Consider the following 54217-nt stretch of genomic DNA (forward strand, 5'->3'; position numbering starts at 1 on the left):
GCGAAGTTGGAGGCTACGCAGTCGACGAAGGCATCGCCGCTCTGGCCGTTACAGCGGGTGATTTCCTCCGGCACGCTGACGCCGTAGAGCAATGGGATCGCGGCCTGGCCGAGGGGCGAGGCGGCCAGCTCGGTGACCTGCTGGTTGGCCGCGACGAACTGCCCGGCTAACTGGCGGGACGCGCCCTTCACATCCGCCGCCCCACGCTGGACCGACTTGATGTACTGGGCCGAGACGCCGAAGCCGATGCTGTGATGCTCGTTGAAGCGGTAGGCGATGCTGGGGTTGAAGTTGACCGTCTCCAGGCTGGCCGACTGGATGCCGTAGCGGCCGCTCCAGTCCTCCTCGTAGTCGAGCTTGGCGCCGTAGGGCACGAAGATGCCGAGGCCGACGGTGACCTGGTCGTTGATCTGCCGGGAGAAGTAGAAATTCGGCGCCGCAGCGGCATCCGGCAGGTAGGAGCCGGCATCACCGTCACCGCTGCCGGTGGGGTTGCCGAAAACGTCGGTGCTGCCCTTGTCCTCGTATTCGCCACGGGGGATGAGGATGCTCATGCCGGTGGTCATCTGGGTACCCTTCAGACGCGCCAGGCCGGCGGGGTTGTAGAAGATCACCGAGGGGTCGGCTGCCTCGGCTCCATTGGCGTGTGCGGTGCCCTGGGCGGACACCGACTGGGATCCGAAGTGGTAGCCCGAGGCCAACGCCGGGACGTGGAAGGCAAGCACGAGGCTGCCGCCGCAGAATGCGGTCAGCCAGCCGGCAGGACGAGTTGTTGTCATTGTTCTCGACTCCGAACTGTAGCGGCGGGGAACATGGCCCCGCCCTTTGTTTTCAATGACCCGCACGCAAGGCCTGGGGTGGCCGGGTCATTCCTCACTGGACACCGGAAGGCATCACGGGTTTTGGGACAGTTCGTGTTTTGCCGTCGATCCCCATCCTTAAGTCGAGGTGGGCCCTGCCTCGTGGTCATCTGCCGGTAACAGAACGCAGCCGCGACGCAGGGGCCAAGCGAAGCGGCAACCGGGCCCGCGCCCCTTGTGACGGGGTTCGTTCAGGTAGGGCGGGTTGTTACGCATGACCACAGGCTGGCAGGCCGCCAGCACCGGGGGACCGCTCGTCGGCACGGTCCTGCGCTGGGAACGCCGACGGACCTTGATCTGCGGGCGGCGCTTGTTCAGGATGCGCGCACCAGGCTCCCGGGCCATGAACACTCGGCCGCAGCCAGAGTCAAAGGCTGCCCCACCCTCGGAGATTCGTATGCAACGCCTAACCCTCGCCGCCCTCGTCCTTCTCGCGCCCATCGCCGTGCAGGCGGCCTCGCTCAAGGATTTCGAGCTGACCAAGATGCTGGAGAAAGTGGCTGAGGAGAGCAGCGTCGGCACGCCCCGCGCCATCAACGAGGACATCCTTGACCAGGGCTACACGGTGGAAGGTACGGAGCTGATCAACCACCTCAGCGTCCGCCCCGCCCACGCGGCCCAGATGCGTGCCAACCCCGACTCGGTGCGCGCCCAGCTGGCCAACAGCGTGTGCCGCAACAATGGCTACCGCCAGTTGCTGGCCCGTGGCGCGGCGCTGCGCTATGCCTTCACCGAGTACAAGAGCAATCGCCCGGTCACCAACGAACGCTTCATTGCCAGCGACTGCGGCCTGAAGGCCTCCACGGCCAAGTAACACCGCCTTCCCCTCCTGCCTGCGGCTGCTGGCCCCCGTGTCCTACAGGGGGCTGGGGTCGAGGCTGCGTCTTGCGGCTGGAAAAGCCCGAGGCACTCGCGCAAGCTGTCCCAGCGTCCTGCATCCGGGTCGATTGCCCCGTTGGCAGGGCTCTGGCGCGCCCACCCCGGGCGTGCCGTGCAGTTGCTGAGCAAGGAGAACGCTATGCCTTTCGAACCGGATGACTACCTCTCCCGGCACTTCCAGACCAGCGGGATCGACCTGGCGCAAAAGGTCGACGAACTGGTCGGGCTGGTGGTTCCGCACGAAAGCCCCAACCTGTCCCTCTACCGCGAGATGGTGACCACCGTGGTGCGCATGGCCCAGGCGGATCGCAACCGCTGGGACGCCAAGATCATGCTGCAGACCCTGCGCGAGATGGAGCACGCCTTCAGCGTCCTCGAGCAGTTCAAGCGCCGTCGCAAGGTCACCGTGTTCGGTTCCGCACGCACGCCCGTGGAGCACCCGCTGTACGACCTGGCCCGCCAGTTGGGCGAGGCCATCTCCCGGCTCGACATGATGGTCATTACCGGTGCCGGGGGCGGCATCATGGCCGCCGCCCACGAAGGCGCCGGGCAGGAGAACAGCCTGGGCCTGAACATCACCCTGCCCTTCGAGCAACGCGCGAACGCCACGGTGGCGGGCACCGACCACCTGCTGTCGTTCCACTTCTTCTTCATCCGCAAGCTGTTCTTCGTCAAGGAAGCCGATGCCCTGGTGCTGTGCCCGGGGGGCTTCGGCACGCTGGACGAGGCCCTCGAAGTGCTCACCCTGATCCAGACCGGCAAGAGCCCGCTGGTGCCGGTGGTACTGCTGGACGAGCCCGGCGGCAGCTACTGGAAGGATGCGCTGGACTTCCTGCACCGCCATCTGGAACTGAACCGCTACATCCTGCCCAGCGACCTGCGCCTGGTTCGGCTGGTGCACAGCGCGGAAGACGCGGCCATGGAGATCGCCCGCTTCTACGGCAACTTCCACTCCAGCCGCTGGCTGAAGAGCGACTTCGTCATTCGCATGAACCACCCGCTGACGGAATCGGCCCTTCACACCCTGCACGAAGAATTCAAAGGCCTGTGCCTGCAGGGCGGCTTCGAACAGCGTCCCTACTGCGAGCCTGAGCGGGACGAGCCGGAGTTCTGCCACCTCATCCGCCTGGCGTTCCGCTTCAACGGCCGCGACCACGGGCGTCTGCGGGAGCTGGTGGATTTCATCAACCTGCCGGAACACTGGGTGCGCTGACGCCCAATGAAAAAGCCCTGCCAGGTACGCCTGGCAGGGCTTTTCAGTACGAACAACACCTCAATCGTCCAGCGACGAGCCTCTCAGCAAGCGGCTGATCATCTCCATCGAATACCCCCGGTAGGCCAGGTAGCGCCCTTGCTTGGCGCGCTCCTTGGCGTCGAGGGGCAATCGCGCAAACTTGCGCGTCCAGGTTTCACGCAGGTGCGCGCCCCAATCGATATCGGCTTCACGCAAAGCCGCCTCGATGGCCGGACGGGGCAAGCCACGCTGGGCCAGGTCTTCACGGATACGGGCAGGCCCGTGACCGGAGCGTGCACGGCTGGCAATGAAGCTTTCGAGGTAACGGGATTCATCGAGAAGGCCCTCGTCGGCAAGCCGGTCGAGGGCACTTTCGATCAGTTCAGGCGGGGCGCCGCGCTGACGCAGCTTGCGCGTCAGTTCGACGCGACCGTGCTCGCGCATCGCCAGCAGGTCCATCGCGGCCCGCCGCACGGCGGCGGGGCTGTCGAGCACGACGGGCACGGGATCAGGCGTCAGCGTCGGCTTCAGCGGCTTCTTCGGCGGTGGGGACGAAGTCCTGCTTGCCGTTGTTGCGGTTCAGCAATTGCTCGCGGATCAGCTTCTCGATGGCCTTGCCGGTTTCCGGGTTGTCCTCGAGGTACTTGGCGGCATTGGCCTTGCCCTGGCCGATCTTGTTGCCCTGGTAGCTGTACCAGGCGCCGGACTTCTCGAGGATGCCTTGCTGCACGCCGAGGTCGATGACTTCGCCGCTGCGGTAGATGCCCTTGCCGTAGAGGATCTGGAACTCGGCCTGGCGGAACGGCGGAGAAACCTTGTTCTTGACGACCTTGACGCGGGTCTCGCTGCCCACCACTTCCTCGCCTTCCTTCACCGCGCCGATACGGCGGATGTCCAGGCGTACGGAGGCGTAGAACTTGAGCGCGTTACCACCGGTGGTGGTTTCCGGGCTGCCGAACATGACGCCGATCTTCATGCGGATCTGGTTGATGAAGATGACCAGGCAGTTGGCGTTCTTGATGTTGCCGGTGATCTTGCGCAGGGCCTGGGACATCAGGCGGGCCTGCAGGCCGACGTGGGAGTCGCCCATCTCGCCTTCGATCTCGGCCTTGGGCACCAGGGCGGCAACGGAGTCGACGATGATCACGTCGACCGCGTTGGAACGCACCAGCATGTCGGTGATTTCCAGGGCCTGCTCGCCGGTGTCGGGCTGGGAAACCAGCAGGTCGTCGACGTTGACGCCCAGCTTGCCGGCGTAGTCCGGGTCCAGCGCGTGCTCGGCGTCGACGAAGGCGCAGGTGGCCCCCATGCGCTGGGCTTCGGCGATCACGGACAGGGTCAGGGTGGTCTTGCCCGAGGATTCCGGGCCGTAGATCTCGACGATACGTCCCTTGGGCAGGCCGCCGATGCCGAGGGCGATGTCCAGCCCCAGGGAGCCGGTGGAAATGGCCGGAATGGCCTGGCGCTCATGGTCGCCCATGCGCATGACCGCGCCTTTGCCGAACTGCTTCTCGATCTGGCCCAGGGCAGCCGCCAAAGCACGCTTCTTGTTCTCGTCCATTGAAGTCCTCGCTCATCAAGAGGGCCTGACGGCCACCAACAACTGTATAAGTAGACAGTATTATTTCACAGGAAACTTTCGCTCGCCTACCCCTCGAACGGTTTTTCTCCTGCAGCTAGTCGGATGACACCGTGGAGGGCCGTTTCCACCGTTTGCCGACGCACCTGCTGGCGGTCGCCCACGAACTGGTAGCGACGACTGTGGCGCGCGTCTCGATCGGCCCAGGCGATCCAGACGGTACCGACCGGCTTCTCGGGCGAGCCCCCATCAGGCCCCGCAACGCCGCTGACTGCGACGGCGAATCGCGCACCACTGCGGGCCTGTGCGCCTTCGACCATGGCCAGGACCACCTCGCGGCTGACCGCACCGACCTGGCTGAACAGGGCTTCCGGCACACCCAGTTGCGCCGTCTTCTGGGCATTTGAATAGGTGACATAGCCGGCTTCGAACCAGGCGGAGCTGCCCGGGATACGGGTGATCGCTTCGGCGATGCCACCTCCGGTGCAGGACTCCGCCGTGGTGACCTGCGCTTTTATGGCCGCCAGGGCCTTGCCAAGGCGGGCGGCAAGTTCGGTCAGGGAGAGATCGGTGTCGGGCATGTGCAACTCCGGGGTTAAAGCAGGCAAGCCGGATACCGTACACTAGCGCCCTTCCCATGCAAGACCGGGCATCGGTTCATGGCAATCGGAATGCCCGGCCCCACCTTCAGAATCGCGAAGCACCGATGGCCAAAGATACCCAGGACCTTTCCGAACACACGCCCATGATGCAGCAGTACTGGAAGCTGAAGAATCAGCATCCGGACCAGCTGATGTTCTACCGCATGGGCGACTTCTACGAGATTTTCTACGAAGACGCGAAGAAGGCGGCCAAGCTGCTGGACATCACCCTGACCGCGCGCGGGCAGTCGGCCGGCAAGGCGATTCCCATGGCAGGCATCCCCTTTCACTCGGTGGAGGGTTACCTGGCCAAGCTGGTCAAGCTCGGTGAGTCGGTGGTCATCTGTGAACAGATCGGCGACCCGGCCACCAGCAAGGGCCCGGTCGAACGCCAGGTCGTTCGGATCATCACCCCGGGTACCGTCAGCGATGAGGCCCTGCTGGACGAGCGTCGCGACAACCTGCTCGGCGCCGTGCTGGGTGACGAGCGCCTGTTCGGCCTGGCCGTGCTGGACATCACCAGTGGCCGCTTCGCCGTGCAGGAAATCAAGGGCTGGGAAAACCTCCTGGCCGAGCTCGAGCGCCTCAACCCGGCCGAACTGCTCATCCCCGACGACTGGCCGCAGGGGCTGCCGGCGGAGAAGCGCCGGGGCGTGCGCCGCCGTGCGCCCTGGGACTTCGACCGGGATTCGGCGAAGAAGAGCCTGTGCCAGCAGTTCGGCGTACAGGACCTCAAGGGCTTCGGTTGCGAGAACCTGACCTTGGCGATCGGCGCGGCAGGCTGCCTACTGGCGTACGCCAAGGAGACCCAGCGTACCGCCCTGCCCCACCTGCGCAGCCTGCGCCATGACCGCCTCGACGACACGGTGATCCTCGATGGCGCGAGCCGTCGCAACCTGGAACTGGACGTCAACCTTTCGGGCGGGCGGGACAACACCCTGCAATCCGTCGTCGACCGCTGCCAGACCGCCATGGGCAGCCGGCTGCTTGGGCGCTGGCTGAACCGTCCGTTGAGTGACCGGGCCGTGCTGGTAGCACGCCAGGACTCCATCACCGCGCTGCTGGACGGCTACCGCTATGAAGGGCTGCAACCGCAGCTGAAGGAGATCGGCGACGTCGAACGGATCCTCGCCCGTATCGGCCTGCGCAACGCCCGCCCCCGAGACCTCGCTCGCCTGCGCGATGCCCTGACTGCGCTACCGGCCCTGCAGGACGCCATGAGCGGTCTGGATATCCCTCACCTCCAGACCCTGGCCGGCAGCATCCGCACCTATCCGGAGCTGGCTGACCTGCTCACGCGCGCCATCATCGACAACCCGCCGGCGGTGATCCGCGATGGCGGCGTGATCAAGACCGGATACGACGCGGAACTGGACGAGCTTCAGGCGCTCAGCGAGAACGCCGGCCAGTACCTGATGGATCTGGAAGCCCGGGAGAAGGCCCGAACCGGGCTGCCGAACCTCAAGGTCGGCTACAACCGCATCCACGGCTACTACATCGAACTGCCACGGGTGCAGGCCGAGCAGGCACCTGCCGACTACATCCGGAGGCAGACGCTGAAGGGTGCCGAGCGCTTCATCACCCCGGAACTCAAGGCCTTCGAGGATAAGGCGCTGTCGGCCAAGAGTCGCGCCCTCGCCCGCGAGAAGATGCTCTACGAAGCCCTGCTGGAACTGCTGATCGAGCAGCTCGCGCCTCTGCAGGACACCGCAGCCGCGCTGGCCGAACTGGACGTGCTGAGCAACCTGGCCGAGCGTGCACTCAACCTCGACCTGAACCGCCCCCGCTTCGTCGACGAGCCCTGCCTGCGCATCACCCAGGGCCGCCACCCTGTGGTGGAGCAGGTGCTGGAGACCCCCTTTGTCGCGAACGACCTGACCCTGGATGACAGCACGCGGATGCTGATCATCACCGGACCGAACATGGGTGGTAAGTCGACCTACATGCGCCAGACGGCCCTGATCGTGCTGCTGGCCCATATCGGCAGCTTCGTGCCGGCAGCACGGTGCGAGCTTTCCATGGTGGATCGCATCTTCACCCGCATCGGCTCCAGCGACGACCTGGCGGGCGGGCGCTCGACCTTCATGGTGGAAATGAGCGAAACCGCGAACATCCTCCACAACGCTACGGACCGCAGCCTGGTGCTGATGGACGAAGTAGGCCGCGGGACCAGCACCTTCGACGGCCTCTCACTGGCCTGGGCGGCTGCCGAGCACTTGGCCAAGCTGCGTGCCTACACCCTGTTCGCCACCCACTATTTCGAACTCACGGTGCTGCCGGAAAGCGAGCCGGTGGTGGCTAACGTGCACCTGAACGCCACCGAGCACAATGAGCGGATCGTCTTCCTGCACCATGTTCTGCCAGGCCCTGCCAGTCAGAGCTATGGGTTGGCGGTGGCGCAACTGGCGGGCGTCCCGGGTGGCGTGATCCAGCGCGCTCGCGAGCACCTGGCACGGCTGGAAACCACCAGCCTGCCCCACGAATTGCCCCAGGCAGCGCCAGGGAAACCCGTGCCGCCGATGCAGAGCGACCTGTTCGCCAGCCTGCCCCACCCCGTGCTGGAGGACCTGGCCAAGGCCGATCCGGACAACCTCACACCTCGGCAGGCACTTGATCTGCTTTATGCACTGAAATCACGAATCTAACGCCGAGGCAAACAAGCTGTTAGAATCCCGCGCGCTCTGGACGAGCTTCGGTCGCCAGCCTGAGCCGGGATAGCCGATCCAGAGCAGGAAGCCCATGAAGTCGGGCTTCCATGCCGCCGCTTGAGGAGAGAATCAGAATGACCTTCGTCGTCACCGACAACTGCATCAAATGCAAATACACCGACTGCGTGGAAGTCTGTCCGGTAGACTGCTTCTACGAAGGCCCGAACTTCCTGGTGATCCACCCGGACGAGTGCATCGACTGCGCGCTGTGCGAACCCGAGTGCCCCGCACAAGCCATCTTCTCCGAGGATGAAGTACCGGAGGACATGCAGGAGTTCATCGAACTGAACCGCGACCTGGCGGAAGTCTGGCCGAACATCACCGAGAAGAAAGAAGCCCTCTCTGATGCCGAAGAGTGGGACGGTGTGAAAGGCAAGCTCCAGCATCTGGAACGCTGAAAAGCACCAAAAGAAAAGGCCCGCCAAAGCGGGCCTTTTTCATTTCTTACGGGCAAAAAAAGGGGCGGTTGCCCGCCCACTCTTTTGTCCCTATCCCTTTGTTTCCCAATCATCATCCTGATGAACCGCATCCTGCGGCGTTCCTGGCAGAAATCCGTCTCTGCCTGCAACCATTCCGTGTCGCGTGGAAATGATATTAACGGCTTCCCTGAACGGGACAAGCTCACCCCATGGCGCTGAAGAACAGTGCTCTCGCTTTTTATCTCAAAAAAATATTCTTTAATTTCAATTAGATAGAAAAAAGAGAAACCTAAAACCCCCGTTCACGTCGCGCTCTCTACACACTTCACTTACGCCACATGTAAGCGATAGCTTACAAAATCTCTATCACTTCGGCCGGACACTTGCTGAGACCCCTCAATAAAAAACCCGGCCGAAGCCGGGTTCTCAAGGGCAGCTCGCCTTATTGGAAAAGTGCGTCGCTGGAAAGCCCATTCTTTTCAAGGATTTCACGCAGGCGCTTCAGGGCCTCAACCTGAATCTGGCGCACGCGCTCTCGGGTAAGGCCAATCTCCTGGCCTACCTCTTCCAAGGTGCAACTCTCATGACCACGCAGACCGAACCTGCGCACCACTACCTCCCGCTGCTTGTCCGTCAGGTCGGAGAGCCACTGGTCGATGCTCTGGGACAGATCATCGTCCTGCAGAAGCTCGCAGGGGTCGGTGGGGCGGTCGTCGGTCAGTGTATCCAGGAGGGTCTTATCGGAGTCTGGACCAAGGGAAACGTCAACCGAAGTCACCCGCTCGTTCAGGCCGAGCATGCGCTTGACCTCTTCGACAGGCTTCTCCAGCAGGTTGGCGATCTCTTCGGCCGATGGTTCGTGGTCGAGTTTCTGGGTCAGCTCACGAGCCGCACGCAAATAGACGTTCAGTTCCTTGACCACGTGGATCGGCAGCCGGATGGTCCGGGTCTGGTTCATGATCGCGCGTTCAATGGTCTGACGTATCCACCAGGTGGCATAGGTGGAAAAACGGAAGCCACGCTCGGGATCGAACTTCTCAACCGCCCTGATCAAGCCGAGGTTGCCCTCTTCGATCAGATCCAGCAGTGAGAGACCGCGATTGACATAGCGTCGGGCGATCTTGACCACCAGCCGGAGGTTGCTCTCGATCATGCGCTTGCGTCCGGCGGGGTCGCCCCGCTGGGCCAGTCGCGCAAAGTGGACTTCTTCTTCTGGAGTAAGGAGAGGGGAAAAGCCGATTTCGTTGAGATAAAGCTGGGTCGCGTCCAATGCGCGGGTGTAGTCGATGTACTTGTGTTGCTTGGGTGAGTTCGACTGCCTCGAACGCGTGCCAGACGAAGTTGCCTCGGGCTCCTCGGTCAGCACGTCATCCACGATGCCCGGCTCAAGAATGAGCAGGTCGTCATCGACATCAAACTCCGGCGCTTCTTTGTTGAGTGCCATTGTTGTTGTCCCTTGCTGAGTTCGACAACAAGCCCTGGCGATACCATTTCCCTGGCTGCGCCTGAGCCCGTCCAACCTACGAGGACGACGGGCTGAACAACGATCAGCGAGGCGGCAGATATTGCAGCGGATCTACAGGCTTGCCCTGGCGGCGAATCTCAAAGTGCAGCTTCACCCGGTCGGTACCTGTGGAGCCCATTTCTGCAATGGTCTGGCCAACCTTGACCTGCTGTCCCTCCCGAACCAGCAACCTGCGGTTGTGACCATAGGCGCTCACGTAGGTATCGCTGTGCTTGATGATCACCAGTTCACCGTAGCCCCGTAATCCACTTCCGGCATACACAACGGAACCATCAGACGCAGCTAAGACAGGCTGGCCTAATTCCCCGCCTATATCAATGCCTTTATTCAAACTTCCGTTTGAGGAGAATCGGGCAATCAACGGACCGCCCGCCGGCCAGGCCCAACCTGCCGCAGGGCGCCCGGCTGGCAGGGCTGGAGGGGGCTGGGAGACACCCGGAGCAGGCTGCGGCCTGGAAGTGGCCGGCGGCGTCTTGGTAGTCGAAGACGGCGGAACCGGTCGGGTCGACGGCGACGTCGTAGGAGCCGTTGCCACAGTACGAGTGGGAGTTGAGCCGGTCTGGCCGTCGAAACGGATGACCTGGCCCGGGCGGATTACGTAGGGAGCCGGAATGCTGTTGCGTGCCGCAAGGGCCTTCCAGTCCCAGCCGAAACGGAACGCAATGGAATAGAGGGTATCGCCCCGCTGGACACGGTACTGCCCGGAGGTGGTCGGCTGTCGCTGCGTGCCGGAGGCCGACGGGTTGTTCCGGTCCACGACCTGGACACCACCCTTGGGCGAGCTGGCGCACCCCGCCACCAACCAGACGATGACGACCATCGCTGCCAGTGCGCGCATGCTTCCAGTGCTAATCCCCTGCCGAATGGCCAGGCTCATTCCCGTCCCCTTTCCCTACGTCCCAAGGTCATGCTTATTGTTGCCGATTATATCTGAGGGGCACGTTATCCACTGCGCACCGCGGCGCAAGACTACGCCCGGCTAACAGCCAATCAGAGAGCCGACTGGCCTTGCAGGTTCCCTGCTGGCCGCATCAGGCCAGCGGACCGCTCAGCAAGGGTACGAACCGCACCGCGTCGAGGATGTGTCGGGAGAAACCGTTTTCCTCGCGGACGATCAGAATCAATTGCTGGACGTCCCCTGCCCCAACCGGAATCACCAGCCGCCCACCCGGTGCCAATTGGTCCAGCAGCGCTTGCGGAACTTCGGCGGCAGCCGCCGTGACGATGATGCCGTTATAGGGCGCCAGTGCAGGCCAGCCTTCCCAGCCATCGCCCCAACGGAAAACCACGTTGCGCAGGTTCAGCTCGGCCAGACGTTCCTTCGCACGATCCTGCAGTGCCTGGATCCGCTCGACGGAGAACACCCGCTCCACCACCTGCGCCAGGATCGCGGTCTGGTAGCCGGAACCGGTGCCGATTTCGAGCACCTTGTCCAAGGGCCCCGCCGCCAACAGAAGCTCGCTCATGCGCGCCACCATGTAGGGCTGCGAGATCGTCTGGTTGTGGCCGATGGGAAGCGCTGTGTCTTCGTAGGCCCGGTGGGCCAAGGCCTCATCGACGAACAGGTGGCGCGGGGTCCGACGGATGCTTTCCAGCACATGGGCGTTGGACAGCCCTTCCTCATAGAGGCGCTGGATCAGGCGTTCGCGGGTGCGCTGCGAGGTCATGCCGATGCCCCGGCGCAACAGATCATCCTGCTCGCGAGCCATCAGGACAGGCCTCCCAACCAGCTATCCAACGAGTCGAACGCCTGGGTGAAGGTGCGATCGAGCTGGAGCGGGGTGATCGAGACATAGCCCTGCATGACTGCATGGAAATCAGTCCCGGGTCCACCATCCTCCGCGTCCCCGGCGACCGAGATCCAGTAGCCCTCCTTCCCCCTCGGGTTCACAACCTTCACCGGTGCTGCTGCACGAGCGCGATGGCCAAGGCGGGTGAGCTGGATGCCACGGATATGGTCCAGCGGGAGGTTGGGGATGTTCACGTTGAGCACGGTGCGGGGCGGAAGGTCGAGCTGCTCATGCGCCTCCACCAGCAGGCGGGCGAAATGCGCCGCTGTCGGCAGGTTGTCCGGCTGCCGCGAAAGCAACGAGAAGGCAAAGGCCGGACGGTCGAGGAAACGCCCCTCCAAGGCAGCAGCCACCGTCCCGGAATAAAGCACGTCATCCCCAAGGTTGGCGCCCAGGTTGATGCCGGAGACCACCATGGCAGGGGCCTCCTCCAGCAATCCGTTCAGGCCGAGGTGCACGCAGTCGGTCGGGGTGCCGTTGATGCTGATGTAACCGTTGGCCAGGACCTGCGGATGCAGGGGGCGGTCCAGCGTCAATGCACTGCTGGCGCCGCTCCGGTCCTGGTCGGGCGCGATGACCACACACTCGGCATAACCCTCGAGCGCAGCATGGAGGGCGGCGATACCGGGTGCGTTCACCCCGTCGTCGTTGGAAATCAGAATACGCATGGATTGTCCGTGTGCCCCACCGGCACCAGATCGACAAGCTCGCGCACCACTGCGGTAGCGAAGCATCCGGCCGGCAGGACGAATTCCAGTTGCAGAACGTCAGGCCCGGGATAATGCCACGTAAGTCCCCCGATGGGGAGGCGCAGGATGCGCCGTTCGTGCGCCATGCCCGCCTCGACGAGCCAGTCACGCAGGGCCGGCTCGGCCAGCGCCATGGATTGCTCCAATGCCTGCGTCGAACCGCCGGCCGGAGAATCACCCTGGCCCCACAGCGGGCCGGTGGGATGCAGATCGAGAATCGCCAACCTCGGGTCGGCGCACTCGGCCTCTCCTGCCGGGAAGAAACTCCGGCTGTCGGTGAAGGCCAGGAGATCGCCGACCTGCGCCTGGTTCCAGTTGCCATTGGCCACACGCGCAGCCAGTACCCGGTTGAACAAGTAACTGCGGCCTGCCGAGAGCAAACGGGAGCGCAGGTTGCGCTGCTCGGGCAGTACCCGCTGCTCGGCGAAGTGCCGGGCCTGCAGCAGGTTGCCGCCCTCGTGGCCAAAGCGCTGCAGGCCGAAGTAGTTGGGCACGCCGACGGCAGCCAGCGTCTTCAGCCGAGCCTCCAGGGCTGCCGGGTCGGCCTGCAAGGCCGTCAGCCTCAAGGTGAAGCCGTTGGCCGAGTGGGCACCCCGCTGCAGCTTTCTCTTATGGCGGACCTGGCGCAGGATGCGCAGGGTCTCGCCTTCTGCCGAAGCAAGGTCCGGATCGGACTTGCCCGGCAGGTGCAGGCTGAACCACTGGCGGGTCAGCGCCTGGCGATCCTTCAGGCCGGCGTAGCTGATGGCCCGCAGGGGAACGCCCGCAGCCCGCGCAATGCGCCGGGCCGCTTCCTCGGTATTGAGGCCGCGCTTTTCCACCCACAACCACAGGTGTTCACCTTCACCCGCCAGGGGAATGTCCAGCACCTCGTCCACCTGGAAGTCTTCGGCCACCGCCTTGAGGACGGCCTGGCCGAGCGCTTCGCCATGGGCCCGGGGCCCCAGCAGTTCGAGTTCGGTCATAGCGGCAGCAGCAGGGCAACAGCGTGGACGGCGATGCCCTCTTCACGCCCGGTGAAACCGAGCTTCTCGGTGGTGGTCGCCTTGACGTTGACCTGGTCGATACCGACCTCAAGGTCAGCCGCAATGGCAGCGCGCATCGCCTCGATGTGCGGCGCCATCTTCGGTGCCTGGGCCACGATGGTGGCGTCGACGTTACCCACCTTCCAGCCCTTGCCCTTCACCTGGGCCAGGACATGGCGGAGCAGCACGCGGCTGTCCGCTCCCTTGAACTGCGGGTCGGTGTCCGGGAAGTGCTTGCCGATATCACCGAGTGCCGCCGCACCGAGCAAGGCGTCGGACAGTGCGTGAAGCACCACGTCGCCGTCGGAATGGGCCACCAGGCCGAACCTATGGGGGATGCGTACCCCGCCGAGGGTGATGTGATCACCGTCACCGAAGCGGTGTACGTCGTAACCGTGTCCAATGCGCATGAGAGGAGTGCCCCGTAAGAACAGGGGCGGGATTCTACCCGAAAGCGGAGCGACCGATGGCCGCCCCGCCTTGGTAACGCGTCAGCCCCGCAGGGCCGAAGCGTGATGGCGCAGGTGATCGTCGATGAAGCTGGCGATGAAGTAGTAGCTGTGGTCGTAGCCCGGCTGCAGGCGCAGGGTCAGCGGATGGCCACAGGTGCGGGCGGCAGCCTGCAGCGCGTCCGGCTTGAGCTGACCCTCCAGGAAGTCATCGCGGTCGCCCTGGTCAACCAGGATCGGCAGGCGCTCCTGGGCTTCGACCAGCAGTGCACAGGCATCCCACTCGCGCCAGCGCGAACGGTCATCCCCCAGGTAACGGGAGAACGCCTTCTCGCCCCAGGGGGAAGCCATTGGATTGCTGATCGGTGCAAAGGCCGAAACCGACTGGTAGCGCCCGGGGTTCTTCAGCGCGCAGACCAGCGCGCCGTGCCCGCCCATGGAGTGCCCTGCGATGCCGCGGCGGTCCGAAACCGGGAAGTTGGCCTCCACCAGCGCCGGCAGCTCCTGCACCACGTAGTCGTACATGCGGTAGTGACGGGCCCAGGGCTCCTGGGTCGCATTGACGTAAAAACCGGCACCCAGGCCGAAATCCCAGGCCTTGTCCGGGTCATCCGGCACACCCTCGCCCCGGGGGCTGGTGTCGGGCGCGACGATGATCAGCCCAAGCTCGGCCGCCAGGCGCTGGGCGCCGGCTTTCTGCATGAAGTTCTCGTCGGTGCAGGTCAGCCCGCTCAGCCAGTAGAGCACGGGCAGCTTCTCGCCCTGTTCCGCCTGGGGCGGCAGGTACACCGCGAACACCATGTCGCAGTTCAGGCAGGTCGAGCGATGGCGGTAGCGCTTGTGCCAGCCACCGAAGCTCTTGTTGCTGGAAACGATCTCGAGGGTCATGGGGGCCTCCGGGTCGTCCTCAGGGCAACGCACAGGCGACAGGCAATCCCTGCCGCCCTGCGCCAGCCGAAAGGGCGCTCAGTAGTGGATGACGGTGCGGATGCTCTTGCCTTCGTGCATCAGGTCGAAGGCCTCGTTGATGCGATCCAGCCCCATGGTGTGGGTGATGAAGGTGTCCAGCGGGATCTCGCCCGACTGGGACTTCTCCACGTAGGTCGGCAGCTCGGTGCGGCCTTTCACCCCACCGAAGGCCGAGCCACGCCACACGCGACCGGTGACCAGCTGGAACGGACGGGTCTTGATCTCGGCACCGGCCGGGGCCACGCCGATGATGACCGACTCTCCCCAGCCCTTGTGGCAGCACTCCAGCGCCGCACGCATCAGGTCGACGTTGCCGACGCACTCGAAGCTGTAGTCCACGCCGCCATCGGTCATCTCGACGATCACGTCCTGGATCGGCTTGGCGTGGTCCTTCGGGTTGACGAAGTCGGTCGCACCCAGCTCGCGGGCCACGTCGAACTTGGAGGGGTTGATATCGATGGCGATGATGCGCGAAGCCTTGGCCATCTTGGCGCCGATGATGGCGGCCAGGCCGATGCCGCCGAGGCCGAAGATGGCGACGGTAGCGCCCTCCTCCACCTTCGCGGTGTTGAGCACGGCGCCGATGCCGGTGGTCACGCCACAACCCAGCAGGCAGACCTTCTCCAGCGGGGCTTCCTTGGGAATCTTCGCCAGGGAGATTTCCGGCAGCACGGTGTACTCGGAGAAGGTCGAGCAGCCCATGTAGTGGTAGATCGGCTGGCCGTTGTAGCTGAAGCGGCTGGTGCCGTCGGGCATCAGGCCCTTGCCCTGGGTCGCACGGACCTTCTGGCACAGGTTGGTCTTGCCGGACTTGCAGAACTTGCACTCGCGACATTCGGCCGTGTAGAGCGGGATCACGTGGTCGCCCACCGCCAGGGAGGTGACGCCTTCGCCCACCGCCTCGACGATTCCGCCGCCTTCGTGGCCGAGGATGCACGGGAACACACCCTCGGAATCCGCGCCCGACAGGGTGTAGGCGTCGGTGTGGCAGACACCGGTGGCGACGATACGCACCAGGACTTCACCCGCCTTGGGCGGCGCGACATCGACTTCGACGATCTGCAGGGGTTTGCCAGCCTCGAAGGCAACGGCGGCGCGGGACTTGATCATGGCGCTTCTCCAGCGATGTGAACGGTGGCGGGAGTGTAGATGACCTCGATTTGGTAAATAATCCGCCGCAAAGCAAAACTTTATTGCCACACAGGGATAATCCAATGAACCGCTGGGAAGGCCTGGACGAATTCATCGCCGTCGCGGAAACCGGCCAGTTCACCGCCGCGGCCCAGCGCATCGGCCTCTCTTCATCCCAGGTGAGCCGCCAGATCGCCCGCCTGGAAGAACGCCTGCAAACCCGCCTGTTCTACCGCAGCACCCGCAAGGTGGCGCTGACCGAGGCAGGGCAGACCTTCCTGCAGCACTGCCAGCGCTTGGTAGATGCGCGGGACGAGGCCATGCGCGCCATCAGCGACCTGACCGGCGAACCCAAGGGCCTGCTGCGCATGACCTGCGCGGTGGCCTATGGCGAGCGCTTCATCGTGCCGCTGGTGAACGCCTTCATGGCACGCCACCCGCAGCTGCGGGTCGACATCGAGCTGAGCAACCGCCCGCTGGACCTGGTGCACGAAGGGCTGGACCTGGCCATCCGCCTCGGCCGCCTGCAGGACTCGCGGCTGGTGGCGACGCGCCTTGCGCCCCGCGTCATGTACCTGTGCGCCGCCCCGAGCTACCTGGAACGCTATGGCCGGCCCCACAGCCTGTCCGAGCTGGCCCGGCACAATTGCCTGGTGGGCAGCTCGGACCAGTGGACCTTCCAGCAGGACGGCAAGGAACAGAGCCTGAGGGTACAGGGCAACTGGCGCTGCAACAGCGGCCAGGCCGTGCTGGATGCCACGCTACGTGGCTTCGGCCTGTGCCAGCTCCCCGACTACTACGTGCTGGACCACCTGAAGAGCGGCGAGCTGGTGTCCCTGCTGGAGCAGCATCGCCCGCCGAATACCGCCGTCTGGGCGCTGTACCCCCAGCAGCGCCACCTGTCACCCAAGGTCCGCCAACTGGTGGATGCACTCAGGGACGGCCTGGCGTCGACCCACCCGGCGGCGTAGGCGTGGGGGCCCGCCCATGGCGATGCAGGAAGCCGTGGACGTGCCCGGGGAAGCGCGAAGCCACCCAGGCGAACCCCAGGTACTTGAGGACCTTGCCTGCCAGGATGGCGGCGAACGCTCCCGGGTAGGCCAGCGGCACGGTGGACAACGCCAGCAGCGCCGGCGTCTGCGGCAGGGGCAGCAGGGCCACGGCGAAGAGCGCCAGCAGCCCGTACTCATGGGTCCAGCCCATCACCCGCAGCCAGGAAGGGTCAGTGGCCATGGCCGGGAACCAGGCGTACAGCTGGCTCCAGCCCAGGTAGTGGGCGATCAGCATCATCCCCAGCGCACCGCAGCTGCTGCCCAGGGCGGCGAACAGGCTGACCACGCCCCAGCGCCGGGGCGCCATGAGCACGGCGGGAACCACGACGGAGGTGATGGGATAGGCCGCCGTCAGGGTGCCGACGAAAGCCAGCCCCAGACACAGCCAGGGCAGCCGCCAGCCGTCACCGGCCCAGCGCAGCACCCGGTGCAGGTAGCCTTCCAGGCGGGGCAGCAGGCGTCCCAGGCGCTTCATGGCAGGGCTCAGCGGTCGAACAGGCCACGCTGCAGGCGCAGCAGGTCTTCGGGGGTGGTGACCTTGATGTTGTCGGCGCGCCCTTCCACCAGGCGAGGCGCGGCGCCCGCCCACTCCATCGCCGACGACTCGTCGGTGATCGCCACGCCGGCGACCAGTGCATCGGCCAGGGCCCGGTGCAACGCACCGAAGCGGAACATCTGCGGGGTGTAGGCCTGCCAGACCTGGCTGCGGTCGATGGTGTCGGCGACTCGCCCATCAGGGCCGATCCGCTTGAGGGTGTCCCGGGCGGGGACCGCCAGCAGGCCGCCCACCGGATCGTCGGCCAGCTCCGCCAGCAGGCGATCCAGGTCGAAACGGGACAGATTGGGTCGGGCCGCATCGTGCACCAGCACCCAGTCGCGCGGTTGCGCGCCGAGTTCGGCCAGACGCAGGAGTGCATTGAGCACCGAGTCCGCACGCTCCCGGCCACCCTCGGCGCGCTCGATGCGCGGGTCACGGGATGCAGCAAGGCTCGGCCAGTACGGGTCCTCAGGGCTCAAGCTGACCACCAGGCGCTTGAGCCGTGGGTGGTCGAGAAAGGCTGCAAGGGTATGTTCGAGCAAGGTGCGCCCGGCCAGCTCCAGGTACTGCTTGGGCCGGTCGGCACGCATGCGGGCCCCCACGCCGGCGGCGGGGATCACGGCCCAGAATTCGGGGAGCTCGGGTGGGGTCATTCGGTGATCTGGTAGAGGGTCTCGCCCTCTTTGACCATGCCCAGCTCATGGCGGGCACGCTCCTCGACGGTTTCCGTACCCTTCTTGAGCTCCGACACCTCGGCCTCGAGGATGCGATTGCGCTCGAGCAGGCGCTCGTTCTCGCCCTTCTGCTCGGCGATCTGCTTTTCCAGTTCGGCGACTTGGGCGAGGCTGCCATCACCCACCCAGAGGCGATACTGCAACCCGGACAAGGCCAGGATCAGTACAACGAACAACCAGTAGGGGGATTTGGCCATCGAAAGAGAAGTATCCATACGAAAAGGGCAGCTTTCGCTGCCCTTTTTATCATCCCCGGCTTAGCCGCGGAACTCGGCACGACCGCGGTAAGGGGCCTTTCCGCCCAGTTGCTCTTCGATACGCAGCAGCTGGTTGTACTTGGACACGCGGTCGGAACGGCACAGGGAGCCGGTCTTGATCTGGCCGGCAGCGGTGCCTACGGCCAGGTCGGCGATGGTGCTGTCCTCGGTTTCACCGGAACGGTGGGAGATCACCGCAGTGTAGCCGGCAGCCTTGGCCATCTGGATGGCTTCCAGGGTCTCGGTCAGGGAACCGATCTGGTTGAACTTGATCAGGATCGAGTTGGCGATGCTCTTGTCGATGCCTTCCTTGAGGATCTTGGTGTTGGTCACGAACAGGTCGTCACCCACCAGCTGCACCTTCTCGCCGATCTTCTCGGTCAGGGACTTCCAGCCGGCCCAATCGGACTCGTCCATGCCGTCTTCGATGGAGATGATCGGGTAGCGCTGGGTCAGGCCGGCCAGGTAGTCGGCGAAACCGTTGGCGTCGAACACCTTGCCTTCGCCGGCCAGGTCGTACTTGCCGTCCTTGAAGAATTCGCTGGAAGCGCAGTCCAGGGCCAGGGTCACGTCGGTGCCCAACTTGTAGCCAGCATTGGCGACGGCTTCGGCGATGGCGCCCAGAGCGTCTTCGTTGGAGGCCAGGTTCGGGGCGAAGCCGCCCTCGTCACCCACCGCGGTGTTCAGGCCACGGGCCTTCAGCACGGCTTTCAGGTGGTGGAAGATCTCGGCGCCCATGCGCAGGGCGTCGGCGAAGTTCTTGGCGCCGACCGGCTGAACCATGAATTCCTGGATGTCGACGTTGTTATCGGCGTGCTCGCCGCCGTTGATGATGTTCATCATCGGGACGGGCATGGAGTACTGGCCCGGAGTGCCGTTCAGGTCGGCGATGTGCGCGTACAGCGGGACCCCCTTGGCCTGGGCAGCCGCCTTGGCAGCCGCCAGGGACACGGCGAGGATGGCGTTGGCGCCCAGCTTGGCCTTGTTCTCGGTACCGTCGAGCTCGATCATCGCGCGGTCCAGGGCCTTCTGGTCGGTCGCGTCCTTGCCCAGCAGCAGGTCGCGGATCGGGCCGTTGATGTTGGCCACGGCCTTCAGCACGCCCTTGCCCAAGTAACGGCTCTTGTCGCCATCACGCAGTTCCAGCGCCTCGCGGGAACCGGTGGATGCACCGGACGGCGCGCAGGCGCTGCCGATGAAACCGTTCTCGAGGATCACGTCGGCTTCCACGGTGGGGTTACCACGGGAATCCAGAACCTCGCGGCCCTTGATGTCGACGATCTTTGCCATTGTTGTTAGCACTCCAAAGTTGACGATAACGCTGCAGCGAAATTAGAGGGGCGGGCCGTCCGGATGTTCATTCGGCAGTTCCGGCGAAAACATGACCGACTGGTCAGCTTGCGCCCGCCCGGCACTTTACCGGAGAACTGCCGGCTCAGGCAGTCTCGATCGGCGGAAAAGCCTTGACCAGGTCATCCAGGCGCTTGAGCTGGTCGAGGAACGGCTCAAGCTTGTCCAGGCGCAGGGCGCACGGGCCATCGCACTTGGCGTTGTCCGGGTCCGGGTGGGCCTCGAGGAACAGGCCGGCCAGCCCCTGGCTCATGCCCGCCTTGGCCAGGTCGGTGACCTGGGCACGACGACCGCCCGCGGAATCCGCGCGGCCGCCCGGCATCTGCAGGGCGTGGGTGACGTCGAAGAACACCGGGTAGCCGAACTGCTTCATGATGCCGAAGCCGAGCATGTCGACCACCAGGTTGTTGTAGCCGAAGGACGAACCGCGCTCGCAGAGGATCAGGCGATCGTTACCGGCTTCTTCGCACTTGGTCAGGATGTGCTTCATCTCCTGGGGTGCGAGGAACTGGGCCTTCTTGATGTTGATGACTGCATTGGTCTTCGCCATCGCCACCACCAGATCGGTCTGGCGGGAGAGGAAGGCCGGCAGTTGGATGATGTCGCAGACCTCGGCCACCGGAGCAGCCTGGTAAGGCTCGTGCACGTCGGTGATGACCGGCACGCCGAAGGTCTTCTTCACCTCTTCGAAGATCTTCATCCCCTCTTCCAGGCCGGGGCCACGGAAGGAGTTGATGGAGGAGCGGTTGGCCTTGTCGAAGCTGGCCTTGAACACATACGGGATGCCGAGTTTCTCGGTCACCCGCACGTACGCTTCGCAGACCTTCAGCGCCAGGTCACGGGACTCCAGCACGTTCATGCCACCGAAGAGCACGAAGGGCTTGTCGTTGGCAATCTCGATGTCGCCGACGCGAACGATCTTCTGCTGCATGCTCAGGCCTTCTTCGCTTTCTGGGCCAGGGCGGCCTTGACGAAGCCGCTGAACAGCGGATGGCCGTCACGCGGGGTGGAAGTGAACTCCGGGTGGAACTGGCAGGCGACGAACCACGGATGGTCCGGTGCCTCGACCACTTCGACCAGGGCCCCGTCGCCGGAGCGGCCGGTGATCTTCAGGCCGGCGTCCTTCAGTTGCGGCAGCAGGTTGTTGTTCACTTCGTAGCGGTGGCGGTGGCGCTCGACGATCTCATCCTTGCCGTAGCAGGCGTGAACCTGGGAGCCGGCCTCCAGCTGGCAGGCCTGGGCGCCGAGGCGCATGGTGCCGCCCAGGTCCGAGGCTTCGGTACGGATCTCGGTGGCGCCGGTGGCGTCCTGCCACTCGGTGATCAGGCCGACCACCGGATGGCCGCTGGCCTTGTCGAACTCGGTGGAGTTGGCGTCGGTCCAGCCCAGTACGTTACGGGCGAACTCGATCACGGCCACCTGCATGCCGAGGCAGATGCCCAGGTAGGGGATCTTGTTCTCGCGGGCGTACTTGACGGTGGTGATCTTGCCTTCCACGCCGCGCAGGCCGAAACCGCCGGGGACCAGGATGGCATCGACGCCTTCCAGCAGGCTGGTGCCCTGGTTCTCGATATCTTCGGAGTCGATGTAGCGCAGGTTCACCTTGGTGCGGTTCTCGATGCCGGCGTGGCTCATCGCCTCGATCAGCGACTTGTAGGCATCCAGCAGCTCCATGTACTTGCCGACCATGGCGATGGTGACTTCCTTCTCGGGGTTCAGCTTGGCGTCAACCACGCGATCCCACTCGGACAGGTCGGCACCGCCGCACTGCAGGCCGAAACGCTCGACGACGAAGTCGTCCAGGCCCTGGGCGTGCAGCACGGAAGGAATGCGGTAGATGGTGTCGACGTCCTGCAGGGCGATGACCGCACGCTCTTCCACGTTGGTGAACAGCGCGATCTTGCGGCGGGAGGACAGGTCGACCTCGTGGTCGGAACGGCAGATCAGCACGTCGGGCTGCAGGCCGATGGAACGCAGCTCCTTCACCGAGTGCTGGGTCGGCTTGGTCTTGGTCTCGCCGGCGGTGGCGATGTAGGGCACCAGGGTCAGGTGCATCAGCATCGCGCGCTTGGCGCCGACCTCCACCCGCAGTTGGCGGATGGCTTCGAGGAAGGGCTGGGACTCGATGTCACCCACGGTGCCGCCGATCTCCACCAGGGCCACGTCGGCATCGCCGGCGCCCTTGATGATGCGACGCTTGATCTCGTCGGTGATGTGCGGAATCACCTGGATGGTGGCGCCCAGGTAGTCACCACGGCGCTCCTTGCGCAGCACATCGGCATAGACGCGGCCGGTGGTGAAGTTGTTGTTCTGGGTCATGGTGGTGCGCACGAAGCGCTCGTAGTGGCCCAGGTCCAGGTCGGTCTCGGCGCCGTCCTCGGTGACGAACACTTCGCCGTGCTGGAACGGGCTCATGGTGCCCGGGTCCACGTTGATGTACGGGTCCAGCTTGAGCATGGTGACCTTCAGGCCCCGCGCTTCCAGAATGGCGGCCAAGGATGCCGAGGCGATGCCTTTCCCCAATGAAGAAACAACACCACCCGTGACGAAGATGTAGCGCGTCATGAATAACCCTAGAAGTCAGCGTTTAGGCGGAAGGCCGCCGGAGAGAGCGAATCGGGCCTGGGCCCGGAATCTGGAACAGTGCCGAAACGGCAAGCACCTGCCAGTTCCGAGGGAATCGGCAGGTGCTCTGTAAGACGGGAGCGTAGTCTACCGGAAAGACCCTTTCAGCTCAAACCTTGGTCATTCGTCGGGGGTGTCCAAGACAGGGTCCAGCCCCCCTCCCGAGGGCCCTCCAGCCCTTGAAGATTGGGCACCGCAAGCAGTTCGTCGCCTCGGTAGAGCAAGGGCAGACGACCCCGGGCAAAAGCCGGGAAACCCCGTTCATTGAGCAGCCGCTTGAGGTCACGTCGCCCCCGTCCCTCCATCTGCATCGACTCCCCGCCTTGGCGATAGCGCACCCGCAAGGGACCTTCCGGTCCCCGCCCTTCGATCCACACCACACCATTGCCGTCCAAGGCCAGGGGATGCTCGGGGTTCGGCCAGGGCTGGGCCGTCGGCACGGTTTCCAGCCAGGCGTTGCCGAGCCACCAGAGCCGGCCACCGGCGCGGCGCAGTTCGCCACCAGCCAGGCGCCAGACCGGTTCGGCATCCGGTGCGGCATCACGCAAGGCCACCCAGCCCGCCCAGTGATCGCTGTCGGGCATGGCCGTGAAGGGGGCGAGCCAGTGACGCAGGGCATTGCGCTGCCGTGGTTCGGACAACGCCAGCAGCGGATCGAGGGAGAGGGTCGGCAAACCCAGCCAGGGGAATACCTCGGTGTCTCGCGCGGCAGCCAGGTCGATGGCCGCCAACTCCCCCAGCAGCGCCTCACCCTCGGCCAGGTGCGCAGCACTGCGGACCATCCCGCCGAGCGCGCGCGGCCAGCGTGACACCAGGGCAGGCAGGACGATCTGTCGCAGGTAGTTGCGGTCCAGCCGGGTGTACTGGTTCGACGGGTCCTCGACCCAGTCCAGCCCTTGCTCCCGCGCATAGGCCTCCAGGTCCTGACGGGCCACGTCCAGCAACGGCCGCAGCAAGTGACCGTCGCCCAGAGCGCGGCTCACCGGCATCCCCGCCAGACCCCGCACGCCAGCACCGCGCATCAACCGGAACAGCAGCGTCTCAGCCTGATCGTCACGGTGCTGAGCCAGCATCAGCACCTGCCCCCCCTCAACGGCCTGCTCGAAGGCGCCATAGCGCGCCCGACGAGCGGCATTCTCCAGGCTGGCGCCCTCCTCCACGACAACGGAGGCATGCATCAAGGGCACACCGAGTCGGTCACATACGGCCTGGCAATGGGCCGGCCATGCCTCGGCAGCCGACTGCAGGCCGTGATGGACATGAAGTGCGCTGAGCGGCGGCACGTCACCCTGGCGGGAGAGCACAACCAGCAGATGCAGCAGGACGGTGGAGTCGAGGCCGCCGGAGAAGGCGACCGTCCACCCCGGCGCGGAGCGCCAGGGCAGGGTGCGGGACAGCAGGAGGGAATGGAGCGAGCGGGCCAGTGGCGAGCCCTCATCGGCCCGCCCCGGCGCGTGGCCCTCAGGCCACGCCATAACTCATCAGACGCTCGTAGCGACGGGCCAACAGGTCGTCGACCGACAGCTTCTTCAGGGTCTTGAGCTGGCCAAGCAGCTCCTCGCGGATCGACTGAGCCGCAATGGCCGGCTCGCGGTGGGCACCGCCCAGCGGCTCGGAAATGACCTTGTCGACGATCCCCAGGCCTTTCAGGCGCTCGGCGGTGATGCCCATGGCCTCAGCCGCGTCGGGCGCCTTCTCGGCGGTTTTCCACAAGATGGAGGCGCAGCCTTCCGGCGAGATCACCGAGTAGGTGGAGTACTGCAGCATGTTCAGGCGATCGCACACGCCGATGGCCAGCGCACCGCCGGAACCACCTTCGCCGATCACGGTGGCGATGATCGGAGTCTTCAGACGCGCCATGACCCGCAGGTTCCAGGCGATGGCCTCGCTCTGGCCGCGCTCTTCGGCATCGATGCCCGGGTAGGCACCAGGGGTGTCGATGAAGGTCAGGATCGGCATCTTGAAGCGCTCGGCCATCTCCATCAGGCGGCAGGCCTTGCGGTAGCCCTCGGGACGGGGCATGCCGAAGTTGCGACGGACCTTCTCGCGCACTTCACGGCCTTTCTGGTGACCGATCACCATCACCGGCTGGTCGTCCAGGCGGGCTACGCCGCCGACGATGGCCGCGTCGTCGGAGAAGTGGCGATCGCCATGCAGCTCGTCGAACTCGGTGAAGATGTGGCTGATGTAGTCCAGGGTGTAGGGCCGGCGCGGATGGCGGGCCAACTGGGCGATCTGCCAGCTGGTCAGGTTGCCGAAGATGCTTTCGGTCAGGGCGCTGCTTTTTTCCTGAAGGCGGGCAATCTCGTCGCTGATGTTCAGCGCATTGTCGTTGCCGACCAGGCGCAGCTCCTCGATCTTGGCTTGCAGGTCAGCGATCGGCTGTTCGAAATCCAGAAAGTTCGGGTTCATAGGCTTCCGTCGTGCGCGTGGGGCCAGGCGGCTGGGTCCATTTGGCGCCCTACCTTAATGGAAGGGCGCATGTGGGTCGAGAGAACGCGGCACGTCAGCCGCGTCTCACCGGTAGTGCAGGAAGACGTTGTCGCGCCCGAACTGGTCACGCAATGCCTGAATCAGCGTATCGGCCGGGTCGATGCACCACTGCTCGCCGAACTGCAGCAGGGCACGGGCACTGGGGCCTGCGTAGTCGATGGTGATCGGGCAGGAGCCCCGGTGGCGCCCGCACAGGTCGGCGAGCCAGCGCAGGCGGTCGCCTTGCAGGGCGCTGTGATCCACCTTCATCCGCAGGCTCTCGGCCAGCCCGGTACGGGCCTCCTCCAGGCTCATGACGCGCTTGGCACGCAGGCGCAGGCCACCGGAGAAGTCGTCGTGGCTCACCTCCCCTTCCACCACCACCAGCGCATCGGTCTGCAGCAGGGTATGGGCGGAGGCGAAGGCATCGGCGAACAGGGAGGCCTCGATACGCCCGGAGCGGTCGTCGAGGGTGATGAAGCCCATCTTGTCGCCCTTCTTGTTCTTCATCACCCGCAGGTTGACGATCAGGCCGGCGATGGTCTGGGTATCCCGCGCGGGCTTGAGCTCGACGATGCGCTGACGGGCGAAGCGGCGCACCTCGCCCTCGTATTCGTCGATGGGGTGGCCGGTGAGGTAGAGCCCCAGGGTGTCCTTCTCGCCCTTGAGGCGCTCCTTGAGGGTCAGCTCCTTGGCCCGACGGTGGTTGGCGTAGACGTCGGCGTCGGGCTCGGCGAAGAGCCCGCCGAACAGGTCCATGTGGCCGCTGTCGTGGCTGCGAGCGGTCTGCTCGGCGGCCTGGATGGCTTCCTCCATCGCTGCCAGCAGCACGCCCCGGTTGCGGTCGATGCCAGCCTGGTAGGCCTTGGGCTCGTCACTGAAGAACGGCCCGAGGCGATCCAGCGCACCGCCACGGATCAGCGCTTCCAGCGTGCGCTTGTTGATGCGCTTGAGGTCGACACGGTTGCAGAAGTCAAACAGGTCCTTGAACGGCCCGCCCTCGTCACGGCATTCGACGATGGCCTCCACCGGCCCCTCGCCCACGCCCTTGATCGCACCGAGGCCGTAGATGATCTGCCCGGCGTCGTCGACGGTGAAGCGGTAGTCGGAGTTGTTCACGTCCGGCGCGACGATGCGCAGCTTCATGCTGCGGCACTCTTCGATGAGCGTCACCACCTTGTCGGTGTTGTGCATATCCGCCGTGAGCACCGCTGCCATGAAGGGCGACGGGTAGTGGGCCTTCAGCCACGCGGTCTGGTAGGAAACCCAGCCATAGGCGGCGGAGTGGGATTTGTTGAAGCCATAACCGGCGAACTTCTCCACCAGATCGAAGATGTTGCCCGCCAGCTCGGCATCGATGCCATTGCTGGCACAACCTTCGATGAAGCCGCCGCGCTGCTTGGCCATTTCCTCGGGCTTCTTCTTGCCCATGGCACGACGCAGCATGTCCGCGCCGCCGAGGGTGTAGCCCGCCATCACCTGGGCGATCTGCATCACCTGCTCCTGATAGAGGATGATGCCGTAGGTGGGCTTGAGCACCGGTTCGAGGCCGGCGTACTGGTAGTCCGGGTGCGGGTAGGAGAGCTCGGCACGGCCGTGCTTGCGGTTGATGAAGTCGTCCACCATGCCGGACTGCAGCGGCCCCGGACGGAACAGGGCCACGAGGGCAATCATGTCTTCCAGGCAGTCGGGCTTGAGCTTCTTGATCAGCTCCTTCATGCCGCGGGATTCAAGCTGGAAGACCGCGGTGGTCTCCGCCTTCTGCAGCATGTCGTAGGTTTTCTTGTCATCCAGAGGGATGCGGTCGATGTCCACCAGCGGCAGGCCATTCTTCTCCTGCTCGCGGTTGATCATCTCCATGGCCCACTTGATGATCGTCAGCGTGCGCAGGCCGAGGAAGTCGAACTTCACCAGGCCGGCCGCCTCCACGTCGTCCTTGTCGAACTGGGTCACCAGGCCGCCGCCTTCCTCGTCACAGGCGATGGGCGCGAAGTCGGTCAGCTTGGTGGGGGCGATCACCACGCCACCGGCGTGCTTGCCGGTGCCCCGGGTGATGCCTTCGAGCTTGAGGGCCATGTCCCAGATTTCCTGGGCTTCCTCGTCGGACTTGAGGAAGTCCCGCAGGACCTCTTCCTGGTTGTAGGCTGCCTCCAGGGTCATGCCCACCTCGAAGGGGATCATCTTCGACAGGCGATCGGCCAGGCCGTAGGACTTGCCCTGCACCCGCGCCACGTCACGCACCACCGCCTTCGCCGCCATGGAGCCGAAGGTGATGATCTGGCTCACCGCGTTGCGGCCGTACTTCTCGGCCACGTAGTCGATCACGCGGTCGCGGCCGTCCATGCAGAAGTCGACGTCGAAGTCGGGCATGGAGACCCGCTCGGGGTTGAGGAAGCGCTCGAACAGCAGGTCGTAGGCCAGCGGGTCGAGGTCGGTGATCTTCAGCACGTAGGCGACCAGCGAGCCGGCACCCGATCCACGGCCAGGCCCCACCGGGACGCCGTTGTTCTTCGCCCACTGGATGAAGTCGGCAACGATCAGGAAGTAGCCGGGGAAGCCCATCTGAATGATGGTGCCCAGCTCGAACTCCAGGCGGTCGATGTAGAGCTGGCGCTTCTCTTCGTAGTCCGGGGTCGTCTCCTTCGGCCAGAGCACCGCGAGGCGCTCTTCGAGGCCTTCGTAGGAGGCGTGGCGCAGGTAGTCGTCGATGCCCATGCCATTGGGCGTCGGGAAGTCGGGCAGGAAGTGCTTGCCCAGGCGCACGTCGATGTTGCAGCGCCGGGCGATCTCGACGGTGTTCTCGATGGCGTCGGGGAGGTCGCTGAACAGCTCGGCCATCTCTTCCGGCGACTTCAGGTACTGCTGGTTGGAGTAGTTGCGCGGCCGGCGGGGGTCATCGAGGGTCCGGCCTTCGCCGATGCACACGCGGGTCTCGTGGGCCTCGAAGTCGTCGACCTTGATAAAGCGCACGTCGTTGGTCGCCACCAGCGGCGCTCCGCAGCGATCCGCCAGGGCCACGGCCGCGTGCACATGTTCCTCGTCATTGACGCGGCCGGTGCGTTGCAGCTCCAGGTAGAAGCGATCCGGGAACACCGCCTGCCACTCCGCCAGCAGTCGTTCGGCGGCTGCCGGGTCGCCGTTGAGCAGCGCCATGCCGATCTCGCCTTCCTTCGCGCCGGACAGAGCGATCAGGCCTTCGGCGGCTTCCTTCACCCAGTCGCGCTGGATGATCACCAGGCCGTTGCTCTGGCCATCGGACCAGCCACGGGAGATCAACTCGGTGAGGTTGCGATAGCCCTTGCCGTCCATCGCCAGCAGCGTCATGCGGCTGAGGGGGCCGTCTTCGTCCAGGCTCGCCAGCCAGATGTCGGCGCCACAGATGGGCTTGATGCCGCCACCCTGGGCCGCCTTGTAGAACTTGACCAGGGAGCACATGTTGCTCTGGTCAGTGACCGCCACCGCTGGCATGCCGGCAGCCGCCACGGCCTTGATCAGGGGCTTGACCCGCACCAGGCCGTCGACCAGGGAGTACTCGGAATGGAGACGGAGATGCACGAAGGAAACGGTCATGACGATCCTTTGGAAGAGGCAGAAACGGCAGGGCCCGGATTGTACCGGGCCCGATGGTAAAGCTACAGGTTTGCGCTCAGCGCCGAACCGGGGTCAGCGGCGATCGTCCCAGATGCCGGGTTCCAGCTTGTCCTGGATCTCCGGGTACTGGTTGGCATCGAAGGTCGGCAGCTTGCCGGCCTTGCGCTGGGCGTTATAGTCCCGGGCCAGCTTGATGGCCAGGTTGGAGAGCAACAGGATGGCGATCAGGTTGGTGATCGCCATCAGCCCCATGGACACGTCCGCCAGGTTCCAGACGAAGGGCAGCGACGCCAGGGCGCCGAACATCACCATCCCCAGCACCGCCAGGCGGAAGACCAGCAGGCCGCCCGGGTGGTTGTGCTCGAGGAACACCAGGCAGTTCTCGGCGTAGAAGTAGTTGGCGACGATGGAGGTGAAGGCGAAGAACAGGATGATCACCGCCAGGAAGTACTTGCCCCACAGGCCCACCTGGCTGGTCAGCGCGTTCTGCACCAACATGATGCCCTCGCCTTCCTGCGGGCCGGCCAGGAGGATGATGGCCGCCGACGCGGTGCAGATCAGCAGGGTGTCGATGAACACACCGGCCATCTGCACGTAGCCCTGGGAGGCCGGGTGCGGCGGATAGGGCGTCGCCGAGGCGGCCGCGTTGGGCGCCGAGCCCATGCCCGCCTCGTTGGAGAACAGGCCACGCTTGAAGCCGTTCATGATCGCCGCGCCAATGCCGCCGGCCGCCGCTTCGTGCCAGCCGAAGGCACTCTTGACGATCATCACCAGGATGCCGGGCAGTTCGCTGGCCTGGGTGATGATCAGCACCACGGCCACCAGCAGGTAGGCGACCGCCATGAAGGGCACTGCCAGCTCGGAGAAGCGGGCAATGGAGCGCAGGCCACCGAAGATGATCAGCGCCGTGATCGCCACCAGGGCGAGGCCGCTGATCCACAGCGGCACGCCGAACGCACCCTGCATGGCGCCGCTGATGGTGTTGGCCTGGACCGAGTTGAAGACGAAACCGAAGGCCAGGATCAGGAACAGCGAGAACAGCACGCCCATCCAGCGAGCACCGAGGCCTTTCTCCATGTAGTAGGCCGGGCCACCGCGGAACTGCCCCTTGTCGTCACGGATCTTGAACAGCTGGGCCAGGGTCGCCTCGACGAAGCCGGTGGCCATGCCGACCATCGCGATCATCCACATCCAGAACACTGCGCCAGGGCCGCCCAGGGTGATGGCGACGGCCACACCGGCGACGTTGCCGGTGCCGACCCGTGCGGCCAGGGAGGTGCACAGGGCCTGGAAGGAGGAAATGCCGGAATCATCGGCCTGGCGACTGCCCTTGAGCACGCTGAAGGTGTGCCCGAAGTGGCGGAACTGGATCAGCCCGAGGCGGACGGTGAAGTACAGGCCGCAGCCCACCAGCAGCCAGATCAGGACCTTGCCCCAGATAAAGCCGTTGAGCGAGTTGACCACCAGGTTGGCCATGTCTTGCATGAGGAACTCCTTGGGCCGCTTATGGCGGCACTCAGTGAAACGCTGGAATACCCGGATGAAGTATCGCAGCGGAAAGATGATCTCGCTGGGGCGCCCGGTTGCCGACTGAGAGGCAGCGCATGGCGTCCGCGAAGCCACGCGGGCCTTGAGACGAGATCAGACGATCAGGGTGGCGGATCAGTGCCCGGTTTCGAGCAGCTCCCGGACGGGCGCGAACGAACGCCGGTGGATCGCCGTAGGACCGAGGCGTTTCAGCGCCTCGAGGTGCACCGGGGTCGGGTAACCCTTGTGCCCGGCCAGGCCGTAGCCCGGGTAGAGCGCGTCCAGCTCGGCCATTTCACGGTCCCGGGAGACCTTGGCCAGGATGGACGCGGCCGCAATCGCTGGGACTTTCGCATCACCCTGGACAACAGGCGCGCTGGGTACGGCGAGCCTGGGGCAACGGTTGCCATCGATGAGGGCCAGCTTCGGGGTCACGGAGAGCCCCTCCACCGCACGCTGCATGGCCAGCATGGTGGCGTGCAGGATGTTCAGCTGGTCGATTTCCTCGACCTCGGCCCGGGCGATGCACCAGGCCAGTGCCTTCTCGCGAATCTCATCGAACAGCGCCTCGCGGCGTGCCTCGGAGAGCTTCTTGGAGTCGTTCAGGCCCAGGATCGGGCGGGCCGGGTCGAGGATGACGGCAGCCGTCACCACCGGACCGCACAGCGGGCCACGACCGACTTCGTCGACGCCTGCCACCAGCTCCTCGACCAGGTCGAAATCCATGCCCATTTGCATCAGCGCGCCTCCGCCAGTTGCAACACCGCCTGGGCGGCTTCTTCGGATGCATCGCGACGCAGGGCGCGATGAATGGTGTCGAAACCCTCGGTCTGCGCCTCGCCGCCGTCGAGCAACGGCGACAGGGTCTGGGCCAGGGCTTCGGGGGTTGCGGCGTCCTGGATCAGCTCCGGCACGAGCAGGCGCTGGGCCAGCAGGTTAGGCAGCGATACATAAGGACTCTTCACCAGGCGCCTCAGGATCGTGTAGGTGAGTGGCGCCAGCCGGTAGGCCACCACCATCGGGCGCTTGTAGAGCAGCGCCTCCAGGGTGGCGGTGCCGGATGCGATCAGAACGGCATCGCAGGCGGCCAACGCCTGGTGCGAGCGTCCATCGAGCAGGGTCAGCGGCAGGTCGCGCCCAGCCAGCATCTGCTCCAGCTGCTCACGGCGCGCGGCATTGGCGCACGGCAGTACGAACCGGATTCCGGGACGCAGCGTGCGGAGCTGCTCGGCAGCATCGAGGAACAGCGCACCGAGCTTGCCGACTTCGCCACCCCGGCTACCGGGCATGAGCGCGACGACACTGCCCTCGGCAGGCAGGTCAAGGGCCTGCCGGGCGGCGGCGCGGTCCGCCTCAAGGGGGATGGTGTCCGCCAGCGGATGCCCGACGAAGCGGACCGGCACCTGGTGCTCTTCGTAGAAGCGCGCTTCGAAGGGGAACAGGGTGAGCATGAGGTCGCAGGCGTCGCGGATCTTCAGCACGCGCTTCTGCCGCCACGCCCATACCGAGGGGCTGACGTAATGCACGGTGCGGATACCCGCCTGGCGCAGCTTGAGCTCGACACCCAGGGTGAAATCAGGCGCATCGATGCCAATGAAGACATCGGGCCGTGCCTCGATCAGGGTACGGATGAGGTGCTTGCGTCGACGGAGCAGCTCGGGAAGGCGTCCGAGCACCTCCACCAGCCCCATCACCGCCAGGCGCTCCATCGGGAAGTAGGAAACCAGGCCCTCGGCCTCCATCAAGGGACCGCCAACGCCGATGAACTCGATATCGGGGCGGTGGGCCTTGAGGGCCTTCATCAGGCCGGAGCCGAGGATGTCACCGGACGCCTCGCCAGCGACCAGCGCGATGCGCAGGGGACGGGCCATGGCTCAGCGGGTGATGCCGCGGGTTGAAGACTGGATGGAGTCGCGGAACACGGCCACCTCGGGGAACTGGGCGGCGGACTCGGCCAACTCGGCCAGGGCCTGCTCGACCGTCAGCCCCTGGCGATAGACCACCTTATAGGCCCTGCGCAGGGCCTGGATGGCCTCGGCACTGAAACCACGACGGCGCATGCCCTCGAAGTTCATGCTGCGAGCTTCGGCAGGGTTGCCGAAGACGGTGACGTAGGCCGGGACATCCTTGCCGATGGCGGTGCCCATGCCGGAAAAGCTGTGGGCGCCGATGCGGCAGAACTGGTGGACCAGGGTGAAGCCGGAAAGGATCGCCCAGTCGTCGACATGGACATGCCCCGCCAGCGCGGTGTTGTTGACCAGGATGCAGTGGTTGGCGATGACGCTGTCATGCCCGACGTGTACATAGGCCATCAGCAGGTTGTGATCGCCGATGGTGGTCTCCGCTCGGTCCTGGATCGTGCCGCGATGGATGGTGACGCCTTCGCGGATCACATTGTGATCGCCGATCACCAGGCGAGTGGGCTCGCCCTTGTACTTCAGGTCGGGGGTGTCCTCCCCGACCGAGGAGAATTGGTAGATGCGGTTATGCCTACCAATGCGGGTCGGCCCCTTGATGACCACGTGAGGACCGACCACGGTACCCTCGCCGATTTCCACATCGGGTCCAACGATCGACCAGGGGCCGACCTGAACGCCATCCGCCAGCTTCGCCGACGGATCGATGATGGCGCGAGGGTCAATCAAACTCATAGCTTGCGTTCCGCACAGATGATCTCGGCCGAGCAGACTTCCTTGCCATCGACGTTGGCCTTGCATTCGAACTTCCAGATCCCGCGTTTGACGCTGAGGAATCGCGCCTCGAGGATCAACTGGTCACCCGGCAGCACTGGCTGGCGGAAACGCAGCTTGTCCGAACCGACAAAGTAGTAGAGGGTGCCGTCGGCCGGCTTGACGTCGAGCATCTTGAAACCAAGGATCCCCGCCGCCTGGGCCATTGCCTCGATGATCAGCACGCCCGGCATGATGGGGTGCTCAGGGAAATGGCCGTTGAAGAATGGCTCGTTGATGCTGACATTCTTGTAGGCGCGAATGCGCTTGCCTTCGATATCCAGGTCCACGACCCGATCCACCAGAAGGAAAGGGTAGCGGTGCGGCAGATATTCGCGAATCTCGTTGATGTCCATCATATTCCTGGAGCCTTGAATGGGGATTTGGGACGCGCGGCGCTGCGCGGGTCACGCATCAGATGAAGCATCCCCGCCCGGGGTCACTGCCGCCAGGCGCTTTTCCAGCTGTTGCAGACGACGCGCCATGTCGTCCAGTTGACGAATCCGGGCGGCGCTCTTCTTCCAGTCCGCTGCTGTCTGCATGGCGGTACCGGAGGAATAGGCACCCGGCTCAGTGATGTTGCGGGTCACCATGGTCATCCCGGTGACGAACACGTTGTCGCACACCTCGATGTGCCCGACCATGCCGACGCCGCCTGCGATCATGCAGTTGCGGCCGATCTTGGTGCTGCCGGAGATGCCCACGCAGCCGGCCATGGCGGTATTGTCACCGACCTGCACGTTGTGGGCGATCATGATCTGGTTATCCAGTTTCACGCCGTTGCCGATGAGCGTGTCGGACAGGGCGCCGCGGTCGATGGTGGTGTTGGCACCAACTTCGACATCGTCGCCCAGGGTCACGCCGCCGATCTGCGCGATCTTCTGCCAGACACCCTTTTCCTTGGCGAAGCCGAAGCCTTCACCGCCGATCACGGCACCAGACTGGATGACCACGCGCTTGCCGATCTTCACGTCGTGATAGAGGGTCACACGCGGAGCCAGCCAACCGCCTTCACCGATGACGCTGCGCGCACCGATGACGCTGTAGGCACCGATGGTCACGCCTGCCCCGATACGGGCTCCCGACTCGATCACCACACCCGGCCCGATGCCCGCGCTGGGGTCGACCTGCGCATCCGCTGCAACGACGGCAGACGGGTGGATGCCCGCAGCGGCAACCGGCTTGGGATCGAACAGGTGCGACAGGCGCGCATAGGCCAGGTAGGGGTCCGGCACCACCAGCGCATCCCCCGCAAAGCCTTCGGCATCGCCTGCAGTGAGCAGGACGGCACCAGCACGGGTTTCTGCGAGGAACTTGCGGTACTGGGGGTTGGCCAGGAAGGTCAACTGATCCGGGCTGGCATCCTGCAGGGTGGCCAGCCCACTGATCACGCGCGCTTCGTTGCCGCGCACGGCGGCACCGAGGCGCTCGGCCAGTTGGCCGAGGGTGTAAGAGACGGCTGTCATGTTCAGCGCAGCTGGTTCATGCGCTCGATGACCTGGCGGGTGATGTCGAACTGAGGCTTCACGTCAATCACGGCACCACGCTCCAGCACCAGGTCATAGGAGCCCTTCTTCAGGACCTCCTCGACGGCCTGGTCCAGCTTCGGCTTCAGCTGCTTGAGCATGTCGCGGTCAGCCACGGCCTTGGCTTCGTTCAGTTCCTTGGACTGGAACTGGAAGTCACGGGCCTTCTGCTTGAATTCGAGCTCGAGGCGCTCGCGCTCGGCCTGCTGCATCTTCTCGCCTTCCTTGACCAGGCGGTCCTGGATGCGCTTGGCGTCGCTTTCCAGGGTCTTAAGCTTGTTCAACTGAGGACCGAACTTCTTCTCGGCGTCGACGGCGTACTTCTTGGCAGCGTCGGACTCCAGGAGCGCCATTTGGTAGTTCAGTACCGCGATCTTCATTTCGGCGAACGCCGGGGTGGCCATCATGGCCGCGGCTACCAGAACGAGTTGAGTCAACTTACGCACGATGCACTCCTGCAACAAATACTGTTGTCGTCTTGATCAAAACACTTAGAAGGTCTGGCCCAGGGAGAACTGGAACACCTGGGTGTCGGCATTGTCGGGCTTCTTGATCGGCATGCCCAGGCTGAAGCTCAGCGGGCCCAACGCCGTGATCCAGGTCAAGCCCACACCCACCGAGCTGGCAAGCTCACCCAGGTTGATGTTGCTGCAGTTCTTCGCCGTGGACGAGCAACTGGTGTCGAACACGTTGCCCACATCCCAGAACAGCACGGTACGCAGCTGGCGCTGATCCTTCACGAACGGCAGCGGGAAAAGGTACTCGACGCCGCCCTGCACCAGCACGTTGCCACCGAAGGGCAGCGGATCCTGGTCCGGGTCAGCCAAAGTACCGGGGTTGGTGCCCTTGCTCGGCGTACTGCGCGGGCCGAGGCTGCTGTCCTTGAAACCGCGTACGGAGTTGAAGCCGCCCGCGAAGTAGTGCTCGTAGAACGGCAGTTCAGAGGTGGAGCCGTAGCTGTCGCCGTAGCCCAGCTCGGTGTGCCAGCGCAGCGCGGTGTTCTGGGTCAGCGGGGTGAAGACCTGGCCACGGTAGTCGAGCTTGTAGAACGACAGGTCGCTGCCGGGAATGGTGGTTTCCAGCACCAGGCTCTGGGAGTGGCCACGGGTTGCCATCACGCCCTTGTTCAGGGTGGACTCGGACCAGCCGATCGATCCCTTGAAGTTCAGGTACTTGTCGCCTTCGTTCTTGATGAAGTTGAAGATCTCGTCGACGGTGTAGCGGCCGGTGCCGATCTCGTCCTGCTGTACGGTCAGGCCGAAGGTCAGGCGGGACGTCTCGCTGATCGGGTAGCCGACGCTCACACCACCACCCAGGCTGTCCACGGAGTAGCTGGAAACGTCCACGTCCAGCTTGTTGTAGTCAGTGGTGCGGTAGAAGGCGTTGTAGCCCAGGCTGACGCCATCGACGGTCCAGTAGGGGTCGACGAAGCCGAAGTTGTAGCGGGTCTGGTACTCAGAACGGGTCAGGCCGATGCTGACCTTGTTGCCGGTACCGAGGAAGTTGTTCTGGCTGATGGAGCCGCCCAGGATCAAGCCCGCGCTCTGGGCGAAGCCCACGCTGGCGGTGATGGAGCCGGAAGGCTGCTCTTCGACGGTGTAGTTCACGTCAACCTGGTCATCGGTACCCGGCACCTGCGGGGTCTCGACGTTCACTTCCTTGAAGAAGCCCAGGCGCTCGAGGCGGGTCTTGGACTGGTCGATCAGGTAGGTCGACGCCCAGCCACCTTCCATCTGGCGCATTTCACGACGCAGCACCTGGTCTTCGGTCTTGGTGTTGCCACGGAAGTTGATGCGGTTGACGTAGGCACGCTTGCCTGGGTCGACGGCGAAGGTCACGGAGACGGTGTGGTCTTCGTCGTGGGTCTGGGGGATGCCGTTGACGTTGGCGAAGGTGTAGCCCTCGTTGCCCAGGCGACGGGTTATCAGCTCGGAGGTGGTGGTCATCACCTTGCGGGAGAACACCTGCCCTTCCTTGACCAGCAGCAGCGCCTTCACTTCCTCCTCGGGCACCTTGAGGTCGCCAGAGAGCTTCACGTCGCGAATGGTGTATTTCTGGCCTTCATCGACGTTGACGGTGATGTAGACGTGCTTCTTGTCGGGGGTGATGGACACCTGGGTGGAGGAGATGTCCATGTTGATGTAGCCGCGGTCCAGGTAGTAGGAGCGCAGGCGCTCCAGGTCACCGGAGAGCTTTTCGCGGGCGTACTTGTCGTCGTTCTTGAAGAAGGACAGCCAGTTGGTGGTCTTCAGCTCGAACAGATTGATCAGGTCTTCGTCGGGGAACACGGTGTTGCCGACGACGTTGATGTGCTGGATCGCAGCGACCGTACCTTCGTTGATGTTGATCTTCAGCGCGACGCGGTTGCGCGGCTGGGGAATCACGTCAGCCTCAATCTCCGCGGAGTAACGACCCTGGGCCACGTACTGGCGCTGCAGCTCGTTACGCACGCCCTCGAGGGTCGCACGCTGGAAGATTTCACCCTCGGAGAGGCCGGACTGCTTGAGACCCTTCAGCAGGTCTTCGGTACTGATGGCCTTGTTGCCCTCGATCTCGATGCTGGAGATGGACGGACGTTCGACTACGCTGATGACCAGCACACCGCCGTCGCGGCCGAGCTGGATGTCCTGGAAGAAACCGGTCTTGAACAGGGCACGGGTGGCTTCGACCAGGCGGCGATCATCAGCCTGGTCGCCTACGTTCAGCGGCAGGGCGCCGAAGACGCTGCCTGCGGATACACGCTGCAGGCCGTTGACGCGGATGTCGGATATGGTGAAGGACTCGGCGTGAACTTTGCCGATCATGAGTGCGGCAAACACCGCGGTTAGCAGCAGGCGTTTCATGAAGTCCTTTTTTTCCAACTGATAATAAGGAATCTGCCGCATAGGGCGGCAGATCCGGAATTCAGTGACGCGTTACAGCCGGCTCAGATCATTCACTAAGGCCAGTAGCATGACCCCGACGACCAGACTGATACCGATCTGTACCCCCCAAGCTTGCACCCGTTCTGACAATGGCCGGCCACGCGCCCATTCGATCAGGTAGAACAGCAGGTGCCCCCCGTCCAGGACGGGAACTGGCAGTAGATTGAGAACCCCCAGGCTTATGCTCAGGTAGGCCAGGAAATTCAGGAAATCCCCCACGCCCGACTGGGCCGAAGCGCCCGCCACTTTAGCAATGGTTATCGGCCCGCTCAAGTTTTTTACCGAGAGCTCGCCGAGCAACATTTTCTTTAGGGAATCCAGAGTTAGCAGACTCATGGACCAGGTGCGTGCCGCCGCCTCGGCGACCGCATCCAGCGGCCCGAAAGCCACTTCGCGCAGCATCTCCGGCGGCCAGTCGACCGGCTTGACGCCTACGCCCATGAAGCCGCGGCGCGCCTCGCCTTCCCCGGCACTGCCCAGGGTGATGGAGACGTCGGCCACCTGCCCGGCACGCTCATAGCGGACCAGGACCGCCTGACCGGCACGGGGGCGGACGTAGTCCACCAGTTGCTGCCAGTCGTCCAGACGAACATCGTCCAGCGCGAGAATGCGATCCCCCACCTGCAGCCCGGCGGCCTTGCCGGGGCCGTCCGGAACCTCGCCTACCACAGGCGACAAGGCCGGGCGCCACGGCGTGATGCCGAGCGAGCCGATGGTGTCAGGCTCTTCGGCCCCCTTGAGCCAGTTGTCGAGCCGCAACTGCACGGACGTATCCACAGTCGAGCCAGCCTCGCGAACCTGCACATCCAAGGTCCCGGACTCGCCCAGACGGCGCACGAGCTGGAGATTGACGCCGCCCCAGCCGGTCACTGCCTTGCCGTCCACCGAGACGATTTCCTGTCCGGGCACCAGGCCGGCACGCGCCGCGATGCTGTCCGGCGCTACGGCACCGATCACCGGGCGAACCTGCTGACTGCCCAGCATGGCCAGCACCCAGAAGAACACCAGCGCCAGGATGAAGTTGGCCACCGGCCCTGCCGCAACGATGGCGATGCGCTGGCCGACGCTCTTGCGATTAAAGGTTTGACCGAGCTGTTCGGGCGGAATCTCGACGTCGGTCTCGCGCTCGTCGAGCATCTTGACGTAGCCGCCCAAGGGGATGGCTGCGATGACGAACTCAGTGCCATGGCGATCATGCCAACGCACCAGCGGCGTACCGAAGCCGACGGAGAACCGCAGCACCTTGACGCCGCAGCGGCGCGCCACCCAGAAGTGACCGAACTCGTGGAAAGTCACCAGCACCCCGAGTGCCACCAGGGTGCCCACGAACATGTAGAGCGCGTTCATCGAACCACCTTCGGGCTCAGCGCCCGTTCCGTACCAGCCATTGCTGAGCCGCTGCACGAGCGCGGGCGTCCGCCTCGACCACGGCGTCGAGCGATTCGACCGCCAGCGCCGCCTCTCGGTTCAGCACCTCGTCGATGATACTCGCGATCTCGGTGAAGCGAATCCGCCGCCCGAGGAAGGCCGCAACGGCGATTTCGTTGGCGGCATTGAGCATGGCCGGCGCACTGCCACCCGCCTCGGCCGCCTGACGAGCCAGGCGCAGGCAGGGAAAGCGCCCCTCATCGGGCTCCTGGAAGTCGAGCCGACCGACACGGAAAAGATCGAGCGGCGCGACACCGGAATCCACACGCTCCGGCCATGCCAGCGCATGAGCGATCGGAGTGCGCATGTCCGGGTTGCCGAGCTGCGCCAGCACCGAACCATCGACGTAGTCGACGAGGGAATGAATGACGCTCTGCGGGTGGATCACCACCTCGACCTGGGATGGCGCCGCATCGAACAGCCAGCAGGCCTCGATCAACTCCAACCCCTTGTTCATCATGCTGGCCGAATCGACGGAGATCTTCCGCCCCATGGACCAGTTGGGATGGGCGCACGCCTGCTCCGGCGTCACATTAGCCAGCGCTTCCAGAGGCGTCTCGCGGAAAGGGCCTCCCGAGGCCGTGAGCAGGATGCGGCGCACACCGACCTGTGCAAGGCCACGCCCATAGTCACCGGGCAGGCACTGGAAGATCGCATTGTGCTCGCTGTCGATCGGCAGCAGCACCGCACCATGGCGACGCACTGCCTGGATGAACAGGGCGCCGGACATCACCAGCGCCTCCTTGTTGGCCAGCAGTACACGCTTGCCTGCCTCGACCGCCGCCAGGGTCGGACGCAACCCTGCCGCACCGACAATGGCGGCCATCACCGCATCCACCTCCGGATGCGCGGCGATTTCACACAGTCCCGCTTCTCCCGACAGCACACGGGTGTCGAGACCAGCCCTAATCAGCGCGTCCTGCAGGACGCGCGCGGCCGATGCATCGGGTACCACCGCGAAACGCGGTCGGTGCCGGATGCACAGGGCTTGCAGCTCCGCCAGGCGGGAAAAGCCGCTGATGGCGAAGGCTTCATAACGCTGGGGATGGCGGGCAATCACATCCAAGGTGCTGAGCCCGATGGAGCCCGTGCCCCCCAGCACTGAAACGCGCAGAGGACGATTCACAATGCGCCCCAGCCCGCGACCCACAACAGGGTGGCGAACACCGGAATGGCAGCGGTGAGGCTGTCGATGCGATCCAACACGCCACCATGGCCAGGCAGCAGGTTGCTGCTGTCCTTGATGCCGGACTGGCGCTTGAACATGCTCTCGGTCAGGTCACCCACCACCGAGATCAGCACCACCACTGCCGCACCCAGTAGCCCCAGCACGAGCTCACCGCCGGACCAGCCGCGGTAGAGGCCGACACACAACGTGATGAGGAGGCAGGTGAAGAGCCCACCGATCAGCCCCTCCCAGCTCTTGCCAGGGCTTACTGCCGGGGCCAGCTTGCGCTTGCCGAAGGCCTTGCCGGAGAAGTAGGCACCGATGTCCGCTGCCCAGACCAGCACCATCACCGCAAGGATGAGCAGGTTCGCCAGCGGCCACTGCTTGAACAGCACCAGCCCTTGCCAGGCCGGCAGCAGGATCAGCAGACCGATCACCCATTTGCTGGCCTGGGCCCGCCAATGGCGACTGCTCTCGGGGTAGCCCAGCACCAGGACGGTGGCCGCCCCCCACCAGAGCACACCCAGCAACAGGACCAGCGGCGCCAACGCCGGCAATTGATAAAGGGCCAGCAGCGCCACGGCGACGACAGCGGCATAGCCGACACGGACGCCCTGGGACTCGTGCCCTGCCAGGCGCGCCCACTCCCAGGCTCCAAGCGTCACCACGGCACCGATGAACAGCGCAAAGGCCGCACCATCCAGGAGGAAGAAGCCCCCAAGGGCGATCGGCAGCAGCACGAGAGCGGTGATGATTCGTTGCTTGAGCATCAGGGACGGGCCTCGGCCTCTATTTGTTCACTGGTCTTGCCGAAGCGGCGCTGGCGCGTGGCGAAGTCCGCCAGGGCCTTGCGCATGGCGTCGTGCTTGAAGTCGGGCCAGAACAGGTCGGAGAAATAAAGCTCGGCGTATGCCAGCTGCCAGAGCAGGAAATTGCTGATGCGGTGCTCGCCACCGGTGCGGATGCACAGGTCGGGAAGCGGCAGGTCACCCGTGGCCAGGCAGTTCTGCAAGAGCCCGGGCGTGATCTCGTCCACCTGGAGGTGGCCGGCCTGGACTTCACGCGCCAGCCGTTGGGCAGCCTGGGTGATGTCCCATTGCCCACCGTAGTTGGCGGCGATCTGCAGGGTGAAACGATTGTGCCCCGCTGTCAGCAGCTCGGCCTCGCGCATGGCGGCCTGCAGCTCGGGGTGAAAGCGGGAACGGTCGCCAATGATACGCAGGCGGATACCGTTGTCGTTGAGTCGCCGCGCCTCGCGCCGCAAGGCACCGAGGAACAGCTCCATGAGCGCACTGACCTCGTCGGCCGGGCGCTGCCAATTCTCACTGGAGAAGGCGAAGAGGGTGAGCACATCCACCCCTGCATCCGCGCAGACCTCGATGACCGCACGGACCGCGTCGACACCGGCCTTGTGGCCGGCGACGCCGGGGAGCAGGCGCTTCTTGGCCCAGCGATTGTTGCCATCCATGATGATCGCCACATGCCGCGGGACCGCTGGAGAAACGCCTTTCTTTTCCATTTCAGAACGCCGTCAGACCGCCATCAGGTCGGCTTCTTTGGCCTCCAGGGCCTTGTCGATCTCGCCAACGTACTTGTCGGTGAGCTTCTGGACCTCATCAGCAGCACGACGCTCTTCGTCTTCGCTGATTTCCTTTTCCTTCACCAGGTCCTTCAGCTGGGCGAGCGCATCACGACGGATGTTGCGCACGGCCACGCGGGAGTTCTCGGCTTCGGCACGGGCCTGCTTGGTGTAACCCTTGCGGGTTTCCTCGGTCAGGGCCGGCATGGGAACGCGGATGGTGGTACCGGCGGTGGCCGGGTTCAGGCCCAGGTCGGAGGTCATGATGGCCTTCTCGACCGCCTGGATCATGCTCTTGTCGAACACGGTCAGGGCGAGGGTGCGGGAGTCCTCGGCCACCACGTTGGCGACCTGGCGCAGGGGAGTATCGGCGCCGTAGTAGGAGACCATCACGCTGTCCAGGATGCTCGGGTGAGCGCGGCCGGTGCGGATCTTGGCGAAGGCGTGATCCAGGGCCTCCAGGGTTTTCTTCATGCGCTCCTGCGCGTCCTTCTTGATCTCGTTGATCATTGTTCGCCCTCCTCGATCAGGGTTCCTTCGGCGCCGCCCACCACGATGTTCAGCAGGGCACCGGGCTTGTTCATGTTGAAGACCCGCAGCGGCATCTGCTGGTCACGGCACAGGCAGATGGCGGTCAGGTCCATCACCCCCAGCTTGCGATCCAGCACCTCGTCGTAGGTCAGGCGCTCGAACTTCTCGGCATTGGGGTCCTTGAAGGGATCGGCAGTGTACACGCCATCCACCTTGGTCGCCTTCAGCACGACGTCGGCGTCGATCTCGATGGCCCGCAGGCAGGCAGCCGAGTCGGTGGTGAAGAAGGGGTTGCCGGTGCCGGCGGAGAAGATCACCACTTCGCCACTCTTGAGGTGGCGCATCGCCTTGCGGCGGTCGTAATGATCGGTCACGCCGACCATGGAGATGGCCGACATCACCAGCGCGGGAATGTTGGAGCGTTCCAGGGCATCGCGCATGGCCAGGCCGTTCATCACGGTGGCGAGCATGCCCATGTGGTCGCCGGTCACCCGGTCCATGCCGGCCGCACTCAGGGCCGCACCACGGAACAGGTTGCCGCCACCGATCACCAGGCCGACCTGGACACCGATGCCGACCAGTTGACCGATCTCCAGCGCCATGCGGTCCAGGACCTTCGGATCGATGCCGAACTCCTCGGACCCCATCAGCGCTTCGCCGCTGAGTTTGAGCAGAATGCGTTTATAGCGAGGTTGACGACCACTCACCTGCTGAGCCATTACGAGTCTCTCCTGCGGCGTTTTTCGAATTCATGGGCCAGAGGCCCGGTACGCGGGGTATGGCGCTGGCCATGCCGATGGCGAACGCCAGGCGCACGCCACGGAACCTGCCCCAAATGGGTTCCCCAGTTTGACGAAGAGGCCGCGCGCGTGAGCGGGCAGCCTCTTGCGGGGCGACAGCCGAGGCCGTCTTATTGCTGGGTGGCAGCGACCTGGGCAGCTACTTCGGCAGCGAAGTCCACTTCCACCTTCTCGATGCCCTCGCCCACTTCGAAGCGAACAAAGGAAACGATTTCGGCACCGGCTTTCTTGGCCAGCTCACCAACCTTGACTTCCGGATCCTTGACGAACGGCTGCTCGACCAGGCTGGCTTCGGCCAGGAACTTGGAGATACGGCCCTTGACCATGTTCTCCACGATGTTCTCCGGCTTGCCGGCGATCTTGTCGGCGTTCAGGGCCAGGAAGATTTCCTTTTCCTTGGCGATGGCTTCTTCGGAAACCTCGGAAGCGTTCAGGAACTGCGGGTTGCTGGCAGCGACGTGCATGGCGATGTCTTTGGCCAGCTCGACGTTGCCGCCCTTCAGGTTCACCAGAACACCGATGCGGTGGCCGTGCAGGTAGGCACCTACTACGTCACCCTCGACACGGGCCAGACGACGGATGTTGACGTTCTCGCCGGTCTTGGCAACCAGGGCCAGGCGGGCTTCTTCGCGGGAGGCGACCAGCGGAGCAGCGTCGGTCAGCTTCTCGTTGTAGGCCTGCTCGACGGAGGCGGCAACGAAGGCCTTGAAGTCGTCCTGCAGAGCCAGGAAGTCGGTCTGGGAGTTGACTTCGATGATGACGGCAGCCTTGTTGTCGTCGGCAACCTTGACCGCGATGGAGCCTTCGGCAGCGATGTTGCCGGACTTCTTGGCGGCCTTGATGGCGCCAGCGGCGCGCATGTCGTCGATGGCCTTCTCGATGTCGCCGTCAGCGGCGGTCAGGGCCTTCTTGCAATCCATCATGCCCAGGCCGGTACGCTCACGCAGTTCTTTCACCAGGGCTGCAGTAATCTCTGCCATGTCGCAATCCTCTTGAATAGGTTTTCAACCATTCAGCCCGGCAACCCGGGCAAACAATTCTGTGAGGTGGCAAAAAGGGGGCCTAGCCCCCTTCCTGCGCACCGGGTAACGCTGGAGCGCTCCGAAATCAGCCTTCGGCTGCCTCGGAAGCGGCTTCCTCGACGAACTCGTCCGGACCGCCAGCGGCGTTCTGACGGCCGCGGATGACGGCGTCGGCCATGGCAGCCAGGTACAGCTGAACGGCGCGGATGGCGTCGTCGTTACCGGGGATGACGTAGTCAACGCCTTCCGGGCTGCTGTTGGTATCGACAACGCCGATGACCGGGATGCCCAGCTTGTTGGCTTCGGTGATGGCGATACGCTCGTGGTCGACGTCGATCACGAACAGAGCATCCGGCAGACCGCCCATGTCCTTGATACCACCCAGGCTGCGCTCGAGCTTCTCGAGGTCGCGGGTGCGCATCAGGGCTTCTTTCTTGGTCAGCTTGGCGAAGGTGCCGTCCTGGGCCTGGGTTTCCAGGTCGCGCAGGCGCTTGATGGACTGACGGATGGTCTTGTAGTTGGTCAGCATGCCGCCCAGCCAGCGGTGATCGACGTACGGGGAGCCGCAACGAGCAGCTTCTTCGCGGACGATCTTGCCAGCGGAACGCTTGGTGCCGACGAACAGGATCTTGTTCTTGCCTGCAGCCAGCTTCTCAACGAAGGACAGGGCCTCGTTGAACATCGGCAGGGTTTTTTCCAGGTTGATGATGTGGATCTTGTTGCGCGCGCCGAAAATGTACTTGCCCATTTTCGGGTTCCAGTAACGGGTCTGGTGGCCGAAGTGCACACCGGCCTTCAGCATGTCGCGCATGTTGACTTGGGACATCTCAATTCCTCGATAAGTCGGGTTAGGCCTCCACGTATCCCGATATCCAACCCTTGCGGGCACCCAGGAGACCGTGTCGATACGTGTGTGGGTTTGAGCCTTGCGGGCACCACTGCCCGTAAAGCGGCGCGTTTTATAGCATAAAAAGTGGCGGCAAGCTACATGAAACCGGCAAGCCGGACAGGGCACGCAGCGCCCTCGCGGCTTCTGGCTTGCCGCTCGAAGCTGATAAGATTGCCGCCTTCATACGGATACGCCTGAGAACCGCCATGACCGTCACCATCAAGACCGCCGACGAAATCGAGAAAATGCGCGTGGCAGGCCGCCTGGCCGCCGAAGTGCTGGAGATGATCGGCGAGCACGTCAAGCCCGGGGTGACCACCGAAGAGCTCGACCGCATCTGCCACGACTACATCGTCAACGTCCAGAAGGCGGTTCCCGCCCCGCTGAACTACAAGGGCTTCCCCAAGTCCATCTGCACCTCCATCAACCACGTCGTCTGCCACGGCATTCCCAACGAGAAGCCGCTGAAGGATGGTGACACCCTGAACATCGACGTGACCGTCATCAAGGACGGCTACCACGGCGACACCAGCCGCATGTTCCACGTCGGCAAGGTGCCGGTCTGGGCCGAGCGCCTGTCCCAGGTGACCCAGGAGTGCATGTACAAGGCCATCGAACTGGTCAAGCCGGGCTGCCGCCTGGGCGACATCGGCGAGGTGATCCAGAAGCACGCCGAGAAGAACGGCTTCTCGGTGGTCCGCGAGTTCTGCGGCCATGGCATCGGCGCCGTGTTCCACGAAGAGCCCCAGGTCCTGCACTACGGCCGTGCCGGCACCGGCATGGAGCTGAAGGAAGGCATGACCTTCACCATCGAGCCGATGATCAACCAGGGCCGCCCCGAGACCAAGGTGCTGGGCGACGGCTGGACCGCCATCACCAAGGACCGCAAGCTCTCCGCCCAGTGGGAGCACACCATCCTGGTGACCGCCGACGGCTACGAGATCCTCACCCTGCGCAGCGACGACACCCTGCCGCGCACCGCCCCCTGATCGTTCCCTCTATATAAGGAAGGCCGTAGATGCCGCAGGTTGATCCCGAGCTTTTCGACCGCGGCCAGTTCCAGGCCGAACTGGCGCTGAAGTCCAGCCCCATCGCCGCGTTCAAGAAGGCCATCCGCCAGGCCAAGGATGTACTCGACGCCCGTTTCGCCAACGGCCGGGACATCCGCCGCCTGGTCGAGGACCGCGCCTGGTTCGTCGACCAGATCCTGCGTGAGGCCTGGGCCCGCTTCGACTGGAGCGAAGACGCCGACATCGCCCTGCTGGCGGTCGGTGGCTACGGCCGGGGCGAACTGCACCCCTACTCCGACATCGACCTGCTGATCCTGCTGGACAGCGCCGACCACGAGACCTTCCGCGAACCGATCGAAGGCTTCCTCACCCTGCTCTGGGACATCGGCCTGGAAGTCGGCCAGAGTGTGCGCTCGGTGGACGAATGCGCCGAAGAGGCCCGTGCCGACCTCACCGTCGTCACCAACCTGATGGAAAGCCGCACCATCGCCGGTCCGGAATCCCTGCGCCGGCGCATGCAGGAGGTCACCAGCCCGGAACGGATGTGGCCCAGCAAGGACTTCTTCCTCGCCAAGCGCCAGGAGCAGAAGGCCCGCCACGCCAAGTACAACGACACCGAGTACAACCTCGAGCCCAACGTGAAGGGCTCCCCCGGCGGCCTGCGCGACATCCAGACCATCCTCTGGGTCGCCCGCCGCCAGTTCGGCAGCCTCAACCTGCACGCCCTGGTCAAGGAAGGATTCCTCGTGGAGAGCGAATGCAGCATGCTCGCCTCCAGCCAGGAGTTCCTGTGGAAGGTCCGCTACGCCCTGCACATGCTCGCCGGCCGCGCTGAAGACCGCCTGCTGTTCGACCACCAGCGCAAGCTCGCCGGGCTGCTCGGCTTCCACGGCAGCGACGCCAAGCAGGCCATCGAACACTTCATGCAGAAGTACTACCGCGTGGTCATGGCCGTCGCCGAACTCAGCGACCTGATCAACCAGCACTTCGAAGAGGTCATCCTGCGCAGCGGCGAGAACGCCGTCGCCCAGCCGCTCAACAGCCGCTTCCAGCTGCGTGACTGCTACATCGAGGTGGCCCACCCCAACGTCTTCAAGCGTACCCCCTTCGCCCTCATGGAGATCTTCGTGCTGATGGCCCAGCACCCGGAGATCAAGGGCGTGCGCGCCGACACCATCCGCCTGCTGCGTGACAGCCGCCACCTGATCGACGACGACTTCCGCAGCGACATCCGCAACACCAGCCTGTTCATCGAGCTGTGCAAGTCCCCCCAGGGCATCCACCGCAACCTGCGCCGCATGAACCGCTACGGCATCCTCGGGCGCTACCTGCCCGAGTTCGGCCACATCATCGGGCAGATGCAGCACGACCTCTTCCACATCTATACGGTCGACGCCCACACCCTCAACCTCATCAAGCACCTGCGCAAACTGAAGTGGCCGGAGCTGGCGGAGAAGTTCCCCCTCGCCAGCAAGGTCATCGACAAGCTGCCCAAGCCCGAACTGATCTACATCGCCGGGCTCTACCACGACATCGGCAAGGGCCGCGGTGGCGACCACTCAGAACTGGGTGCCATCGACGCCGAGGCCTTCTGCGCCCGCCACCAACTGCCGGCCTGGGACTCGCGCCTGGTGGCCTGGCTGGTGCAGAACCACCTGGTGATGTCCACCACCGCCCAGCGCAAGGACCTCTCCGACCCGCAGGTGATCCTCGACTTCGCCCGCCTGGTGGGCGACCAGACCCATCTCGACTACCTCTACGTGCTCACCGTGGCCGACATCAACGCCACCAACCCGAGCCTGTGGAACTCCTGGCGCGCCAGCCTGCTGCGCCAGCTCTACACCGAGACCAAGCGCGCCCTGCGCCGCGGCCTGGAGAACCCCCTGGACCGCGAAGAGCAGATCCGCCAGACCCAGGTCGCCGCCATCGACATCCTCGTGCGCAACGGCATCGACCAGGACGACGCCGAGCAGCTCTGGGCCCAGCTCGGCGACGACTACTTCCTGCGCCATACCGCCAGCGACGTGGCCTGGCACACCGAAGCCATCCTCCAGCACCCGGACGGCAACGACCCGCTGGTGCTGATCAAGGAAACCGCCCAGCGCGAATTCGAAGGCGCCACCCAGATCTTCATCTACGCCCCCGACCAGCACGACTTCTTCGCCGTGACCGTGGCCGCGATGAGCCAGCTCAACCTGAACATCCACGACGCGCGGATCATCACCTCCACCAGCCAGTTCACCCTCGACACCTACATCGTGCTGGACACCGCCGGCGGCTCCATCGGCAACGACCCGGCGCGCATCCAGGAGATCCGCGAGGGCCTGATCGACGCGCTGAAGAACCCCGACGAGTACCCGGCCATCATCCAGCGCCGCGTCCCGCGCCAGCTCAAGCACTTCGCCTTCCCGCCGGAGGTCACCATCTCCAACGACGCCCAGCGTCCGGTGACCGTGCTGGAAGTGATCGCCCCCGACCGCCCCGGCCTGCTGGCGCGCATCGGGCGCATCTTCCTCGACTTCGACCTGTCGCTGCAGAACGCCAAGATCGCCACCCTCGGCGAACGGGTGGAGGACGTCTTCTTCATCACCGATGCCGACAACCAGCCGCTGTCCGACCCCGAGCTCTGCCAGCGCCTGCAGGCGGCCATCGTCTCCCAGCTCTCCGAGGCCAGTGGCCAGAACGCCCAGCTCGGCCGCATCAGCATCTGACGCGCCCGACCGCACCACCAGGAACCGCACATGAACGACGCCCTGAACCAGTTGCAGCCCTACCCCTTCGAAAAGCTCCGCGCCCTGCTCGCCGGCGCCCAGCCCCCGGCCGACAGCACGCCCATCGCCCTCTCCATCGGCGAACCCAAGCACCGCTCCCCGGACTTCGTCGCCAAGGCCCTGGCCGACAACCTCGACCAGCTCGCCGTCTACCCCACCACCCTGGGCATCCCCGCCCTGCGCGAAGCCATCGCCGCCTGGTGCGAGCGCCGCTTCAAGGTGCCTGCCGGCTGGCTCGATGCCGCGCGCCACGTGCTGCCGGTCAACGGCACCCGCGAAGCGCTGTTCGCCTTCACCCAAGCCGTGGTCAACCGCGCCGACAACGGCCTGGTGGTCAGCCCGAACCCCTTCTATCAGATCTACGAAGGCGCAGCCCTGCTGGCCGGAGCCGAACCCCACTACCTGCCCTGCGAGGCGGAAAACGGCTTCAACCCCGACTTCGACGCCGTGCCGGTCGAGGTGTGGAAACGCTGCCAGATCCTCTTCCTCTGCTCCCCGGGCAACCCCACCGGCGCCCTGGTACCGGTGGAGCAACTGAAGAAGCTGATCGCCCTGGCTGACGAGCATGACTTCGTCATCGCCGCCGACGAGTGCTACAGCGAGCTGTACTTCGACGAAGCCAACCCGCCAGCCGGCCTGCTCACCGCCTGCGCCGAGCTGGGCCGCAGCGACTTCGCCCGCTGCGTGGTGTTCCACAGCCTGTCCAAGCGCTCCAACCTGCCGGGCCTGCGCTCCGGTTTCGTCGCCGGTGACGCCGCCATCCTCAAGGCCTTCCTGCTGTACCGCACCTACCACGGTTGCGCCATGCCCGTGCAGACCCAGCTGGCCAGCGTCGCCGCCTGGAACGACGAGGCCCACGTGCGCGCCAACCGCGACCTGTACCGCGAGAAGTACGACGCCGTGCTCGACATCCTCGGTGGCGTGCTCGACGTGCAGCGCCCGGACGGCGGCTTCTACCTCTGGGCCAAGACCCCGGTGGACGACACGACCTTCACCCGCGAACTCTTCGCCCGCGAGCACGTCACCGTGGTGCCCGGTTCCTACCTCTCCCGCGAAGTGAATGGCATCAACCCGGGCGCCGGCCGCGTGCGCATGGCCCTGGTCGCCCCGCTGGCCGAGTGCGTCGAAGCCGCCGAACGCATCCGCCGCTTCGTCCGCCGCCTCTGACCCGACCGCCCGGTCATCAACCGGGCCAATGTCACAAAGCGGGACATCCGGGCTTGCCTCCAGGCGCCCGGCCCCCGACTATCCGAGCGTTCATCCAGGGACGGATGGGCAAGCAGCCCCGGCAGATGCCGGGTGCAGCCACCATGGAACGGGAGTCAGCATGAAAGTCTTCGAAGTCACCATCACCGTCGGCGGCGCCGTCGGCCACATCATCATCGGCGGCGGCATCTTCAACGCCAAGGTGCGCGATACCAGCAACAACCGCACTTCGCTCTACACCATCTACATGGCCGGCATCGGCGTCGGCCTGCCCGCCTTCCGCGCCACCTCCAGCACCTTCCGTTTCACCGATGACGACAGCAAGTCCTCCGACAGCTTCGAGGGCTACGGCTACATGGGCGGCGTCTCCGTGGAGGCCGGTGCCGGCGTCAAGATCGGCGGCGGCATCAAGATCCCCAACGGCCCGCTGATCCCCACCACCGTTTCCACCGACTACGGCGGCGTCGACATCAGCGTGTCCCACAACGTCACCCGCTGGGCGCTGTGAAGGAGGCTGCATGGACCTCGCACTCAGACTGATCATCGCCGCGCTGTTACTGGCCCTGGCGCTCTACCTGCTGCTGCGCCCGGCCCAGGCCGGCGCCGCGCTGGCGCGGTTCTACGGGCGCTACCCGCTGGTGCGCCTGGCACCGACCGAGCAGCTCGCCTCGCGCCCCGCCCTGCTGCGCCTGCTGGGGCTGGGTCTGGCTGTGCTGGGCGCCGCTGCCCTGCTCCTGTAGCACGCTCCCACGCGGCGCCGGGCGTGGCATAATCGCCGACCGACGCCGCGCGGCCCCTCGCCGCGCGCCCCATGGCCCACCGCGAACCGAGCTGCTCAATGACCATTACCCTCTATGGCATCAAGGCCTGCGACACCATGAAGAAAGCCCGCACCTGGCTCGACGAGCAGGGCGTGAGCTACGCCTTCCACGACTACAAGACCGCCGCCATCGACCGCGCCAGCCTGAAGAAATGGTGCGACGAGCACGGCTGGGAAACCGTGCTGAACCGCGCCGGCACCACCTTCCGAAAGCTCGACGACGCGCAGAAGGCCGACCTCGACCAGACCAAGGCCATCGACCTGATGCTGGCCCAGCCCTCAATGATCAAGCGCCCGGTGCTCGACCTCGGTGACCGCACCCTGGTCGGCTTCAAGCCGGACTTCTACGCCGCCGCGCTCAAGTAACCCCGAACACCGAACGGACGTCCGACAGCCAGGCACGCGACCGGCAGCGGGCGTCCGAACCACCCTTTCAGAACGAGGAATGTCCATGTCCCACGCACTCTTCAGCATCGCCTTCGGTGTTGGCACCCAGAACCGCCAGGGCAACTGGCTGGAAGTCTTCTACGCACAGCCGCTGCTCAAGCCCACCGAAGCACTGGTCGCCGCCGTGGCTCCGCTGCTCGGCTACACCGGCGGCAACCAGGCCATCGCCCTCAGCAACACCCAGGCCGCTGACCTGGCCAGCGCCCTGAAAGAAATCGACGCCGCCCAGGCCGCCCTGCTGACCCGCCTGGCCGAGAGCCACAAGCCGCTGGTCGCCACCCTGCTGGCCGAAGATGCCGCGCTGACCTCCACCCCCGAGGCCTACCTCAAGCTGCACCTGCTCTCCCACCGCCTGGTCAAGCCCCACGGCCTGAACCTCACCGGCATCTTCCCGCTGCTGCCCAACGTGGCCTGGACCAGCGAAGGCGCCGTGGACCTGGCCGAACTGGCCGAGCGCCAGCTGGAAGCGCGCCTGAAGGGCAACCTGCTGGAAGTCTTCTCCGTGGACAAGTTCCCGAAAATGACCGACTACGTCGTCCCCGCCGGCGTGCGCATCGCCGACAGCGCCCGCGTGCGCCTGGGCGCCTACATCGGTGAAGGCACCACTGTGATGCACGAAGGCTTCGTCAACTTCAACGGCGGCACCGAAGGCCCGGGCATGATCGAAGGCCGCGTCTCCGCAGGCGTCTTCGTCGGCAAAGGCTCCGACCTGGGCGGCGGCTGCTCCACCATGGGCACCCTCTCCGGTGGCGGCAACATCGTCATCTCCGTGGGTGAAGGCTGCCTGATCGGCGCCAACGCCGGCATCGGCATCCCGCTGGGCGACCGCAACATCGTCGAAGCCGGCCTGTACATCACCGCCGGCACCAAGGTCGCCCTGCTGGACGACCAGAACGCCCTGGTGAAAGTGGTCAAGGCCCGCGACCTGGCCGGCCAGCCCGACCTGCTGTTCCGTCGCAACTCGCAGAACGGTGCCGTCGAGTGCAAGACCAACAAGACAGCCATTGAGCTGAACGAAGCCCTCCACGCCCATAACTAAGCTGCACAGGGAAGCCGGCGTCGGACGCTCCACAGCCTCCGGCACCGGCTTTTCACTTCCCGCCGTCCGGCTTCAGGCCCATCGTCATGCTCCCATCTCCCTGGCGCTCCGACTTCCCCGCCCTCTCGGCCCTCGACGCCGAGGGCCAGACCTACCTGGACAGCGCCGCCACCTCGCAGAAGCCTCAGGCGGTGCTGGATGCGCTGCTCGGCTACTACGCCAGCGGTGCCGCCAACGTGCACCGGGCCCAGCACCTGCCGGGTGAGCGCGCCACCCGCGCCTTCGAAGGCAGCCGCACCCGCGTTGCGCAGTGGCTGAATGCCGAGCATCCGGCGCAGATCGTCTTCACCCGGGGTACTACCGAAGCGCTCAACCTCCTGGCGTACGGGCTGGAGCAGCAGTTCCGACCGGGCGAGCGCATCGCCGTCAGCGCCCTGGAACACCACGCCAACCTGCTGCCCTGGCAGCAACTGGCACGCCGACGCCAGCTCGAGCTGGTGGTGCTGCCGCTGGATGCACGGGGTGACATCGACCTCGACCAGGCCCGCCAGCTGATCGACTCGCGCACCCGCCTGCTGGCCGTCAGCCAGCTGTCCAACGTGCTCGGCCGCTGGCAGCCCCTCGGCGAGCTGCTGGCCATGGCCCGCCAGCAAGGCGCGCTGACCGTGGTGGATGGCGCCCAGGGAATAGTTCACGGCCGCCATGACGTGCAGGCCCTGAGCTGTGACTTCTACGTGTTCTCCGGGCACAAGCTCTACGGCCCGGAAGGCGTCGGCGTGCTCTACGGCCGCACCGAGGCCCTGGCCCGCCTGGCCCACTGGCAGTTCGGCGGCGAAATGGTGCGCCGTGCGGGCTACCACGATGCCGACTTCCACGACGCCCCGCTGGGCTTCGAGGCTGGCACCCCGGCGATTGCCTCGGTGATCGGCCTCGGCGCAGCGCTGGACTACCTCGGCAGCCTCGACGCCGCAGCGGTCAGCGCCCACGAGACGGTGCTCCACGCCAAGCTGATGGCCGGCCTCGCCGCCCGCGACGGCGTGCGCCTGGTGGGCGAGCCCCAGGTGGCGCTGGCCTGCTTCAGCGTCGATGGCGTGCACAACGCCGACCTCGCCCACCTGCTCACCGAACAGGGCATCGCCGTGCGCGCCGGTCACCACTGCGCCATGCCGCTGTACCAGGGGCTCGGGCTCAGCGGCGCGATCCGCGTATCCCTCGGCCTCTACAACGACGGCGCGGACGTGGAGCGCTTCCTCTCGGCCCTGGACAAGGCCCTGGAGCTGCTGCGATGAACCTTCCCCCCCAAGCCACCGAAGCCCTGGCAGCCTTCGGCGCCGCCGGCAGCTGGGAACAGCGCGCGCGCCTGCTGATGCAATGGGGTGAACACCTGGAGCCCCTGAGCGACACCGAGCGCAGCGAAGCCAACCGCGTGCACGGCTGCGAAAGCCAGGTCTGGCTGGTGGAGGAGATAAAGGAAGGGCGCCGCCACTTCCGCGCCGCCAGCGATGCGAGGCTGATCCGTGGCCTGCTGGCCGTGCTGCTGGCGCGGGTCCAGGGCCTGGCGCCGGAGGAGCTGGCCACGCTGGACCTCAGCGACTGGTTCACCCAGCTCGGCCTCTCCCGCCAGCTCTCACCATCTCGCACCAACGGCCTCAACGCCGTGCTCGACAGGATGCGCAAGGCCGCACCGTGAAGGGCGGGTTAATGAATCCGCTCGCGCCTGTAGGAGCGAGCTCTGCTCGCGAAGCCTCCGGCCCGGTTGCCCGGGCTTCAGCCCAGGAGCGGCGTGGCACGTCCCGGACTGAAGTCCGGGCTACGTCAGGGTCGCCCATGGGGCTGCAGGGGACTCCGATGGTGGGCTGAAGCGGAACGCAGCCCGGCCCACCCTTGTATCTCGACTACTGCCCCACCCCAGGGGCATAGTCCCCGACTGATCATCGGGGGAGGGATAGGAAGCCGTGTCCACCCTTAGGCCGCGAGCCTGCACCGTAGATAGTGCTCCGCCCCTCCACACTCACTCGAACAGCCCGAACGGTATCCAGAGCCACGAGCTCGCATTCACAAGGTTGGGCCGGGTGCAGTGATGATCGCGTCTGAACGGATCGAGAGGAGAATCCATGCCCAGCGTCATCGGCATCGACATCGCCAAACACACCTTTGACCTCGCCACCCTGCAGCCCAACGGCAAGTACCGCACCAAGGCCAAGCTGGCCAACGACAAAGCGGG

General features: G+C 65.1%; 51 protein-coding genes (1 of these 51 only partly in view). 14 read left to right on the plus strand and 37 right to left on the minus strand.

The window, feature by feature from the left end:
- On the minus strand, positions 1 to 779 hold the start of the coding sequence (locus BM198_RS20405; RefSeq protein WP_083422431.1) for an OmpP1/FadL family transporter. 922 nt of this gene lie to the left of the window's left edge; 779 of the gene's 1701 nt are visible here — the first part of the coding sequence; the start codon lies at positions 777 to 779; the stop codon falls past the left edge of the window.
- A gap of 478 nt (positions 780 to 1257) precedes the next feature.
- Between BM198_RS20405 and BM198_RS20410 the strand changes: the two genes are divergently transcribed.
- Both BM198_RS20410 and BM198_RS20415 read left to right on the plus strand, forming a co-directional pair.
- Entirely contained in the window at positions 1258 to 1674 is a 417-nt protein-coding gene (locus BM198_RS20410; RefSeq protein WP_044414279.1) for a quorum-sensing-regulated virulence factor family protein, read from the plus strand.
- Positions 1675 to 1878: 204 nt separating this feature from the next.
- Positions 1879 to 2952: an LOG family protein gene (locus BM198_RS20415; RefSeq protein WP_044414282.1), complete on the plus strand. Its 1074-nt coding sequence runs from the start codon at positions 1879 to 1881 to the stop codon at positions 2950 to 2952.
- 60 nt (positions 2953 to 3012) lie between these two features.
- On the opposite strand, the gene recX is transcribed toward BM198_RS20415, so the two are convergent.
- The 3 genes from recX to BM198_RS20430 all read right to left on the minus strand — a co-directional run bounded on the left by recX (position 3013) and on the right by BM198_RS20430 (position 5133).
- On the minus strand, positions 3013 to 3477 hold the full coding sequence (recX, locus tag BM198_RS20420; RefSeq protein WP_074971922.1) for a recombination regulator RecX: 465 nt from the start codon (positions 3475 to 3477) through the stop codon (positions 3013 to 3015).
- Positions 3478 to 3481: 4 nt separating this feature from the next.
- Entirely contained in the window at positions 3482 to 4534 is a 1053-nt protein-coding gene (gene recA / locus BM198_RS20425) for a recombinase RecA (RefSeq protein ID WP_044414285.1), read from the minus strand.
- An 86-nt stretch (positions 4535 to 4620) separates the two neighbouring features.
- Positions 4621 to 5133 carry a CinA family protein gene (locus BM198_RS20430; protein WP_074971923.1) on the minus strand — a complete coding sequence of 171 codons (513 nt, stop codon included), beginning with the start codon at positions 5131 to 5133 and terminating at the stop codon, positions 4621 to 4623.
- 125 nt (positions 5134 to 5258) lie between these two features.
- Between BM198_RS20430 and mutS the strand changes: the two genes are divergently transcribed.
- Positions 5259 to 7838: a DNA mismatch repair protein MutS gene (gene mutS, locus BM198_RS20435; protein ID WP_074971924.1), complete on the plus strand. Its 2580-nt coding sequence runs from the start codon at positions 5259 to 5261 to the stop codon at positions 7836 to 7838.
- 137 nt (positions 7839 to 7975) lie between these two features.
- On the plus strand, positions 7976 to 8299 hold the full coding sequence (gene fdxA / locus BM198_RS20440) for a ferredoxin FdxA (protein ID WP_044414294.1): 324 nt from the start codon (positions 7976 to 7978) through the stop codon (positions 8297 to 8299).
- 463 nt (positions 8300 to 8762) lie between these two features.
- On the opposite strand, the gene rpoS is transcribed toward fdxA, so the two are convergent.
- From rpoS to BM198_RS20480, 8 genes are all read right to left on the minus strand, one after another.
- Positions 8763 to 9764 carry an RNA polymerase sigma factor RpoS gene (gene rpoS, locus BM198_RS20445; RefSeq protein ID WP_044414296.1) on the minus strand — a complete coding sequence of 334 codons (1002 nt, stop codon included), beginning with the start codon at positions 9762 to 9764 and terminating at the stop codon, positions 8763 to 8765.
- A gap of 103 nt (positions 9765 to 9867) precedes the next feature.
- Positions 9868 to 10683, minus strand: coding sequence for a peptidoglycan DD-metalloendopeptidase family protein (locus tag BM198_RS20450; protein WP_244165723.1), 816 nt, complete (start codon positions 10681 to 10683; stop codon positions 9868 to 9870).
- 193 nt (positions 10684 to 10876) lie between these two features.
- A complete protein-coding gene (locus tag BM198_RS20455; protein ID WP_074971926.1) occupies positions 10877 to 11554 on the minus strand; it encodes a protein-L-isoaspartate(D-aspartate) O-methyltransferase in 678 nt (225 codons plus the stop codon).
- Positions 11554 to 12303, minus strand: coding sequence for a 5'/3'-nucleotidase SurE (gene surE, locus BM198_RS20460; RefSeq protein WP_074971927.1), 750 nt, complete (start codon positions 12301 to 12303; stop codon positions 11554 to 11556). Before surE ends, BM198_RS20455 begins: the two co-directional genes overlap by 1 nt.
- The gene (gene truD, locus BM198_RS20465) at positions 12291 to 13349 is read right to left on the minus strand and encodes a tRNA pseudouridine(13) synthase TruD (protein ID WP_074971928.1); all 1059 of its coding nucleotides are present in this window, start codon (positions 13347 to 13349) and stop codon (positions 12291 to 12293) included. The genes surE and truD overlap by 13 nt, the downstream gene beginning before the upstream one ends.
- Positions 13346 to 13819: a 2-C-methyl-D-erythritol 2,4-cyclodiphosphate synthase gene (gene ispF / locus BM198_RS20470; protein WP_074971929.1), complete on the minus strand. Its 474-nt coding sequence runs from the start codon at positions 13817 to 13819 to the stop codon at positions 13346 to 13348. The genes truD and ispF overlap by 4 nt, the downstream gene beginning before the upstream one ends.
- 81 nt (positions 13820 to 13900) lie before the next feature.
- Complete coding sequence (fghA, locus tag BM198_RS20475; RefSeq protein WP_074971930.1) at positions 13901 to 14746, minus strand: S-formylglutathione hydrolase; 846 nt, start codon at positions 14744 to 14746, stop codon at positions 13901 to 13903.
- 78 nt (positions 14747 to 14824) lie between these two features.
- Positions 14825 to 15937: an S-(hydroxymethyl)glutathione dehydrogenase/class III alcohol dehydrogenase gene (locus BM198_RS20480; protein WP_044414315.1), complete on the minus strand. Its 1113-nt coding sequence runs from the start codon at positions 15935 to 15937 to the stop codon at positions 14825 to 14827.
- Positions 15938 to 16041: 104 nt separating this feature from the next.
- Between BM198_RS20480 and BM198_RS20485 the strand changes: the two genes are divergently transcribed.
- Complete coding sequence (locus BM198_RS20485; protein WP_074971931.1) at positions 16042 to 16929, plus strand: LysR substrate-binding domain-containing protein; 888 nt, start codon at positions 16042 to 16044, stop codon at positions 16927 to 16929.
- Here BM198_RS20485 and BM198_RS20490 read toward each other — a convergent pair.
- The 25 genes from BM198_RS20490 to rpsB form a co-directional block, all read right to left on the minus strand.
- Positions 16892 to 17485 carry a hypothetical protein gene (locus BM198_RS20490; protein ID WP_074971932.1) on the minus strand — a complete coding sequence of 198 codons (594 nt, stop codon included), beginning with the start codon at positions 17483 to 17485 and terminating at the stop codon, positions 16892 to 16894. The two genes, BM198_RS20485 and BM198_RS20490, sit on opposite strands and share 38 nt — an antisense overlap.
- An 8-nt stretch (positions 17486 to 17493) precedes the next feature.
- Positions 17494 to 18201 (minus strand): 2-C-methyl-D-erythritol 4-phosphate cytidylyltransferase, encoded by a 708-nt coding sequence (gene ispD / locus BM198_RS20495; RefSeq protein WP_074971933.1) that lies wholly within the window; start codon positions 18199 to 18201, stop codon positions 17494 to 17496.
- Positions 18198 to 18479, minus strand: coding sequence for a cell division protein FtsB (gene ftsB, locus BM198_RS20500; protein ID WP_044414324.1), 282 nt, complete (start codon positions 18477 to 18479; stop codon positions 18198 to 18200). The genes ispD and ftsB overlap by 4 nt, the downstream gene beginning before the upstream one ends.
- 60 nt (positions 18480 to 18539) lie before the next feature.
- Entirely contained in the window at positions 18540 to 19829 is a 1290-nt protein-coding gene (eno, locus tag BM198_RS20505) for a phosphopyruvate hydratase (protein ID WP_044414327.1), read from the minus strand.
- A gap of 145 nt (positions 19830 to 19974) precedes the next feature.
- Positions 19975 to 20820: a 3-deoxy-8-phosphooctulonate synthase gene (kdsA, locus tag BM198_RS20510; protein WP_044414329.1), complete on the minus strand. Its 846-nt coding sequence runs from the start codon at positions 20818 to 20820 to the stop codon at positions 19975 to 19977.
- Between the two features lie 2 nt (positions 20821 to 20822).
- Positions 20823 to 22454 (minus strand): CTP synthase, encoded by a 1632-nt coding sequence (locus tag BM198_RS20515; protein ID WP_074971934.1) that lies wholly within the window; start codon positions 22452 to 22454, stop codon positions 20823 to 20825.
- Between the two features lie 164 nt (positions 22455 to 22618).
- On the minus strand, positions 22619 to 23989 hold the full coding sequence (gene tilS / locus BM198_RS20520; protein ID WP_074971935.1) for a tRNA lysidine(34) synthetase TilS: 1371 nt from the start codon (positions 23987 to 23989) through the stop codon (positions 22619 to 22621).
- Positions 23976 to 24926: an acetyl-CoA carboxylase carboxyl transferase subunit alpha gene (accA, locus tag BM198_RS20525; RefSeq protein ID WP_074971936.1), complete on the minus strand. Its 951-nt coding sequence runs from the start codon at positions 24924 to 24926 to the stop codon at positions 23976 to 23978. The genes tilS and accA overlap by 14 nt, the downstream gene beginning before the upstream one ends.
- 105 nt (positions 24927 to 25031) lie before the next feature.
- Entirely contained in the window at positions 25032 to 28556 is a 3525-nt protein-coding gene (gene dnaE / locus BM198_RS20530) for a DNA polymerase III subunit alpha (RefSeq protein ID WP_074971937.1), read from the minus strand.
- Positions 28557 to 28649: 93 nt separating this feature from the next.
- Complete coding sequence (locus BM198_RS20535) at positions 28650 to 30062, minus strand: alanine/glycine:cation symporter family protein (RefSeq protein ID WP_074971938.1); 1413 nt, start codon at positions 30060 to 30062, stop codon at positions 28650 to 28652.
- A 177-nt stretch (positions 30063 to 30239) separates the two neighbouring features.
- Complete coding sequence (gene rnhB, locus BM198_RS20540) at positions 30240 to 30842, minus strand: ribonuclease HII (RefSeq protein WP_044414351.1); 603 nt, start codon at positions 30840 to 30842, stop codon at positions 30240 to 30242.
- Positions 30842 to 31975 (minus strand): lipid-A-disaccharide synthase, encoded by a 1134-nt coding sequence (gene lpxB / locus BM198_RS20545; protein WP_074971940.1) that lies wholly within the window; start codon positions 31973 to 31975, stop codon positions 30842 to 30844. The genes rnhB and lpxB overlap by 1 nt, the downstream gene beginning before the upstream one ends.
- Before the next feature lie 3 nt (positions 31976 to 31978).
- Positions 31979 to 32755, minus strand: a complete 777-nt coding sequence (gene lpxA / locus BM198_RS20550) for an acyl-ACP--UDP-N-acetylglucosamine O-acyltransferase (RefSeq protein ID WP_044414356.1) — start codon at positions 32753 to 32755, stop codon at positions 31979 to 31981.
- Positions 32752 to 33192, minus strand: a complete 441-nt coding sequence (fabZ, locus tag BM198_RS20555) for a 3-hydroxyacyl-ACP dehydratase FabZ (protein WP_044414358.1) — start codon at positions 33190 to 33192, stop codon at positions 32752 to 32754. The genes lpxA and fabZ overlap by 4 nt, the downstream gene beginning before the upstream one ends.
- A 48-nt stretch (positions 33193 to 33240) precedes the next feature.
- Entirely contained in the window at positions 33241 to 34299 is a 1059-nt protein-coding gene (gene lpxD, locus BM198_RS20560) for a UDP-3-O-(3-hydroxymyristoyl)glucosamine N-acyltransferase (RefSeq protein WP_074971942.1), read from the minus strand.
- A 2-nt stretch (positions 34300 to 34301) separates the two neighbouring features.
- On the minus strand, positions 34302 to 34805 hold the full coding sequence (locus tag BM198_RS20565; RefSeq protein WP_044414364.1) for an OmpH/Skp family outer membrane protein: 504 nt from the start codon (positions 34803 to 34805) through the stop codon (positions 34302 to 34304).
- A 45-nt stretch (positions 34806 to 34850) separates the two neighbouring features.
- Positions 34851 to 37202 carry an outer membrane protein assembly factor BamA gene (gene bamA, locus BM198_RS20570; RefSeq protein ID WP_074971944.1) on the minus strand — a complete coding sequence of 784 codons (2352 nt, stop codon included), beginning with the start codon at positions 37200 to 37202 and terminating at the stop codon, positions 34851 to 34853.
- A 72-nt stretch (positions 37203 to 37274) separates the two neighbouring features.
- Complete coding sequence (gene rseP, locus BM198_RS20575) at positions 37275 to 38630, minus strand: RIP metalloprotease RseP (RefSeq protein WP_074971945.1); 1356 nt, start codon at positions 38628 to 38630, stop codon at positions 37275 to 37277.
- 16 nt (positions 38631 to 38646) lie between these two features.
- On the minus strand, positions 38647 to 39837 hold the full coding sequence (gene ispC / locus BM198_RS20580) for a 1-deoxy-D-xylulose-5-phosphate reductoisomerase (RefSeq protein WP_074971987.1): 1191 nt from the start codon (positions 39835 to 39837) through the stop codon (positions 38647 to 38649).
- Complete coding sequence (locus BM198_RS20585; RefSeq protein WP_074971947.1) at positions 39834 to 40649, minus strand: phosphatidate cytidylyltransferase; 816 nt, start codon at positions 40647 to 40649, stop codon at positions 39834 to 39836. Before BM198_RS20585 ends, ispC begins: the two co-directional genes overlap by 4 nt.
- A complete protein-coding gene (uppS, locus tag BM198_RS20590) occupies positions 40649 to 41398 on the minus strand; it encodes a polyprenyl diphosphate synthase (RefSeq protein WP_044414376.1) in 750 nt (249 codons plus the stop codon). The genes BM198_RS20585 and uppS overlap by 1 nt, the downstream gene beginning before the upstream one ends.
- A gap of 12 nt (positions 41399 to 41410) precedes the next feature.
- Positions 41411 to 41968, minus strand: coding sequence for a ribosome recycling factor (gene frr / locus BM198_RS20595; RefSeq protein ID WP_044414379.1), 558 nt, complete (start codon positions 41966 to 41968; stop codon positions 41411 to 41413).
- Entirely contained in the window at positions 41965 to 42708 is a 744-nt protein-coding gene (gene pyrH / locus BM198_RS20600) for a UMP kinase (RefSeq protein ID WP_044414381.1), read from the minus strand. Before pyrH ends, frr begins: the two co-directional genes overlap by 4 nt.
- 191 nt (positions 42709 to 42899) lie before the next feature.
- Positions 42900 to 43769: a translation elongation factor Ts gene (gene tsf / locus BM198_RS20605; protein WP_044414384.1), complete on the minus strand. Its 870-nt coding sequence runs from the start codon at positions 43767 to 43769 to the stop codon at positions 42900 to 42902.
- 127 nt (positions 43770 to 43896) lie between these two features.
- Entirely contained in the window at positions 43897 to 44637 is a 741-nt protein-coding gene (gene rpsB / locus BM198_RS20610) for a 30S ribosomal protein S2 (protein ID WP_044414387.1), read from the minus strand.
- A 269-nt stretch (positions 44638 to 44906) separates the two neighbouring features.
- On the opposite strand from rpsB, the gene map reads away from it, so the two are divergent.
- The 9 genes from map to BM198_RS20655 all read left to right on the plus strand — a co-directional run bounded on the left by map (position 44907) and on the right by BM198_RS20655 (position 53683).
- Positions 44907 to 45689, plus strand: a complete 783-nt coding sequence (gene map, locus BM198_RS20615) for a type I methionyl aminopeptidase (protein ID WP_074971949.1) — start codon at positions 44907 to 44909, stop codon at positions 45687 to 45689.
- Between the two features lie 29 nt (positions 45690 to 45718).
- A complete protein-coding gene (locus tag BM198_RS20620; protein ID WP_074971953.1) occupies positions 45719 to 48421 on the plus strand; it encodes a [protein-PII] uridylyltransferase in 2703 nt (900 codons plus the stop codon).
- 30 nt (positions 48422 to 48451) lie between these two features.
- Positions 48452 to 49648 (plus strand): succinyldiaminopimelate transaminase, encoded by a 1197-nt coding sequence (gene dapC, locus BM198_RS20625; RefSeq protein ID WP_074971955.1) that lies wholly within the window; start codon positions 48452 to 48454, stop codon positions 49646 to 49648.
- A gap of 160 nt (positions 49649 to 49808) precedes the next feature.
- Entirely contained in the window at positions 49809 to 50195 is a 387-nt protein-coding gene (locus BM198_RS20630) for a hypothetical protein (protein WP_044414394.1), read from the plus strand.
- 10 nt (positions 50196 to 50205) lie between these two features.
- Entirely contained in the window at positions 50206 to 50427 is a 222-nt protein-coding gene (locus BM198_RS20635; RefSeq protein ID WP_074971958.1) for a hypothetical protein, read from the plus strand.
- Between the two features lie 98 nt (positions 50428 to 50525).
- Positions 50526 to 50873 carry an ArsC family reductase gene (locus BM198_RS20640; protein ID WP_074971961.1) on the plus strand — a complete coding sequence of 116 codons (348 nt, stop codon included), beginning with the start codon at positions 50526 to 50528 and terminating at the stop codon, positions 50871 to 50873.
- Between the two features lie 85 nt (positions 50874 to 50958).
- Entirely contained in the window at positions 50959 to 51993 is a 1035-nt protein-coding gene (gene dapD / locus BM198_RS20645; protein ID WP_074971963.1) for a 2,3,4,5-tetrahydropyridine-2,6-dicarboxylate N-succinyltransferase, read from the plus strand.
- A gap of 86 nt (positions 51994 to 52079) precedes the next feature.
- Positions 52080 to 53282 (plus strand): aminotransferase class V-fold PLP-dependent enzyme, encoded by a 1203-nt coding sequence (locus BM198_RS20650; RefSeq protein WP_074971965.1) that lies wholly within the window; start codon positions 52080 to 52082, stop codon positions 53280 to 53282.
- Complete coding sequence (locus tag BM198_RS20655) at positions 53279 to 53683, plus strand: SufE family protein (protein ID WP_074971967.1); 405 nt, start codon at positions 53279 to 53281, stop codon at positions 53681 to 53683. The genes BM198_RS20650 and BM198_RS20655 overlap by 4 nt, the downstream gene beginning before the upstream one ends.
- Positions 53684 to 54217 lie beyond the last annotated feature (534 nt).

Origin of the sequence: Metapseudomonas otitidis (genome assembly GCF_900111835.1) — a bacterium.
In the GTDB taxonomy this organism is placed as follows: Bacteria; Pseudomonadota; Gammaproteobacteria; order Pseudomonadales; family Pseudomonadaceae; genus Metapseudomonas; species Metapseudomonas otitidis.

What these genes read in the sequence shown, in the direction of transcription:
- BM198_RS20485 (WP_074971931.1), top strand. Translation starts at nt 16,042, where the DNA reads ATGAACCGCTGGGAAGGCCTGGACGAATTCATCGCCGTCGCGGAAACC.
- rnhB (WP_044414351.1), bottom strand. Translation starts at nt 30,842, where the DNA reads ATGCAAATGGGCATGGATTTCGACCTGGTCGAGGAGCTGGTGGCAGGC.
- BM198_RS20650 (WP_074971965.1), top strand. Translation starts at nt 52,080, where the DNA reads ATGCTCCCATCTCCCTGGCGCTCCGACTTCCCCGCCCTCTCGGCCCTC.
- frr (WP_044414379.1), bottom strand. Translation starts at nt 41,968, where the DNA reads ATGATCAACGAGATCAAGAAGGACGCGCAGGAGCGCATGAAGAAAACC.
- ftsB (WP_044414324.1), bottom strand. Translation starts at nt 18,479, where the DNA reads ATGGCCAAATCCCCCTACTGGTTGTTCGTTGTACTGATCCTGGCCTTG.
- rpoS (WP_044414296.1), bottom strand. Translation starts at nt 9,764, where the DNA reads ATGGCACTCAACAAAGAAGCGCCGGAGTTTGATGTCGATGACGACCTG.
- kdsA (WP_044414329.1), bottom strand. Translation starts at nt 20,820, where the DNA reads ATGCAGCAGAAGATCGTTCGCGTCGGCGACATCGAGATTGCCAACGAC.
- dapC (WP_074971955.1), top strand. Translation starts at nt 48,452, where the DNA reads ATGAACGACGCCCTGAACCAGTTGCAGCCCTACCCCTTCGAAAAGCTC.
- BM198_RS20635 (WP_074971958.1), top strand. Translation starts at nt 50,206, where the DNA reads ATGGACCTCGCACTCAGACTGATCATCGCCGCGCTGTTACTGGCCCTG.
- recA (WP_044414285.1), bottom strand. Translation starts at nt 4,534, where the DNA reads ATGGACGAGAACAAGAAGCGTGCTTTGGCGGCTGCCCTGGGCCAGATC.
- dapD (WP_074971963.1), top strand. Translation starts at nt 50,959, where the DNA reads ATGTCCCACGCACTCTTCAGCATCGCCTTCGGTGTTGGCACCCAGAAC.
- BM198_RS20640 (WP_074971961.1), top strand. Translation starts at nt 50,526, where the DNA reads ATGACCATTACCCTCTATGGCATCAAGGCCTGCGACACCATGAAGAAA.
- dnaE (WP_074971937.1), bottom strand. Translation starts at nt 28,556, where the DNA reads ATGACCGTTTCCTTCGTGCATCTCCGTCTCCATTCCGAGTACTCCCTG.
- bamA (WP_074971944.1), bottom strand. Translation starts at nt 37,202, where the DNA reads ATGAAACGCCTGCTGCTAACCGCGGTGTTTGCCGCACTCATGATCGGC.
- surE (WP_074971927.1), bottom strand. Translation starts at nt 12,303, where the DNA reads ATGCGTATTCTGATTTCCAACGACGACGGGGTGAACGCACCCGGTATC.
- BM198_RS20620 (WP_074971953.1), top strand. Translation starts at nt 45,719, where the DNA reads ATGCCGCAGGTTGATCCCGAGCTTTTCGACCGCGGCCAGTTCCAGGCC.
- BM198_RS20455 (WP_074971926.1), bottom strand. Translation starts at nt 11,554, where the DNA reads ATGGCTCGCGAGCAGGATGATCTGTTGCGCCGGGGCATCGGCATGACC.
- pyrH (WP_044414381.1), bottom strand. Translation starts at nt 42,708, where the DNA reads ATGGCTCAGCAGGTGAGTGGTCGTCAACCTCGCTATAAACGCATTCTG.
- truD (WP_074971928.1), bottom strand. Translation starts at nt 13,349, where the DNA reads ATGACCGAACTCGAACTGCTGGGGCCCCGGGCCCATGGCGAAGCGCTC.
- BM198_RS20430 (WP_074971923.1), bottom strand. Translation starts at nt 5,133, where the DNA reads ATGCCCGACACCGATCTCTCCCTGACCGAACTTGCCGCCCGCCTTGGC.
- BM198_RS20490 (WP_074971932.1), bottom strand. Translation starts at nt 17,485, where the DNA reads ATGAAGCGCCTGGGACGCCTGCTGCCCCGCCTGGAAGGCTACCTGCAC.
- lpxB (WP_074971940.1), bottom strand. Translation starts at nt 31,975, where the DNA reads ATGGCCCGTCCCCTGCGCATCGCGCTGGTCGCTGGCGAGGCGTCCGGT.
- ispD (WP_074971933.1), bottom strand. Translation starts at nt 18,201, where the DNA reads ATGACCCCACCCGAGCTCCCCGAATTCTGGGCCGTGATCCCCGCCGCC.
- rseP (WP_074971945.1), bottom strand. Translation starts at nt 38,630, where the DNA reads ATGAACGCGCTCTACATGTTCGTGGGCACCCTGGTGGCACTCGGGGTG.
- fghA (WP_074971930.1), bottom strand. Translation starts at nt 14,746, where the DNA reads ATGACCCTCGAGATCGTTTCCAGCAACAAGAGCTTCGGTGGCTGGCAC.
- fdxA (WP_044414294.1), top strand. Translation starts at nt 7,976, where the DNA reads ATGACCTTCGTCGTCACCGACAACTGCATCAAATGCAAATACACCGAC.
- tsf (WP_044414384.1), bottom strand. Translation starts at nt 43,769, where the DNA reads ATGGCAGAGATTACTGCAGCCCTGGTGAAAGAACTGCGTGAGCGTACC.
- lpxA (WP_044414356.1), bottom strand. Translation starts at nt 32,755, where the DNA reads ATGAGTTTGATTGACCCTCGCGCCATCATCGATCCGTCGGCGAAGCTG.
- BM198_RS20515 (WP_074971934.1), bottom strand. Translation starts at nt 22,454, where the DNA reads ATGACGCGCTACATCTTCGTCACGGGTGGTGTTGTTTCTTCATTGGGG.
- mutS (WP_074971924.1), top strand. Translation starts at nt 5,259, where the DNA reads ATGGCCAAAGATACCCAGGACCTTTCCGAACACACGCCCATGATGCAG.
- tilS (WP_074971935.1), bottom strand. Translation starts at nt 23,989, where the DNA reads ATGGCGTGGCCTGAGGGCCACGCGCCGGGGCGGGCCGATGAGGGCTCG.
- BM198_RS20415 (WP_044414282.1), top strand. Translation starts at nt 1,879, where the DNA reads ATGCCTTTCGAACCGGATGACTACCTCTCCCGGCACTTCCAGACCAGC.
- fabZ (WP_044414358.1), bottom strand. Translation starts at nt 33,192, where the DNA reads ATGATGGACATCAACGAGATTCGCGAATATCTGCCGCACCGCTACCCT.
- uppS (WP_044414376.1), bottom strand. Translation starts at nt 41,398, where the DNA reads ATGGAAAAGAAAGGCGTTTCTCCAGCGGTCCCGCGGCATGTGGCGATC.
- BM198_RS20630 (WP_044414394.1), top strand. Translation starts at nt 49,809, where the DNA reads ATGAAAGTCTTCGAAGTCACCATCACCGTCGGCGGCGCCGTCGGCCAC.
- eno (WP_044414327.1), bottom strand. Translation starts at nt 19,829, where the DNA reads ATGGCAAAGATCGTCGACATCAAGGGCCGCGAGGTTCTGGATTCCCGT.
- BM198_RS20585 (WP_074971947.1), bottom strand. Translation starts at nt 40,649, where the DNA reads ATGCTCAAGCAACGAATCATCACCGCTCTCGTGCTGCTGCCGATCGCC.
- BM198_RS20410 (WP_044414279.1), top strand. Translation starts at nt 1,258, where the DNA reads ATGCAACGCCTAACCCTCGCCGCCCTCGTCCTTCTCGCGCCCATCGCC.
- ispF (WP_074971929.1), bottom strand. Translation starts at nt 13,819, where the DNA reads ATGCGCATTGGACACGGTTACGACGTACACCGCTTCGGTGACGGTGAT.
- lpxD (WP_074971942.1), bottom strand. Translation starts at nt 34,299, where the DNA reads ATGACAGCCGTCTCTTACACCCTCGGCCAACTGGCCGAGCGCCTCGGT.
- rpsB (WP_044414387.1), bottom strand. Translation starts at nt 44,637, where the DNA reads ATGTCCCAAGTCAACATGCGCGACATGCTGAAGGCCGGTGTGCACTTC.
- BM198_RS20655 (WP_074971967.1), top strand. Translation starts at nt 53,279, where the DNA reads ATGAACCTTCCCCCCCAAGCCACCGAAGCCCTGGCAGCCTTCGGCGCC.
- BM198_RS20450 (WP_244165723.1), bottom strand. Translation starts at nt 10,683, where the DNA reads ATGCGCGCACTGGCAGCGATGGTCGTCATCGTCTGGTTGGTGGCGGGG.
- accA (WP_074971936.1), bottom strand. Translation starts at nt 24,926, where the DNA reads ATGAACCCGAACTTTCTGGATTTCGAACAGCCGATCGCTGACCTGCAA.
- BM198_RS20480 (WP_044414315.1), bottom strand. Translation starts at nt 15,937, where the DNA reads ATGATCAAGTCCCGCGCCGCCGTTGCCTTCGAGGCTGGCAAACCCCTG.
- BM198_RS20535 (WP_074971938.1), bottom strand. Translation starts at nt 30,062, where the DNA reads ATGCAAGACATGGCCAACCTGGTGGTCAACTCGCTCAACGGCTTTATC.
- map (WP_074971949.1), top strand. Translation starts at nt 44,907, where the DNA reads ATGACCGTCACCATCAAGACCGCCGACGAAATCGAGAAAATGCGCGTG.